The organism is Pseudomonas sp. FW305-70, assembly GCF_058783925.1.
In genome coordinates, this window is record NZ_JBYSYZ010000027.1 from 1 (window position 1) to 57,671 (window position 57,671).

General features: G+C 60.8%; 51 protein-coding genes and 2 pseudogenes (1 of these 53 running past the window's edge). 26 read left to right on the forward strand and 27 right to left on the reverse strand.

What is annotated here, in order from left to right:
* Positions 1-84 precede the first annotated feature (84 nt).
* Positions 85-981, reverse strand: a complete 897-nt coding sequence (locus tag AC3WN7_RS19155) for a LysR family transcriptional regulator (protein WP_102674531.1) — start codon at positions 979-981, stop codon at positions 85-87.
* Positions 982-1,132: 151 nt separating this feature from the next.
* Between AC3WN7_RS19155 and AC3WN7_RS19160 the strand changes: the two genes are divergently transcribed.
* Positions 1,133-2,560 (forward strand): mechanosensitive ion channel family protein, encoded by a 1,428-nt coding sequence (locus tag AC3WN7_RS19160; protein ID WP_102674532.1) that lies wholly within the window; start codon positions 1,133-1,135, stop codon positions 2,558-2,560.
* Between the two features lie 121 nt (positions 2,561-2,681).
* Here the strand turns inward: AC3WN7_RS19160 and ycaC are convergent, their stop codons facing one another.
* The 6 genes from ycaC to AC3WN7_RS19190 form a co-directional block, all read right to left on the reverse strand.
* Complete coding sequence (ycaC, locus tag AC3WN7_RS19165; protein ID WP_102674533.1) at positions 2,682-3,308, reverse strand: isochorismate family cysteine hydrolase YcaC; 627 nt, start codon at positions 3,306-3,308, stop codon at positions 2,682-2,684.
* A 69-nt stretch (positions 3,309-3,377) separates the two neighbouring features.
* Complete coding sequence (locus tag AC3WN7_RS19170; protein WP_102674534.1) at positions 3,378-5,216, reverse strand: amidohydrolase; 1,839 nt, start codon at positions 5,214-5,216, stop codon at positions 3,378-3,380.
* Entirely contained in the window at positions 5,216-5,824 is a 609-nt protein-coding gene (locus AC3WN7_RS19175) for an antibiotic biosynthesis monooxygenase (protein ID WP_102674535.1), read from the reverse strand. Before AC3WN7_RS19175 ends, AC3WN7_RS19170 begins: the two co-directional genes overlap by 1 nt.
* Positions 5,817-6,080, reverse strand: coding sequence for a hypothetical protein (locus AC3WN7_RS19180; RefSeq protein WP_102674536.1), 264 nt, complete (start codon positions 6,078-6,080; stop codon positions 5,817-5,819). The genes AC3WN7_RS19175 and AC3WN7_RS19180 overlap by 8 nt, the downstream gene beginning before the upstream one ends.
* 233 nt (positions 6,081-6,313) lie before the next feature.
* Positions 6,314-7,966 (reverse strand): SulP family inorganic anion transporter, encoded by a 1,653-nt coding sequence (locus AC3WN7_RS19185; protein WP_102674537.1) that lies wholly within the window; start codon positions 7,964-7,966, stop codon positions 6,314-6,316.
* A gap of 116 nt (positions 7,967-8,082) precedes the next feature.
* Complete coding sequence (locus AC3WN7_RS19190) at positions 8,083-9,363, reverse strand: serine/threonine transporter (protein ID WP_102674538.1); 1,281 nt, start codon at positions 9,361-9,363, stop codon at positions 8,083-8,085.
* A gap of 363 nt (positions 9,364-9,726) precedes the next feature.
* Between AC3WN7_RS19190 and AC3WN7_RS19195 the strand changes: the two genes are divergently transcribed.
* From AC3WN7_RS19195 to AC3WN7_RS19215, 5 genes are all read left to right on the forward strand, one after another.
* Positions 9,727-10,110, forward strand: coding sequence for a tautomerase family protein (locus AC3WN7_RS19195; protein ID WP_015095408.1), 384 nt, complete (start codon positions 9,727-9,729; stop codon positions 10,108-10,110).
* Positions 10,111-10,137: 27 nt separating this feature from the next.
* Entirely contained in the window at positions 10,138-10,725 is a 588-nt protein-coding gene (locus AC3WN7_RS19200) for a TetR/AcrR family transcriptional regulator (protein ID WP_102674539.1), read from the forward strand.
* A gap of 449 nt (positions 10,726-11,174) precedes the next feature.
* Positions 11,175-12,140, forward strand: coding sequence for a 2-hydroxyacid dehydrogenase (locus AC3WN7_RS19205; RefSeq protein ID WP_102674541.1), 966 nt, complete (start codon positions 11,175-11,177; stop codon positions 12,138-12,140).
* A gap of 144 nt (positions 12,141-12,284) precedes the next feature.
* Positions 12,285-13,352 carry a phosphotransferase family protein gene (locus tag AC3WN7_RS19210; RefSeq protein WP_095966957.1) on the forward strand — a complete coding sequence of 356 codons (1,068 nt, stop codon included), beginning with the start codon at positions 12,285-12,287 and terminating at the stop codon, positions 13,350-13,352.
* Positions 13,353-13,522: 170 nt separating this feature from the next.
* Entirely contained in the window at positions 13,523-14,290 is a 768-nt protein-coding gene (locus tag AC3WN7_RS19215; protein ID WP_007976320.1) for an SDR family oxidoreductase, read from the forward strand.
* Positions 14,291-14,461: 171 nt separating this feature from the next.
* Here the strand turns inward: AC3WN7_RS19215 and AC3WN7_RS19220 are convergent, their stop codons facing one another.
* From AC3WN7_RS19220 to AC3WN7_RS19240, 5 genes are all read right to left on the reverse strand, one after another.
* Complete coding sequence (locus AC3WN7_RS19220; RefSeq protein ID WP_102674542.1) at positions 14,462-16,429, reverse strand: hypothetical protein; 1,968 nt, start codon at positions 16,427-16,429, stop codon at positions 14,462-14,464.
* 683 nt (positions 16,430-17,112) lie between these two features.
* Positions 17,113-17,364: a DUF1652 domain-containing protein gene (locus AC3WN7_RS19225; protein ID WP_095967659.1), complete on the reverse strand. Its 252-nt coding sequence runs from the start codon at positions 17,362-17,364 to the stop codon at positions 17,113-17,115.
* 178 nt (positions 17,365-17,542) lie between these two features.
* Entirely contained in the window at positions 17,543-19,039 is a 1,497-nt protein-coding gene (locus tag AC3WN7_RS19230; protein ID WP_102674543.1) for a helix-turn-helix transcriptional regulator, read from the reverse strand.
* 193 nt (positions 19,040-19,232) lie between these two features.
* On the reverse strand, positions 19,233-20,516 hold the full coding sequence (locus AC3WN7_RS19235) for a Zn-dependent hydrolase (protein WP_102674544.1): 1,284 nt from the start codon (positions 20,514-20,516) through the stop codon (positions 19,233-19,235).
* Between the two features lie 142 nt (positions 20,517-20,658).
* Complete coding sequence (locus AC3WN7_RS19240; RefSeq protein WP_095967656.1) at positions 20,659-22,143, reverse strand: NCS1 family nucleobase:cation symporter-1; 1,485 nt, start codon at positions 22,141-22,143, stop codon at positions 20,659-20,661.
* A 543-nt stretch (positions 22,144-22,686) separates the two neighbouring features.
* Between AC3WN7_RS19240 and hydA the strand changes: the two genes are divergently transcribed.
* The 3 genes from hydA to preA all read left to right on the forward strand — a co-directional run bounded on the left by hydA (position 22,687) and on the right by preA (position 26,937).
* Entirely contained in the window at positions 22,687-24,126 is a 1,440-nt protein-coding gene (gene hydA, locus AC3WN7_RS19245) for a dihydropyrimidinase (protein WP_102674546.1), read from the forward strand.
* A 168-nt stretch (positions 24,127-24,294) separates the two neighbouring features.
* Complete coding sequence (locus AC3WN7_RS19250; RefSeq protein ID WP_102674547.1) at positions 24,295-25,662, forward strand: NAD(P)-dependent oxidoreductase; 1,368 nt, start codon at positions 24,295-24,297, stop codon at positions 25,660-25,662.
* Positions 25,663-26,937 (forward strand): NAD-dependent dihydropyrimidine dehydrogenase subunit PreA, encoded by a 1,275-nt coding sequence (gene preA, locus AC3WN7_RS19255; protein ID WP_102674548.1) that lies wholly within the window; start codon positions 25,663-25,665, stop codon positions 26,935-26,937.
* A 124-nt stretch (positions 26,938-27,061) separates the two neighbouring features.
* On the opposite strand, the gene AC3WN7_RS19260 is transcribed toward preA, so the two are convergent.
* On the reverse strand, positions 27,062-27,682 hold the full coding sequence (locus AC3WN7_RS19260; protein WP_095967653.1) for a TetR/AcrR family transcriptional regulator: 621 nt from the start codon (positions 27,680-27,682) through the stop codon (positions 27,062-27,064).
* Between the two features lie 233 nt (positions 27,683-27,915).
* On the opposite strand from AC3WN7_RS19260, the gene AC3WN7_RS19265 reads away from it, so the two are divergent.
* From AC3WN7_RS19265 to AC3WN7_RS19280, 4 genes are all read left to right on the forward strand, one after another.
* Positions 27,916-29,211 (forward strand): OprD family porin, encoded by a 1,296-nt coding sequence (locus tag AC3WN7_RS19265; protein ID WP_102674549.1) that lies wholly within the window; start codon positions 27,916-27,918, stop codon positions 29,209-29,211.
* A gap of 263 nt (positions 29,212-29,474) precedes the next feature.
* A complete protein-coding gene (locus AC3WN7_RS19270; RefSeq protein ID WP_102674550.1) occupies positions 29,475-30,299 on the forward strand; it encodes an NAD-dependent epimerase/dehydratase family protein in 825 nt (274 codons plus the stop codon).
* 52 nt (positions 30,300-30,351) lie between these two features.
* Positions 30,352-31,242 carry an SMP-30/gluconolactonase/LRE family protein gene (locus AC3WN7_RS19275; RefSeq protein ID WP_102674551.1) on the forward strand — a complete coding sequence of 297 codons (891 nt, stop codon included), beginning with the start codon at positions 30,352-30,354 and terminating at the stop codon, positions 31,240-31,242.
* A gap of 5 nt (positions 31,243-31,247) precedes the next feature.
* Positions 31,248-32,138 (forward strand): aldose 1-epimerase, encoded by an 891-nt coding sequence (locus tag AC3WN7_RS19280; protein WP_102674592.1) that lies wholly within the window; start codon positions 31,248-31,250, stop codon positions 32,136-32,138.
* On the opposite strand, the gene AC3WN7_RS19285 is transcribed toward AC3WN7_RS19280, so the two are convergent.
* The 6 genes from AC3WN7_RS19285 to trhP all read right to left on the reverse strand — a co-directional run bounded on the left by AC3WN7_RS19285 (position 32,114) and on the right by trhP (position 38,734).
* Complete coding sequence (locus AC3WN7_RS19285; protein ID WP_102674552.1) at positions 32,114-33,850, reverse strand: PAS domain-containing hybrid sensor histidine kinase/response regulator; 1,737 nt, start codon at positions 33,848-33,850, stop codon at positions 32,114-32,116. The two genes, AC3WN7_RS19280 and AC3WN7_RS19285, sit on opposite strands and share 25 nt — an antisense overlap.
* The gene (gene ercA / locus AC3WN7_RS19290) at positions 33,834-34,997 is read right to left on the reverse strand and encodes an alcohol dehydrogenase-like regulatory protein ErcA (RefSeq protein ID WP_007972176.1); all 1,164 of its coding nucleotides are present in this window, start codon (positions 34,995-34,997) and stop codon (positions 33,834-33,836) included. Before ercA ends, AC3WN7_RS19285 begins: the two co-directional genes overlap by 17 nt.
* A gap of 201 nt (positions 34,998-35,198) precedes the next feature.
* Positions 35,199-36,341 (reverse strand): pyrroloquinoline quinone biosynthesis protein PqqE, encoded by a 1,143-nt coding sequence (gene pqqE, locus AC3WN7_RS19295; RefSeq protein ID WP_102674553.1) that lies wholly within the window; start codon positions 36,339-36,341, stop codon positions 35,199-35,201.
* Positions 36,319-36,591, reverse strand: coding sequence for a pyrroloquinoline quinone biosynthesis peptide chaperone PqqD (pqqD, locus tag AC3WN7_RS19300; protein WP_007972043.1), 273 nt, complete (start codon positions 36,589-36,591; stop codon positions 36,319-36,321). The genes pqqE and pqqD overlap by 23 nt, the downstream gene beginning before the upstream one ends.
* Positions 36,588-37,340 carry a pyrroloquinoline-quinone synthase PqqC gene (gene pqqC / locus AC3WN7_RS19305; protein ID WP_095967647.1) on the reverse strand — a complete coding sequence of 251 codons (753 nt, stop codon included), beginning with the start codon at positions 37,338-37,340 and terminating at the stop codon, positions 36,588-36,590. The genes pqqD and pqqC overlap by 4 nt, the downstream gene beginning before the upstream one ends.
* Positions 37,341-37,408: 68 nt before the next feature.
* Positions 37,409-38,734 (reverse strand): prephenate-dependent tRNA uridine(34) hydroxylase TrhP, encoded by a 1,326-nt coding sequence (gene trhP, locus AC3WN7_RS19310; protein WP_102674554.1) that lies wholly within the window; start codon positions 38,732-38,734, stop codon positions 37,409-37,411.
* Positions 38,735-38,893: 159 nt separating this feature from the next.
* Between trhP and AC3WN7_RS19315 the strand changes: the two genes are divergently transcribed.
* On the forward strand, positions 38,894-39,955 hold the full coding sequence (locus tag AC3WN7_RS19315) for an AI-2E family transporter (RefSeq protein WP_102674555.1): 1,062 nt from the start codon (positions 38,894-38,896) through the stop codon (positions 39,953-39,955).
* Here the strand turns inward: AC3WN7_RS19315 and AC3WN7_RS19320 are convergent.
* The 3 genes from AC3WN7_RS19320 to AC3WN7_RS19330 form a co-directional block, all read right to left on the reverse strand.
* Positions 39,952-40,143 (reverse strand): hypothetical protein, encoded by a 192-nt coding sequence (locus tag AC3WN7_RS19320; protein WP_102674556.1) that lies wholly within the window; start codon positions 40,141-40,143, stop codon positions 39,952-39,954. The genes AC3WN7_RS19315 and AC3WN7_RS19320 overlap by 4 nt on opposite strands.
* A 115-nt stretch (positions 40,144-40,258) precedes the next feature.
* Complete coding sequence (locus tag AC3WN7_RS19325) at positions 40,259-40,453, reverse strand: hypothetical protein (protein WP_007976845.1); 195 nt, start codon at positions 40,451-40,453, stop codon at positions 40,259-40,261.
* A 235-nt stretch (positions 40,454-40,688) separates the two neighbouring features.
* The gene (locus AC3WN7_RS19330; protein ID WP_015094239.1) at positions 40,689-41,054 is read right to left on the reverse strand and encodes a hypothetical protein; all 366 of its coding nucleotides are present in this window, start codon (positions 41,052-41,054) and stop codon (positions 40,689-40,691) included.
* Between the two features lie 246 nt (positions 41,055-41,300).
* On the opposite strand from AC3WN7_RS19330, the gene AC3WN7_RS19335 reads away from it, so the two are divergent.
* Both AC3WN7_RS19335 and AC3WN7_RS19340 read left to right on the forward strand, forming a co-directional pair.
* Positions 41,301-42,119: a shikimate 5-dehydrogenase gene (locus AC3WN7_RS19335; protein ID WP_102674557.1), complete on the forward strand. Its 819-nt coding sequence runs from the start codon at positions 41,301-41,303 to the stop codon at positions 42,117-42,119.
* Between the two features lie 9 nt (positions 42,120-42,128).
* Entirely contained in the window at positions 42,129-42,647 is a 519-nt protein-coding gene (locus AC3WN7_RS19340) for a cupin domain-containing protein (RefSeq protein ID WP_102674558.1), read from the forward strand.
* Positions 42,648-42,841: 194 nt separating this feature from the next.
* On the opposite strand, the gene AC3WN7_RS19345 is transcribed toward AC3WN7_RS19340, so the two are convergent.
* On the reverse strand, positions 42,842-43,486 hold the full coding sequence (locus tag AC3WN7_RS19345; RefSeq protein ID WP_102674559.1) for a YceH family protein: 645 nt from the start codon (positions 43,484-43,486) through the stop codon (positions 42,842-42,844).
* Positions 43,487-43,790: 304 nt separating this feature from the next.
* Here AC3WN7_RS19345 and AC3WN7_RS19350 point away from each other — a divergent pair.
* The 6 genes and pseudogenes from AC3WN7_RS19350 to AC3WN7_RS19375 all read left to right on the forward strand — a co-directional run.
* Positions 43,791-44,531, forward strand: a pseudogene (locus AC3WN7_RS19350) (glycosyltransferase family 2 protein).
* Complete coding sequence (locus AC3WN7_RS19355) at positions 44,528-44,806, forward strand: lipid-A-disaccharide synthase N-terminal domain-containing protein (protein WP_102674560.1); 279 nt, start codon at positions 44,528-44,530, stop codon at positions 44,804-44,806. The pseudogene AC3WN7_RS19350 and the gene AC3WN7_RS19355 overlap by 4 nt, the downstream one beginning before the upstream one ends.
* A 3-nt stretch (positions 44,807-44,809) precedes the next feature.
* Positions 44,810-45,172 carry an ArnT family glycosyltransferase gene (locus AC3WN7_RS19360; RefSeq protein WP_256585683.1) on the forward strand — a complete coding sequence of 121 codons (363 nt, stop codon included), beginning with the start codon at positions 44,810-44,812 and terminating at the stop codon, positions 45,170-45,172.
* On the forward strand, positions 45,132-45,809 hold the full coding sequence (locus AC3WN7_RS19365) for a hypothetical protein (protein ID WP_256585684.1): 678 nt from the start codon (positions 45,132-45,134) through the stop codon (positions 45,807-45,809). Before AC3WN7_RS19360 ends, AC3WN7_RS19365 begins: the two co-directional genes overlap by 41 nt.
* Before the next feature lie 47 nt (positions 45,810-45,856).
* Positions 45,857-45,979, forward strand: coding sequence for a hypothetical protein (locus AC3WN7_RS19370; protein WP_256585685.1), 123 nt, complete (start codon positions 45,857-45,859; stop codon positions 45,977-45,979).
* A 149-nt stretch (positions 45,980-46,128) separates the two neighbouring features.
* Positions 46,129-46,995 (forward strand): annotated as a pseudogene (locus AC3WN7_RS19375) (hydroxymethylglutaryl-CoA lyase-like TIM-barrel protein); the annotation flags it as partial.
* A 118-nt stretch (positions 46,996-47,113) separates the two neighbouring features.
* Here AC3WN7_RS19375 and AC3WN7_RS19380 read toward each other — a convergent pair.
* From AC3WN7_RS19380 to AC3WN7_RS19395, 4 genes are all read right to left on the reverse strand, one after another.
* Positions 47,114-47,557: a hypothetical protein gene (locus AC3WN7_RS19380; protein WP_102674561.1), complete on the reverse strand. Its 444-nt coding sequence runs from the start codon at positions 47,555-47,557 to the stop codon at positions 47,114-47,116.
* 625 nt (positions 47,558-48,182) lie between these two features.
* A complete protein-coding gene (locus AC3WN7_RS19385) occupies positions 48,183-48,785 on the reverse strand; it encodes a TetR/AcrR family transcriptional regulator (RefSeq protein WP_102674563.1) in 603 nt (200 codons plus the stop codon).
* 140 nt (positions 48,786-48,925) lie between these two features.
* Positions 48,926-50,254 carry a spinster family MFS transporter gene (locus tag AC3WN7_RS19390; RefSeq protein WP_173862098.1) on the reverse strand — a complete coding sequence of 443 codons (1,329 nt, stop codon included), beginning with the start codon at positions 50,252-50,254 and terminating at the stop codon, positions 48,926-48,928.
* Complete coding sequence (locus AC3WN7_RS19395; RefSeq protein WP_102674564.1) at positions 50,251-51,234, reverse strand: flavin reductase family protein; 984 nt, start codon at positions 51,232-51,234, stop codon at positions 50,251-50,253. Before AC3WN7_RS19395 ends, AC3WN7_RS19390 begins: the two co-directional genes overlap by 4 nt.
* A 169-nt stretch (positions 51,235-51,403) precedes the next feature.
* Here AC3WN7_RS19395 and AC3WN7_RS19400 point away from each other — a divergent pair, with 169 nt between their 5' ends.
* The 4 genes from AC3WN7_RS19400 to AC3WN7_RS19415 all read left to right on the forward strand — a co-directional run.
* Positions 51,404-52,867: a coniferyl aldehyde dehydrogenase gene (locus AC3WN7_RS19400; RefSeq protein WP_256585687.1), complete on the forward strand. Its 1,464-nt coding sequence runs from the start codon at positions 51,404-51,406 to the stop codon at positions 52,865-52,867.
* A gap of 54 nt (positions 52,868-52,921) precedes the next feature.
* Positions 52,922-54,574, forward strand: coding sequence for a methyl-accepting chemotaxis protein (locus AC3WN7_RS19405; protein WP_102674566.1), 1,653 nt, complete (start codon positions 52,922-52,924; stop codon positions 54,572-54,574).
* A 178-nt stretch (positions 54,575-54,752) separates the two neighbouring features.
* Positions 54,753-56,324, forward strand: coding sequence for an amidase (locus tag AC3WN7_RS19410; RefSeq protein ID WP_102674567.1), 1,572 nt, complete (start codon positions 54,753-54,755; stop codon positions 56,322-56,324).
* A 278-nt stretch (positions 56,325-56,602) separates the two neighbouring features.
* A protein-coding gene (locus AC3WN7_RS19415) for an FAD-binding protein (protein WP_102674569.1) crosses the window boundary here: on the forward strand, positions 56,603-57,671 show its 5' portion. 641 nt of this gene lie beyond the right edge of the window; 1,069 of the gene's 1,710 nt are visible here — the first part of the coding sequence; the start codon lies at positions 56,603-56,605; the stop codon falls past the right edge of the window.

Consider the following 57,671-nt stretch of genomic DNA (forward strand, 5'->3'; position numbering starts at 1 on the left):
GTGTGTCAGTCGACATCAATGTCCCATGACCCACCGCCTTCGCGAGCAAGCCCGCTCCCACAGTAGATTGTGTGAACCCTATCCTTACAACCCACCCTCAGACTGATCCAGCGCCTCGCGCAAGAACTCAACCAGCACCTGCACCGGCCGCGAACCCTGACGATGCTGCGGATACACCGCCGACAATGTCAGCGGCTCCGGCCGCAAATCCTCCAGTACCTCGACCAGCCGTCCATCCTTCAACGCCGAGCCGACGATGAACGCCGGCAAATACGTGATCCCCAGGCCGGCGATAGCCGCATCCCTGAGCACCTCGCCGTTATTGACCCGCATCCGCCCGGTGACGTTGACCGTCAGCGGCTTGCCCTGCCCCGCAAAACGCCATTGCACCTGTCGACCATGGCCGTACGGCAGACAGTCATGACCATGCAAATCCTCAGGTTTGAGCGGCGTGCCGCGCTCGGCCAGGTACGCCGGACTTGCGCAGTACACCCGCTGGATCGACGCGATCCGCCGGGCAATCAAGGTCGAGTCCTCGAGCGTGCCGATGCGCAACGCCAGGTCGTATCCCTCACCCAGCAAATCCACAGGCCGATCGCTCAGATCCATCTCCACCGTCACATCGCGATAGCGCTGCAAAAACACCGGCAACAGGCAGCCCAGATGCGCCAGTGCGAACGACAGCGGAGCGCTCACACGAATGGTCCCGCGTGGCTCGGTGGTCTGGCCGGCGATGCCCTGCTCCACTTGTTCGACTTCACTGAGCAGGCGCAAGGCTGACTCGTAATAACTTTGCCCCAGCGGCGTGACATCCAGTCGCCGGGTCGAGCGATTGAGCAGGCGCACGCCCAGGCGCTCTTCGAGTTGCATCAAGCGACGGCTGACAAACTGCTTGGACAGCCCCAGTTGATCGGCGGCAGCCGTGAAGCTTCCAGAGTCCATCACCTGGCAAAAAATACGCATATCTTCGAAGGGGTTCATTGTCACCTCCTGGTTGACAGTTAAACATTTTATAGCCGCTTTTTCCCTTCCTGGCACACTATTAATCTGCTCCGCACTCAAGCGGGAGAAAGCTCCCTCGCCACAACAGCATCCTCCACCTGCGCGACCTCATTTCTACTGGAGCATTCCCATGTCCTTTCTCCTCAGTCACCTGCTCTCCCTGAGCACCCTGCTGCTGGCCATCGACGCCCTGCTCTGGCACGTCGCGCCATTCAAGCATCGCGTCAGCCGGGTCGGTGTGCGCCTGGCGCTGTTTCTGCTGTTCAGCGCGGTGCTCATCAACGCCGGCGTCAGCCCGTTGCAGGCGCCGTTGTTTGCCGATGATCGCGTGGCACAACTGGGGGCCACGGCACTGGGGATTCTCTGGTGGCTGTACGCGGCACGGGTGCTCACCGAAGTGATCGGCCTGGCCCTGATGCGGCGCATCGGCCACAGCGGCCGGCTGTTGCAGGATGTCATCGGCGCACTGGTGTTCCTGATTGCGGTGGTGGCCGCCGCCGGCTACGTGCTGGAGCTGCCAGTGAAAGGTTTGCTGGCGACCTCCGGCGTCGTCGCCATCGTGGTGGGTCTGGCATTGCAGAGCACCTTGAGCGACGTGTTCTCTGGCATCGTGCTCAACACTACCAAGCCCTACCAGGTCGATGACCGGGTTTCCATCGACGGCATCGAGGGCAAGGTGCTGGACATCGACTGGCGTGCCACTCACCTGCTGACCAGCGCCGGCAGCACCGCTGTGGTGCCGAACTCGGTGGCGGCCAAGGCGAAGATCGTCAACCTCAGCCGCCCGTTCAACATGCACGGCGTGTCGATCAGCATTCAGGTGCCCAACCACATTCGCCCGCGTCGGGTACTCGATGCCCTGGACCGCACCCTTCAGGGCAGCAGCAGTCTGCTGCTCGATCCGGCGCCCAAAGCCGTGCTCAAGGAAGCCGGCGAAACCATGTCCGAATACGTGGCCAGCGGCTTCATCGCCGAATTGGGCAAAAAGGGTGAAGTGCGCAATCAACTGTTCGACCTGGCTCATCGGCACCTCGAAGCGGCAGGCATTTCCCGGCAACCCGATGGCGTGATCGAGCCGTCGACCCGCGCACGGGCCTTGCTCGATGAAGTGAAAATCTTCCGTTCCCTGAGCGCCGATGAACGGGATCGCCTGGCCCAGAACATGGTGGCGCAGCAATACGCGGCCGGTGATGTGGTGCTGGATCTGGATGAGGTACCGGACAGCCTGTACGTGATCGCCACCGGCGTGGTCAGCGCAACGGTCCCCGACGGCAGCACGCAGATCGAAGCCGGGCGCATGGGGCCCAGTGAAGTCATGGGCGAACAAAGCATCCTCGCCGATACGCCGTCCCAGGCACGGTTCACCGCCATGACCTCAAGCATCATCTACCGCCTCGACAAATCCCTGACCCGCGACTGCATGGCGCAACGACGGGAGGTCGACCGGGCGTTGAACAAGCTGCAAGCGGTGCGCCAGCAGAACAGCCGGATGGCGTTGATGGCCAAACCGGTGGTGGTCAGGAAAGGTGGGTTTTTGGGGTGGTTGCAGAGTCGCTGATCCACGGCTGACACAAAACACTGTGGGAGCGAGCTTGCTCGCGATAGCTATCTGTCAGTCAACACATGTGTCGACTGATACGCCGCCATCGCGAGCAAGCTCGCTCCCACAGGTGTACGTCTTACTTGGCCGTGAACTTCATGTAGCTGTTGATCAGGTTGCGATAGTTCGGCAGGCGCTCGGACAGCAGGTTGGCCAGGCCTTCCATGTCGTTGCGCCAGTCGCCTTGCAGCTCGCAGGCCACGGAGAACCAGTTCAGCAGGTGCGCACCGGCGGCCGACATGCGTGCCCAGGCCGCTTGTTGCACGGTGGTGTTGAAGGTGCCGGAAGCGTCGGTCACCACAAACACCTCATAGCCTTCGGCAATGGCCGACAGGGTCGGGAACGCCACGCACACGTCGGTCACCACACCGGCGATGATCAGTTGCTTGCGACCGGTGGCCTTGATCGCCTTGACGAAGTCTTCGTTATCCCAGGCGTTGATCTGGCCCGGGCGGGCAATGAACGGCGCGTCCGGGAACTGCGCCTTGAGTTCAGGCACGATCGGGCCGTTCGGACCGCTGTCGAAACTGGTGGTGAGGATGGTCGGCAGTTTGAAGAACTTGGCGATGTCGCCCAGCGCCAGCACGTTGTTCTTGAACTCGTTGGGCGAGAAATCCTGCACCAGCGAGATCAGACCGGTCTGGTGGTCGACCAGCAATACCACGGCATCGTCTTTGTTCAGGCGTTTGTATGGAACGTTGCTCATTGGAAGCTCCTTGATGGATGGTTGTTGCATGCCGCGCCGCCCTGTTGGGTCGGCGCTTTCTTGAATGCGTCAGAAGGCAAAACACGAGCAGCCAAAGGCGCCCCAGAAACCGGCGAAATCGCTGACCGGCGCGTTCGACAGGCGTGCCCGTTCATGGCTGTGGGAATGCACCGCACAGGGCCCGCTGCAGTGGTGAACCTGGGCCTGCATCGGCGACGTCGGGCGCCAGTGGCCCGGCACCTTCACCACCGGTGACCAGTCCGGCAGCACCGGCACGCTGGCCGGCCCGAGCTTCTCGAAGTCACCGGCGCCGTACACCACCTTGCCGCCGACCACGGTCAGCACCGACTCGATCCACTTGATCGCCTCTTCATCGACGCTGAAGAAGTCCGCGCTGAGGGCCGCGACGTCGGCCAATTGCCCGACCTTGATCTGGCCCTTTTTGCCCTGCTCCGACGAGAACCAGGCGCTGCCGTGGGTGAACAGTTCCAGCGCCGTCAGGCGTGAAAGACCTTCGGCGTGCAGTTCCATGCCGCCGACGGTGCGGCCGCTGACCATCCAGTACAACGAAGTCCACGGGTTGTAACTCGATACCCGCGTGGCGTCGGTGCCGGCACCGACCGGTACACCCTCGGCCAGCATGCGCTTGATCGGAGGCGTCGCTTCGGCCGCTTTCGCGCCGTACCGCTCGACGAAATATTCGCCCTGAAAGGCCATGCGATCCTGAATCGCAATGCCGCCACCCAGCGCCCTCACCCGCTCGATGTTCTGCGGGGTGATGGTTTCGGCGTGGTCGAAAAACCACGGCAAGCCGTTGAACGGAATGTCGCGGTTGACCTTCTCGAACACGTCGAGCATGCGGCTGATGGATTCGTTGTAGGTCGCGTGTAAACGGAACGGCCAGCGTTGCTCGACCAGATGGCGCACCACCGGCTCCAGTTCGGCTTCCATGGTTTGCGGCAGGTCCGGGCGCGGCTCGAGGAAGTCTTCGAAGTCCGCCGCCGAGAACACCAGCATTTCCCCGGCGCCGTTGTGCCGAAGGTAATCGTCGCCCTGGTGCAGCTTCACGCTGCCGGTCCAGTTCTTGAAGTCGGTCAGCTCTTCCTTGGGTTTCTGGGTGAACAGGTTGTAGGCGATGCGCACGGTCAGTTGCTCATCCTTCGCCAACTGCTCGATCACCTGGTAATCGTCCGGATAATTCTGGAAACCACCGCCGGCATCGATCGCGCTGGTCAGGCCCAGGCGATTGAGTTCGCGCATGAACTGACGGGTCGAGTTGACCTGATACTCCAGCGGCAGCTTCGGCCCCTTGGCCAGGGTCGAGTACAGGATCATCGCATTGGGCCGCGCCACCAACATGCCGGTCGGCTCGCCATTGGCGTCGCGCACGATCTCGCCACCCGGCGGGTTCGGCGTGTCGCGGGTATAACCGGCGACACGCAACGCTGCGCGGTTGAGCAAGGCGCGGTCGTACAGGTGCAACACGAATACCGGGGTGTCCGGTGCCGCCTGGTTGAGCTCGGCCAGGGTCGGCATGCGCTTCTCGGCGAACTGGAATTCGTTCCAGCCACCGACCACCCGCACCCACTGCGGCGTCGGTGTGCGGTCGGCCTGATCCTTGAGCATGCGCAAGGCATCGGCCAAGGACGGCACACCTTCCCAGCGCAGTTCCAGGTTGTAGTTCAAGCCACCACGGATCAGGTGCAAGTGCGAGTCGTTGAGCCCGGGAATCACACAGCGGCCCTTGAGGTCGATCACCTGGGTGTTCGAGCCACGCAGGGCCATGGCCTGGGCATCACTGCCCACCGCGACAAAGCGACCGTCGCTGATCGCCACCGCGCTGGCGAGCGGTTTTTCGCGGTCAACGGTATGAAATTGACCATTGAACAGAATCAGATCGGCGTTCATCAGGGTTCCTCGTGCAATGTGGCAGGAGACAGCCAGGGCGCGAACAGACGCGTCGCCATGGGCATGAAGATGTAAACCACCGAGAGCACGATGGTCAGGGTGATCAGGAACGTGGCCACCACGTAGTTGGAGAGCAAGGCGTTGAGCCGTAGCAGCGGCCCCCATAGCAGTGGCACCAGCAAGGTGTGCGGCAGGATCACCAGCAACGTCACCACGGCCTGCTTCCAGCGCGGCGGTGGCGTACCGGCTTCGGCCTGGGGCGAAAACCAGAACTCGTTGACCGGATTGACTTCGGTCTGGTCGCCATCAGCCAGCATCGGAGCAGCTTCGTCGACCAACGCCTGGCGCTGCGGCGAATCGAGCCAGTTCTGCATCGCCTCGGTCGAGCAAAAGCGCAGCACGCAGGTGTAGGTGTCGAGGCCGGCGTTTTTACCGCGCACCACATCCACGCCCAGGTGCCCGACATTCTGCGCGGCCACCTTGACGATGTTGCGCAGCCAGGCTTCATAAGGCGCTTCGAAACCAGCCTTGACCCGGTGCTTGACGATCAGCGTCACCACCTCATCAGGCCCGGGACTTGCCGGCTCACGGCGATTGAGATCAGACATAACGCAAGGCTCCGGCAAGACGGACATTGAGCGCCAGCCGTCCCGGCCCGGCGATGAGAATGCTGGTGAACACGATCAACAACAGCCAGCCGAACTGGCCTTCGAAGAGGGTCCACTGCGGATGCACGAGCAACATCGACACCCACAGCAAAAACAGAATAGGCAAACACGCCAGACGCACCAGTAACCCGCCGCTGACCCGCAGGAACAGCAGCCCCCAGTCTTGCGCCCGATCATCACGTCGCGAAGTGTCCATGGCCCACCTGCACCAATGAAAAACCACCGGCGTCGATGCGCCGGGACAGGATTCGATAGTGCCGGGACGGGAGGAGGAAAAATTGAATGTACGTGCTCTGTTTTGCGACCACGCGGCGGTCTGCAAATCACACAAAATCCTGTGGGAGCGGGCTTGCTCGCGAAGGCGGTGGGTCAGTCAACATCAATGCTGAATGTCATGACGCCTTCGCGAGCAAGCCCGCTCCCACAGGGTTATGCGTTCGGCTTCAGGGCTTGTTGCACTGCGCCATCAACACTTAGCCCGCTCAGCACCACCCCGTTAGCCTTCACCTGCGACAACACCGCCAACGCCGCTTGTGCGTCGTCCTTCAGGCGCGCCAGGATCAGGCACGGGCCTTCCTCATGCACATGCACGAAAAACGCCTGCAACGCCTCAATGCTGGTGCCATCCAGATCCGGCGACTCCTCCAGACTGAGAATCACCGTATGAATCGGCGTTTGCGAATGCCGGATCAAGTGCAAGGCAGCGCCGAGAATCCGCTCGACATTGGCAAAAAACAACGCCTCACCCGGCCGCACAATCAACACACCAGGCACGACCTGGGCCGCTGGATGGCGTTGCAGGTCGACAAAGTCGTGACCGCCATCGATGCGCCCGAGAATCTGGATATCCGCCGCCGACAGTTGCTTGAGCATCAGCAACACACTGATCGCCACCGCCACCAGCAAGCCATCCAGCACACCCAGTAGCAATACCGCACCCACGGCGCAGATCACCAGCAAGCGGTCACGGCGCCAGATGAAATAGCGTCCCAGCGGTTGCAGGCTCAAGCCACGCCCCAACGCATGGATAACGATGGCGGCGAGAATCGGTTCCGGAGTCAGGGCGATATACGGCAGCACCGTCAGGACAATGAGCAGCACCACCAGCGCCGCCACGATCCCGGACAGGCGTGAAGTGGCGCCGGCAGCCTCATTGGCCGAGGTCGCCGAATACCCCGCGCCCGCCGGCATGCCGTGGAACAGACCGGACAGCAGGTTGGAAGCACCCAGCGCCAGCAGGTCGCGGTTCGAGGTGACGCGATCACCGTGCTTGAGCGCATAGGCACTGATCGAGCCATACGACTCGGCATACAAAATCATCACCATGGCGAACGCCAACTCACCCAGACGCAACCAGTCGGCAAACGGCAGTACCGGCAGCTTCGGCACCTCCAGGCTCAGGTCGATCAAGCCGATCAGCTTCACGCCATAGGCCGGCAGGTCCAGCCACTGCCCCGCCGCGATGCCGATCACCACCACCAGCAAACCACCCGGCAGGTGCCGGAACCGCGCGAACAGCCATAACAAGGTCAACGCCACGGCGCCGACCGTGGCTGCGACCCAGTTCCATTGCGGCAGTTGCTCCAGCAATTGCGGCAGAAAACCCACCAGGTTGGCTTCGGTCAGATGCACGCCAACCACGCTGGCGACCTGCTTGAGAATGATGGTCAGCGCCAGGCCAAAGGCAAAACCACGCAGCACCGGCTTGGCGATGAACGAGGTCACGCTGCCGAGCTTGAACAGCCCGGCCAGCAGGAAAAACGCCCCGGTCACCAGCACCAGGCCGATGGCCAGGGTCGAGCGAAGCTCAGGGTCGCCATTGGCCAGGGTGGCGGTCGCGGCGGCCAGCACGGCGGCGGAGGATGAAGTGGCCGAGACAATGGCAAAACGGCTGGTACCGAACAGGCCATAGCACAATAACCCGGCAAACAAGGCGATCACACCGGCCTGAGGCGCCAGTGCGGCGATGCTTGAATAGGCGACGGCTTCGGGCAACAACAGGCCGGCTATCGACAACCCGGCCAACAGGTCCTGCCAACGGTTGGGTTGCTCGGTGGGGTTTGCGTTGGGGGCGCTCGACAATCGAATGTCTCCAGGCGAAAAAAAGCCGCTGCACGTATCACGTGCAGCGGCCACTGTAGCTGAAAATCAAAGGATCGCAGCCTGCAGGAGCTGCCGAAGGCTACGATCTCCTGATCTTACGCGCTCAACGAATAAATCAACGCCGTGATCGCCACCAGGCCCACCGCCGTCACGAAGACGTTGGACGCCTGACCGCGATAGCGTGCCATCGCCGGCACCTTGCGAATGGCGTACATCGGCATCAGGAACAGGATCGCCGCGATCACAGGGCCACCGAGGGTTTCGATCATGCCCAGGATGCTCGGGTTCAGCGTGGCGACGATCCAGCACACCACCAGCATGAACGCGGCGGTCATGCGGTCCAGGGCCTTGGCGGACGGACGCTTGCCGCTCTTGACGATCAGCCCCTTGAGACCTTCGCTGGCGCCGATGTAGTGCCCCAGGAACGACTTGGAAATGGCCACGAAGGCAATCAACGGCGCCGCGAAGGCGATGGTCGGGTTGCTGAAGTGGTTGGCCAGGTACGACAGGATCGACAGGTTCTGCGCCTTGGCTTCAGCCAGTTGCGCTGGCGACAGGGTCAGCACGCAACTGAAGACGAAGAACAGCACCATCACCACCATCAACAGGTGCGCCCGGGACAGGATCTGCGAGCTGCGCTCCTCGGCGTGATCGCCGTAGCGACGCTTCTGGTCCACGGCGAAGGCCGAGATGATCGGCGAATGGTTGAACGAGAACACCATCACCGGAATCGCCAGCCACAGGGTGTGCAACAGCGCCGACGGTGCCGGCACGCTGCTGGCGGTGGTCAGGATGCCGCCGTTCCAGTGCGGAACCAGGTACACCGCCAGGAACAGCAAGGCGACGATGAACGGATAGACCATCAGGCTCATGGCCTTGACGATCAGTTGCTCACCGCAACGCACCACCGCCAGCAGGCCGAGGATCAGCACCAGCGACAGCACGGCGCGCGGCGGCGGCGTGATGTGCAGTTGATGCTCGAGGAAGCTGCCCACGGTGTTGGTCAGGGCCACGCTGTAGATCAGCAGGATCGGGAAAATGGCGAAGAAGTACAGCAAGGTGATCAGCGCACCGGCCTTGATGCCGAAATGTTCTTCCACCACTTCAGTGATGTCGGCGCCTTCGCGACCGGACAACACAAAACGGGTCAGCCCGCGGTGCGCGTAGAACGTCATCGGGAAGGCCAGCAACGCCAGGATCAGCAGCGGCCAGAAACCGCCGAGGCCCGCATTGATCGGCAAAAACAGGGTGCCCGCACCAATCGCCGTGCCAAACAGGCCCAGCATCCACGTGGTGTCCTGGCGATTCCAGCTCGAAAGCGTTGCGGGTGTTGCTGCTACATAGCGTTTGTTGACGCTATTGGCCTGATCATTCATCCGGTGGGATCTCCACATTCCGGTCACTTGCCACCCGGTCAGAACGCGTCGGAATACCCGACAGGCAGCGCCCTGGCCGAAACAGGGGCGCGATTCTGGAGGATTAGTGAACAGAAGCAAAGACTTAGGTGAGGAACGGTGGTACCAGATTGACGAAAGTCCCCCTTGTGGGAGCGGGCTTGCTCGCGAAGACGGCGGCACATTCAGCATTGATGTGTCTGACACACCGCATTCGCGAGCAAGCCCGCTCCCACAGGTTTCTGTTTGTTTTCGAGATCTCCATCGGCATTTCATCATCCGCACTTGATAAAGGTCTACCATCATGTATTTTTAAACAACCTGCATTCCTCCTGGAGTCTTCCCATGCCACTGGTTCGCGTCGACATCAAAAAACATCAGGACCCCACCCACGCCAAACGCATCGGCCAACTGATCTACGCCGCCATGCACAGCACCATCGGCGTGCCGGAGAACGATAATTTCCAGATACTCGCCGAACACGATGAGCAGCATTTCATCTTTGATCCCGGTTATCTGGGTATCGACCGCACGGACCAGTTGGTGGTGATCCAGATCACCATGAGCGAGGGGCGAACCGTCGAGCAGAAAAAACGCCTCTACAAAACCATAGCCGAAAGCCTTCACACAGAGCTGGGCGTGCGTCTGGAGGACGTTTTCATCAATCTGGTGGAAGTCAAAAAAGAGAACTGGTCGTTCGGCAACGGAATTGCCCAATACGCCCTCTGATATTCAACCTGAAATCGAGAAAGACCCATGCCCCGCGTTTCCCGCAAACAAGCCGACCTCAACCGCGAGACCATCGTCGATGCCGCCACGCGGCTGTTCCGCGAACGCGGTTTACACGGGATCAGCGTGGTCGATGTGATGGCCGCCGCGGGCCTGACCCACGGCGGCTTCTACGGGCACTTCGAATCCCGCGAAGCCCTGGCGAAAGAGGCCAGTAGCCGGGCTTTCGAGCAAGCCGCGCAACGCTGGCAAGCACGGGTGGCCGATCAGGAGAGCAAGGACACCACCCGCCGCGCCGTGGTCGAAACGTACCTGTCCAGCGAAAGCCGGGACAATCCGGGTGACAGCTGCCCGGTAGTGGCCTTTGCCGGGGACATGTGCCACGAGGCCGCCGAGAGCGGTTTGCGTCAAACCTATCTGCTGGGCCTGAACAACCTGCTCGATTCCCTGGGCTCACTGCTCGACACCGAAGACGAGGCCGACAAACGGCAACAGGCGCTGGTCCAGTATTCGCTGATGTTCGGCGCGCTGATGTTGTCCCGGGCGACCCGCGGCGATCCACTGTCGGATGAAATTCTCGAGGCGGCCCGGGCAGCACTCTCAGCATCGAAATAAAAGGTCCTTCACGCATTCCCGGAACCTGTAGGAGCCAGCCTGCTGGCGATGGACTCAAACGCGCCGCGTTTATCCAGTTCCCACGCGTTATCGTTAACGACCATCGCTGCGATGCGGCGACCCGACAAGCCAGCTCCCACAAAGGACCGTGCCCACGCTGAAACTGTAGGAGCCAGCCTGCTGGCGATGGACTCAAGTGCGCCGCGTTCATCCCGCTCACCCGCGCCATCGTTAACGACCATCGCTGCCAGGCCAGCTCCCACAAAAGACCGCGCCCACGCTGAAACTGTAGGAGCCAGCCTGCTGGCGATGGACTCAAGTGCGCCGCGTTTATCCGGTTCACACGCGTTATCGTTAACGACCATCGCCGGCGGTTGCCAAGCTATCCTGAAATCAGCAATCTCAAGTGACGTTCGAGCCGTTTTTCCGATGCCCACAGGGAGCCAAGCATGCCTGTAACCGTTCTGGTACTGGTTGAAACCATCAATGATTACCTGCCTATCCTCGAACATCAGGGCTTCCACCTGATACTGGCCCCGACGCCCGCCGAGCGTGCCGAAGCCATCGCCCGCCACGCCGGGCAGATCGACGCCGTCCTGACCCGTGGACCATTGGGGCTGCATGCCGATGAAATCGCCGCGCTACCCAAACTCAAGATCATCTGCGTGATCGGCGCCGGTTATGAACACGTCGACCTGCAGGCCGCCGCTGACCGGGGCATCACTGTCACCAATGGTGCCGGGGTCAACGCCTCGTCCGTCGCCGACCATGCCATGGCGCTGCTGCTATCGCTGGTCCGTGATGTGCCCCGCTGTGACGCCGCCGTTCGGCGCGGCGAGTGGCCGAAGATCATGCGCCCTTCCCTCGCGGGCAAACGCCTGGGCATCCTCGGCCTCGGCGCGGTCGGCATGGCCATCGCCAAACGTGCCAGTGCCGGCTTCGACATGAGCATCTGCTACCACAATCGCCAACGTCGCCGCGATGTGCCCTACACGTTCTGCTCGACCCCGACCGAACTGGCGCGCGCCTCGGACTTCCTGATCGTCGCCACGCCGGGCGGGCTGGGCACCAAACACCTGATCAATCGCCAGGTCCTCGACGCCTTGGGCCCCAAGGGTTTTATCGTCAACATCGCCCGGGCCAGCGTGATTGCCACCGCCGACCTGATCACCGCCCTGGAGCAACGCCGGATCGCCGGCGCCGCGCTGGATGTGTTCGACGCCGAACCGAAGGTGCCGGATGCGCTCAAGACCCTGAGCAACGTGATCCTCACGCCCCATGTCGCCGGACTGTCCCCGGAAGCCACCCAGGGCACCGTCGAACTGGTGGGCAAGAACCTCGTGGCGTTTTTCTCCAGCCAACCGGTGCTGACGCCGATCGACTTGCCGCCAGCCATGAGCCGGGTCGTTCATTGAGCGCAATTCAAACAGCTGTATCAAAAACAATGATTGGACGGCAACACGCTCACCTATAAGAGCCGATCGCGGTTGTGGGTGCGGGGTGTGCGCATTAGATTAGCCAATAGTTTCAGGCCTCCAGAATAAGCAGAAGGGATAAGCATGGCGCTTACTGACCAGTCCACCCGTATCCGCACCGGCGAAGAGCTCGATGCCAGCCTGATCGATCCATACCTCAAGGCCCATATACCGGGGCTCAGCGGTTTGCCGAAGATCAGCCAGTTCCCGGGCGGCGCGTCGAACCTCACTTACTTGCTGGAATACCCCGAGCAGGAATTCGTCCTGCGTCGACCGCCCTTTGGTCACAAGGCCAAGTCGGCTCACGACATGGGCCGTGAATTCCGCATCCTCAATCAACTGCGCGACGGTTTTCCGTATTGCCCGAAAGCCTACGTGCACTGCACCGACGAATCGGTGATCGGTGCCGAGTTCTACGTGATGGAACGGGTCAACGGCATCATCCTGCGCTCCGACCTGCCGCCGGAGCTGGGGCTGGACGCGGCGAAAACCCAAGCCCTGTGCAAGAGCTTCATCGACAAATTCGTCGAACTGCACCAGGTCGACTACAACGCCTACGGCCTGGGTGACCTCGGCAAGCCCGAAGGCTACGTGGCGCGCCAGATCAAAGGCTGGAGCGATCGCTACGAGAAGGCCCTGACCCCCGATGCGCCACAATGGCAAACGGTGAAAGCCTGGCTCAACGACAAGATGCCGGCCGACCACCCGACCTCCAGCATCGTGCATAACGACTACCGCTTCGACAACGTCATCCTCGACCCGAACAACCCGATGCAGATCATCGGCGTGCTCGACTGGGAACTGACCACCCTGGGCGATCCGCTGATGGACCTGGGCAACACCCTGGCCTACTGGATCGAAGCCGATGATCCGGCACCGGTGCAGATGATGCGCCGCCAGCCAAGCCACGCGCCGGGCATGTTGACCCGCCGCGAGTTCGTCGATTACTACGCCCAACGCTCGGGCATCCAGATCGACAATTTCGACTTCTACTACACCTACGGCCTGTTCCGCCTGGCCGGCATCGTGCAGCAGATCTACTACCGCTTCTACCACGGCCAGACCCAGGACAAACGCTTCGCGCAGTTCATTCACATGAACAAGCTGCTGGAGCAGATGAGCTTGCAGGTGATCCAGAAATCCAGCCTGTGACCCTGATTCTGTTCGATTACACACAACCCCTGTAGGAGCGAGCTCGCTCGCGAAGATCGTGAACGATAACACCCGTTCACTGACCAGACGCAGCAAGCCGCCCCTACCCAACAGCCTCAGCGACACCCCGGCATTTGACTCGATAACAAGACTTTCTAAAAGGGAATCCCATGTCCAAGACTCAGTTGTTCGACCTCGACGGCAAGATCGCTTTCGTCTCCGGCGCCAGCCGTGGCATCGGTGAAGCCATCGCCAAACTGCTGGCCCAGCAAGGCGCCCACGTGATCGTCTCCAGCCGCAAGCTTGAAGGCTGCCAGCACGTCGCCGACGCGATCATCGCCGCCGGCGGCAAGGCCACCGCGATCGCCTGCCACATCGGCGAAATGGAACAGATCAGCCAGGTCTTCGCCGGCATCAAGGAACAGTTCGGCCGCCTCGACATCCTGGTCAACAACGCCGCGACCAACCCGCAGTTCTGCAACGTCCTGGACACCGACCTCAGCGCCTTCCAGAAAACCGTCGACGTGAACATCCGCGGCTACTTCTTCATGTCGGTCGAAGCCGGCAAGCTGATGCGCGAAAACGGCGGCGGCAGCATCATCAACGTTGCTTCGATCAACGGCGTTTCGCCGGGGATTTTCCAGGGCATCTACTCGGTGACCAAGGCGGCGGTGATCAACATGACCAAGGTGTTTGCCAAGGAGTGCGCGCAGTTCGGGATCCGTTGCAATGCATTGCTGCCGGGGTTGACCGATACCAAGTTTGCTTCGGCGCTGGTGAAGAATGAGGCGATTCTGAATACCGCGCTGCAGCAAATTCCGCTGAAGCGGGTGGCAGACCCGAGTGAGATGGCGGGCGCTGTGTTGTATTTGGCGAGTGATGCTTCGAGTTACACGACAGGAGTTTCGTTGAATGTGGATGGGGGGTTTCTGTCCTGATGCGAGTCAGCGAATGAAACAGGAAAGGCAACCCGTGCTGGCTTCTTGCTGATCCAGAATATGAAAAAAAGGCAGCCGATTGGCTGCCTTGCGAGCGGGAGCCCCTGTTATGCAGTGGGCTCATGACACTGCCGTTTTTTAACTATGCGCAATAATTGTTTAGCGAGCAAATTAAGACGGTCGACCAAAAAGCAAAACATCTTCCCGCGCCGTATATACAGATGAATAATCAAAAGTTAGCGTATCTAAAACATAACCGACAGCTGGAGATGAAAAGGTCCACTCCACCCTTCCATTAATTACAGGAAACGACCGATTCAAAGGAGGATTAAAGATGAACTCATTAGGGCTATTTTTGACATATATGCTCGACACTCCAGCTGAAACCTCCACACTTAAAGAATACGGCCTATCAGGTAAAATAAAATCGGTAAGATCAAGAAGCTCCTTTCCATTCACATAGTACTTTGGAACTATCTGCCTAATAACAGGCAACACCAGCATTTCACTGAATCCTGCCCCACTGAATCCGAGTTCATAACTCCCCGACTTCGTGAAAGAACCAGTAACCTGCCAACTATAGACAACAGACTCTGTGTTTATTTGCGGCCGAAATTCCAGATCCCCCGACTCAATTCCATCTCCTTTGATCCATTGTAGCCTCAACGGGTACCCGGCCAACGGGCTATACAACTTCGGGACCAATGTAAATGTATGCCATTCTCTCCTCAGGTTCGGGATGTCTACATTGGAAATCTCCTTACCGTCCATCAAAACATTTACTTCGTCAGCCAGATTATTCGACAACAACTTGCTGATTGGAAGAGTAATAGGCGTAGTCATGCCCTTACCCAACAACTTCAATTCAAAAGCACCGCTTTTGGTGTTCCCCACTACGTCCCACCGATAGCCAGTTTGCTCACTGCCAAATGCAGGCGAACTGGCTAAATTGGCGGGACTGAGCCCACCTTTGACTGCAAAGGTCAAACTGACCGGAAGGCCAGCGAGTAGACTGCCGGGTTTTGGAGTCAACGTGACAGTTTTCGGTTTATCCCGGAAAAACCAATTGCCCTCCGCGGGCACCGCTACACCATCAATCTTGACATTAGCCTCATCCGCCAGGTTGTTGGACAGCAACTTGCTGATTGGCAAGGTAATTGGTGTAATCATGCCCTGCCCTGAGAGCTTCAGTTCAAAAGTACCGCTGTTGGTATTCCCCGTCACCCTCCAACTATGCATAGTTTGCTCAGAGCCAAAGCCTGGTGCACTCACCACGTTGGCAGGATTAAGGTTGCTTTTTATTGTGCAGGTCAACGTGACCGGTAAGCCTGCCAATGGACTATCTGACTTGGGTCTCAGTGTGACGATCTGGGCTTGATTACGGATAAACCAATTACCTCCGTCCGGTACAGCGACGCCGCCAATGTTGACAACAGCTTCGTCAGCTAAATGGTTCGACAGCAACTTACTGATTGGCAGGGTAATAGGCGTAGTCATGCCCTTTCCCGACAGCTTCAGCTCGAAAGTACCGCTTTTGGTATACCCCGTCACTCTCCAACTATACGTGGGTTGCTCACTGCCGAAAGCCGGTGCACTCACCACGTTGGTGACATCCAGGCCACTTTTGATTGCACAGGTCAACGTGACCGGAAGGCCGGCCAGCGGGCTGCCTGATTTGGGAGTCAACGTCACCGTTTGCACCTTGCCCCGGTAAAACCAATTACCCCCGGCAGGCACGGCGACGCCGCCGATCTTCACGTCTGCCTCATCCGCCAGGTTGCTCGAAATCACCAGGCTTCGGTGCTCCCACGACTCCAGCACTTCCCTGCTGAAAAACACCAGGGTGACACGGCCGCTCTTGCCAGTGTCCGGCGTAATCTTCCAAGTGAACTTGCCATCGACGGGGGCCACCCAATTGCCAAAATCCGGCGATGCAGCGATGCTCAAACCGCCATCCTCAGGCAGCCCCAGATTCAGCGCCCTGGCGATCGTGGGTGGTGCCTCCACCGTCACTACGTTCTCCTGCCCACGGAGCAAAACAGGTGCCGTACCCCATTCCACTTTATTACCATTGATCAACAACGTGGCTTGGTCCCAAAGGCTTGATGCAACGGATGCAGCTTTTAATTCGTCGGTCATGACGACGTTTCCTTTTTAGCGTTGGACAAAAAACAGTCCATTCACTATCAGGAAAAATCGATATACCGAAAACTGCCAGAACTGACAGGGCTACTAGACCAAGCTGCGATAAAAACCGCTGATGGCCTACAAGTCGTTCACGTTTTTCAAGGTGACCGGGGCGGTACCGTACCTCGCCAGAAATGCATCGAGTCGGCCACAGCATTGGCAGCCGTGACGCCAATCAGCAGATCTCGGGTCCCGCTCTACCCAGGGCGATGATGAAAGCAATCACCATCACCCCGAGCAGGTCGAGGTTGCTGCACATCGCGCCCGGGTTTACTGCGTAACGCAACGAGTCGTGGTGGTGACTCGGGTCACCTCGCCATTTTCAGCGCGCACATCGCCCAGTACATCGGTTTTATCCATGGCCTGGCAGGTGCGTACAGGAGGGGGTGGCGTGACCGCTGGAGGGGGTGGCGGGCTGGAACAGCCGCCGAGAATCGCTACGCACAATGCCAGCGACAAGGGTGAGATAACGCGTTTCCCAAGAGTTTTCATAGGTTGACCCGCGATAAGTGATCGACACATTTTTGTGACAACAAAACCGGCGCGCAAAATCCATACACCTGTCACAAAAATAAATATTTGCGAATCACTTATGGCCCAGCCAGTGGCCAATGCCAGCAAAAAGCTGGCAGTTCTTACATCACCGGGTCAGGGCGTTGCAGGGAATTGCACTGCAGTTCATAGCGCAATTCTTCGATCAGCGAAGCGACCGACTCTGCTGTTTGTAGCGTGCTCATGTTCAGGCCACTGACCACCAGGTCCACCTGACCCGACACCGGGTGATAGAGCTTGACGGTCAGCCAGTGTTCGCCGGTGATACTGCATTCACAGGCCAAGGGTGAAAAACTGTGTTCGATCAGCATCCTCAACTGCGCCAGCGTAATCATTGCGACGGACCCTGGCGGCTTGATGCAGGGTGTAACGGGTTCATGGGGCTATTCCTTTTGGCGGTTTACGCAGAGGGCGCGCAAGTGACTTCAAGTGGCCTGCTGCATCCCCAGCCTAAGAGCCACCACGGCAGGTCGACACATGCATTTGCACCCGGCGCCTTAGTGCAATTGCACTTTAACGCTGCCCCTTGGGCCGCCACTCGCTGGAGAACAGCCCCCGCTCCCGCGCCCAGACAATCGCCTCGCTGCGACTGTGTATGTCGAGCTTGGAATACACCGCAGCCGCATGGTTTCGCACCGTGTTCGGCGCCAGCTTCAGGCGCGCGGCGATTTCCTTGTCGGCCAGGCCTTCGCAAATCAAGCCCAGCACATCGCGCTCACGGGCGGTCAGCTCGGTGAGGGCCGCGCTGGGCAACTTCGGCGAATTCACGCTTTTTACGTTGGCCAGCTTTTCGATCAGCGTGCGGCTGAACCAGGAGGCGTCCTTCATCACTTCCTCGATGGCCGCCACCAGCTCCAGCTCGGTGCGCTTACGCTCGGTGATGTCCATCAACACCAACAGATAACAGGGCATGCCCTGAATGTTCACGGTGTCCGCTGACACCGTGCAATCGATCAGCCCGGCGTCTTTTCTACGCACACGTACATCGATGCAGTCCAGTCTGCCGGTTTTCTCCAGGGCGGCGAACAGCTGGAGGCGTGCGTGCCGGTCTTCGAAGAAGTCGATCTGCGCAATGCCGATCCCACGCACCTCTTCACCGGGATAACCCAGGGTATCAAGGAAGGCTTCGTTGACATCCAGCACCAACTGATCCGCCGCGCCGCATACCAGTATCGGCACCGGCGACAGGCGAAAGGCCTTGGCGAAACGTTCTTCGCTTTGGCGCAGGGCGATTTCAGCCTTGTGCCGGAGTTCCATGTCGACAAAGGAAAACAGCATGCAGGCTTCGTCGTTGAGCTCCAGCGGCTGGCCGGCCACGATGACTTGCTTGCGACCACCGTCGGCCAGGCGCAACTCGGCCTGCATCTGGGGAATGGTCGCCCCTTCGCATAGACGCTGCCTGGCCAGTTCTTTGTGCTCGGCCTGGTCCAGCACGTCCAGCTCATAGGTCGAAGTGCCGATCACCTGGTCACGGGAGTAACCGGTCATTTCGAGGAACCCCGGGTTGACCTTGATGTAGCGCAAATCACTGAGCCGACAAATCACCGCCGGTGCCGGATTGGCCGTGAAGGTTTTTTCAAAACGCTGCTCGGCGCTGGCCCAATCGGTGACATCGTCCATGATCAACACCAGAGATTCCGGGTCGCCACGGCTGTCGGCCAATACCAGGCTGCGCACGCGATGGACCCAGGTACGCGCCTGGTCCGCCGCCGGCGTCACTTCCACCAGCACATCGCTGAACGTCTCGCCGCGCGCGACCCGGCTGATCGGGTAGCTGTCGACGGCCAACCCGTGCTTGTTGCGATAGCGCAAGGCGAAGCGTTTGGCATACGCCGCGGCAGTGGCACCCAGGTCGCTGACTTGCGAAACACCGTGCATGGCCAGCGCCGCCTCGTTGGCCCACAGGATGCTCTGGTCGGGATCGAGCAGAATAACCCCGTCGGACAGACCGGCGATGATCTGCTGCAACTGGCGGCGATTGGTTTCCGTGCTCAGGACGTCCTGGCTCATCGCATCTCCACAAGAATGGCGACCCTGTGGAGAATACGACCGCCCGGGCTTGCAATAGTGCAAAGCAACCTTGTGGGAGCGAGCCTGCTCCGGGCGGCCGTTTGACTAGTACAGATTCAACGATGCCTCCAGCCCTGCCAATTTGTCCGGATTACGCATGATGAACCGGTTGGGTGTTGCGATCTTTTGATCTTCAAGCCGCCAGTTTCCCCTTCGCGATGGCCTCGGAAGCCGCCAGCATCGCCCGCAACAACACCGCACACCCGGCCGCCAGATCATCCGGCGCGGCGTTTTCGATTTCGTTGTGGCTGATACCGCCTTCGCAGGGCACGAAGATCATCCCGGCCGGACCGAGCTCGGCGAGGAAGATCGCGTCGTGCCCTGCTCCGCTGACGATGTCCATGTGCGACAGGCCCAAACCTTGGGCGGCACCGCGCACCGCCTCGACGCAGCCCTTGTCGAAGTACAACGGCGGGAAGTCCGCGGTCGGGGTGAGTTCGTAGGTCAGGCCATGTTCGTCGCAGGTGGTTTCGATGACTTCGCGCACTTCGGCGATCATCGAGTCCAGGCGTGCAGGTTCCAGGTGGCGGAAGTCCAGGGTCATGCGCACTTCGCCGGGAATGACGTTGCGCGAGCCGGGATAGGCTTGCAGGCAACCGACGGTGCCACAGGCATGGGGTTGATGGCTGAGGGCGGCGCGGTTGAGCGCACCGACGATCACCGCGGCGCCGACCAGGGCGTCCTTGCGCAGGTGCATCGGGGTCGGGCCGGCGTGGGCTTCGACGCCACGCAGTTTCAGGTCGAACCACTTCTGCCCGAGCGCGCCCATGACCACGCCAATGGTCTTGCGTTCGTCTTCCAGGATCGGGCCTTGCTCGATATGGGCTTCGAAATAGGCCCCGACTTTGTGGCCACTGACTTTACGCGGGCCGGCGTAGCCTATGGCATTCAACGCGTCACCCACAGTCACGCCATCGGCATCGACCTTGGCCAGGGTTTCTTCGAGGGTGAATTTTTCCGCGAACACACCGGAACCCATCATGCACGGGGCAAAGCGCGAGCCTTCTTCGTTGGTCCAGACCACCACCTCCAGCGGTGCTTCGGTTTCGATGTTCAGGTCATTGAGGGTGCGCAGCACCTCGACGCCCGCCAACACACCGAAGCAGCCATCGAACTTGCCACCGGTGGGCTGGGTGTCGATATGGCTACCGGTCATCACCGGTGGCAGGTCGGGATTGCGCCCGGGGCGACGGGCGAAGATGTTGCCGACAGCGTCGATGCTGACGGTGCAGCCGGCATCGACACACCATTTGACGAAGATGTCCCGAGCCTGGCGATCGAGATCGGTCAGGGCCAGGCGACACACGCCCCCCTTGACCGTGGCGCCGAGTTTGGCCAGTTCCATGAGCGACTGCCACAGGCGGTCGCGGTTGATGTGTTGATGGCTGGACTGCAGAACGTCGACGGCCGCGTTCATGATGATCTCCTCTGGCTGTTCTTGTGTGTTTCTTCAGGCAATTCGTTGGTGATTGTGCGGCCGCCTTCGCGAGCAAGCCCGCTCCCACAGGGGGAATGCATTCCAAATGTGGGAGCGGGCTTGCTCGCGAAGAGGCCAGCCGCTACACCGCAGATTTCGCGACAGATGCGCTGGGCCGCATCACACTCAACCCGTAATAAATAACCCCACCCAACGCCGAGCCGGTGAACCAGCCGTAGCTGTAGAACCAGCTGAAGACATCGCTGCCAAGCGACAGCAGCGTCAACACCACCGGCACGCCAAACGCAATGAACCCGCTCCAGTTCCACGCCGGATACACGTCATCGCGGTACAGGCCGGCAAGGTCCAGTTGCTGTTTCTTGATCAGGAAATAGTCCACCACCATGATCCCGGCGATCGGCCCGAGCAGGCTGGAATAGCCGAGCAACCAGTTGGAATAGACCGTTTCCAGGCTGAGGTCGGACACGATCAGGCCGAGTTTTTTCAACAACTCATGGGCCATCAACGCCAAGCCGACGAACCCGGTCAGCAGCACGGCGTTGGTGCGGTTGATCACCTTGGGGGCGATGTTCTGGAAGTCATTGGTCGGCGACACGATATTGGCTGCGGTATTGGTCGACAGCGTGGCGATGATGATCAGCGCCATGGCCAGTGCGACCCACACCGGGCTCTGGATATGGCCGATCAGGGTCACCGGATCGGATACCGTCACGCCCACCAGTTTCACCGAGGCCGCGGTCATCACCACACCCAGGGAAGCAAACAGGAACATGGTCAGCGGCAGGCCGATGATCTGCCCGACAATCTGATCCTTCTGGCTTTTCGCGTAGCGGCTGAAGTCCGGAATGTTCAGTGACAGCGTGGCCCAGAAACCGACCATCGCGGTCAGCCCGGCGGCGAAGTAACTGGCCACCCCGGCGCCTTCGGGACGCTTGGCCGGAATCGCCAGCAACTCGGTCATCGACACGTTCGGCATGGCCCAGACCAGCAGCCCTACGCCCACCAGTACCAACAGCGGTGCAGACAGGGTTTCCAGCCATTTGATCGACTCGGCGCCGCGTATCACCACCCACAGATTCAGCGCCCAGAACACCATGAAGCCGATGACCTCGCCGGTGCCGCCCAGGGATTTCCAGCCCTCGAACACCGAGCCGAGGAACAGGTGAATCGCCAACCCGCCGAACATGGTCTGGATGCCGAACCAGCCGCACGCCACCAGGGCGCGGATCAGGCACGGAATATTGGAACCGAGCACGCCGAAGGACGAGCGCAGCAACACCGGAAAGGGAATGCCGTACTTGGTGCCGGGAAAGGCGTTCAGGGTCAGGGGAATCAGCACAATGATGTTGGCAAACAGAATCGCCAGAAGCGCTTCACCGACCGTCAGGCCGAAGTACGCGGTCAACACGCCACCGAGGGTGTAGGTCGGCACGCAGATCGCCATGCCCACCCACAGCGCGGTGATGTGCCATTTGTTCCAGGTGCGTTCGCGCACCTTGGTCGGTGCAATGTCGTGGTTGTAACGGGGACTGTCGAGTACATCGCTGCCGGCTTCCAGCTCGAACAAGCCGTCGCGCTCGGTCACTTGCGATCTGATCTGTTGCATGGCCGCTCCACTGTTCTTTGAATTATTTTTTTGCTCATCGGGGGCTGGCGGCATCAATAAACGTGCCGGGCACCCCGATTACGCATCGGGCAGTTCCATAAACACATTGCAACCCACTGATGTTTATCGGTTTTATTCGCTGACTCGACTATTTGTCAGGCCACTCAGGCCGAATGCCAGGCAAGTTGTCCGGACAGTCAGGACTCAAACTGGTGCGTTGATCTTTTTTTCAATGGCTGCGCATCAACCATAGACCATACTCAAACAGCTGATTTCACATAAGAAATCTTGACTATTTTTCGATCCTGTCAAGTGCGTCAAAATGGTGAGGTCGCTCACCATTTTGGTGATTCTTGTATTTAATCCTTAAATATCAATCTGTTAATAACTGTATAAGCTTATAAAAAATATTCTTGCCGATTCGAATAACTGCAGCTAGCGTTTAATCCTGACAGCACTGACAGGAATACACCTGTTGACGCTGGCGTCATATAAAACATCTAGAGCCGGCACAAGCCGGTCATTGCCTGCGAGGAACTCGGAATGTCTCTGTTGATTCGTGGCGCCACCGTTATTACCCATGATGAAAGTTATCGCGCCGATGTGTATTGCGCAGACGGCGTGATCAAGGCCATCGGCGAAAAACTCGATATCCCTGCAGGCGCCGAGGTGCTCGACGGCAGCGGCCAATACCTGATGCCCGGCGGTATCGACCCGCACACCCACATGCAACTGCCCTTTATGGGCACGGTGGCCAGCGAAGACTTCTACAGTGGCACGGCGGCGGGACTGGCCGGCGGCACCACCTCGATCATCGACTTCGTGATTCCCAATCCGCAGCAATCCTTGCTTGAAGCCTTCCATCAATGGCGCGGCTGGGCCGAGAAGTCGGCGTCGGACTACGGTTTTCACGTCGCCATCACCTGGTGGAGCGAACAGGTCCGCGAGGAAATGGCCGAACTGGTCAGCCAGCACGGCGTCAACAGCTTCAAGCACTTCATGGCCTACAAGAACGCGATCATGGCCGCCGATGACACCCTGGTGGCGAGCTTCGAACGCTGCCTGGAACTGGGCGCGGTGCCGACCGTGCATGCGGAAAACGGCGAACTGGTCTATCACCTGCAACGCAAGCTGATGGCCCAGGGCATCACCGGGCCGGAAGCGCATCCGCTATCGCGGCCATCACAGGTTGAAGGCGAGGCCGCGAGCCGGGCGATCCGCATCGCCGAAACCCTGGGTACGCCGCTGTATCTGGTCCATGTCTCGACCAAGGAAGCCCTCGACGAAATCACCTACGCCCGGGGCAAGGGCCAGCCGGTCTACGGCGAAGTGCTGGCCGGGCACCTGCTGCTGGATGACAGTGTCTACCGCCACCCGGACTGGCAAACCGCCGCCGGTTATGTGATGAGCCCGCCGTTCCGCCCTCGCGGTCATCAAGAGGCGCTCTGGCATGGCCTGCAATCGGGCAACCTGCACACCACCGCCACCGACCACTGCTGCTTCTGCGCCGAGCAAAAAGCCGCCGGTCGCGACGACTTCAGCAAGATCCCCAACGGTACCGCCGGCATCGAAGACCGCATGGCGGTGTTGTGGGATGAAGGGGTGAACAGCGGACGCTTCTCGATGCAGCAATTCGTCGCGCTGACGTCCACCAACACCGCGAAGATCTTCAACCTCTACCCACGCAAAGGCGCGATTCGCGTGGGGGCCGATGCCGACCTGGTGCTGTGGGACCCACAAGGCACGCGGACCATTTCCGCCAAGACCCACCATCAGCAGGTGGACTTCAACATCTTCGAAGGCAAGACCGTGCGCGGTGTGCCCAGTCACACCATCAGCCAGGGCCGGGTGGTCTGGGCCGACGGCGACCTGCGGGCCGAGCGTGGCGCCGGGCGCTACATCGAACGGCCGGCGTACCCGGCGGTGTTTGATTTGCTGAGCAAGCGGGCCGAGTTGAATCAGCCTGTTGCTGTGAAACGCTGAAAGCGGCCTGCGGCCTGCGGCCTATCGCGAGCAAGCTCGCTCCCACAGGTTTTGTGAACACCCGAGATCCTGTGGGAGCGGGCTTGCTCGCGAAGAGGCCCGCACAGACAACACAAAAAACAATGCCCATTCAGAGGCAGCACCTCAAATAACCGTGAGGCCAACACCGTGATCAAGACCCTGGACCACCTTCCGCATCCCGTTGAGAATGCGGCCGCCCTCGCCGGCCATTTCACCGATCTGGCGCCGCCGCTCAACGAGCGCCAGGCGCACCTGGAAGCCTCGCGCTGCCTGTATTGCTACGACGCGCCCTGCGTGAATGCCTGTCCGAGCGAAATCGACATTCCCTCGTTCATCCGCAATATCCAGCAGGACAACGTGCAAGGCGCCGCGCAGAAGATCCTCTCGGCCAACATCCTCGGTGGCAGTTGCGCCCGGGTGTGCCCGACGGAAATCCTTTGCCAGCAAGCCTGCGTGCGCAACAACGCCCACGAATGCGCGCCGGTCATGATCGGCCTGTTGCAGCGCTACGCCGTGGACAACGCCCACTTCAGCACTCACCCGTTCCCGCGTGCTGCCGCCACCGGCAAACGCATCGCCGTGGTGGGCGCAGGTCCAGCCGGGTTGTCCTGCGCCCACCGCAGCGCCATGCACGGGCATGACGTGGTGATTTTCGAGGCGCGGGAAAAAGCGGGCGGCCTCAATGAATACGGGATCGCCAAATACAAACTGGTGGACGACTACGCGCAACGGGAGCTTGAGTTCCTGCTGGAAATCGGCGGAATCGAAATCCGCCACGGGCACAAGCTCGGGGACAACCTGACCCTCAGCGAACTGCATCAACAGTTCGATGCGGTGTTCCTCGGCCTCGGGCTCAACGCCAGCAAACAACTGGGCCTGGCCCACGAAGACGCGCCCGGCCTGCTCGCCGCCACCGACTACATCCGCGAACTGCGCCAGGCCGATGACCTGAGCCAATTGCCCCTGGCCGACCATTGCATCGTCCTCGGCGCGGGCAACACCGCCATCGACATGGCCGTGCAAATGGCCCGTCTCGGCGCCCGTGACGTGAACCTGGTGTACCGGCGCGGCGCTGAAGACATGGGCGCCACCCATCACGAACAGGAGATTGCCAAAGCCAATCAGGTGCGGCTGATGACCTGGGCGCAACCTGAAGAGGTGCTGCTCGATGACCACGGCCGGGTGCGCGGCATGCGTTTCGCCCGCACCCATCTGGTCGAAGGTCGCCTGCAAACCACTGGTGAAACCTTTGAACTGGCCGCCGACGCGATCTTCAAGGCCATTGGCCAGGCCTTCGACAGCGACGCCCTCGCCGATCCGCTGGCGCGCGAACTCAAGCGTCAGGGCGAGCGCATCGCCGTCGATGAACAGCTGCGCACCAGCATCCCCGGCGTGTATGCCGGCGGCGACTGCACCAGCCTCGATCAAGACCTCACCGTGCAAGCGGTGCAACATGGCAAGCGCGCCGCCGAGGCGATCAACACTCAACTGATGCTCAACGTGGAGGCTGCGTAAATGGCCGATCTGTCGATTGTCTTCGCCGGCATCAAGGCACCCAATCCATTCTGGCTGGCCTCCGCGCCACCCACCGACAAAGCCTATAACGTGGTCCGCGCCTTCGAGGCCGGCTGGGGCGGCGTGGTCTGGAAAACCCTGGGGGAAGATCCGGCGGCGGTCAACGTGTCGTCGCGCTACTCGGCGCACTTCGGGGCGAACAGGGAGGTGCTTGGCTTTAACAACATCGAACTGATCACCGACCGCTCGCTGGAGATCAACCTGCGGGAAATCACCCAGGTCAAAAAGGACTGGCCGGACCGCGCGCTGATCGTGTCCTTGATGGTGCCCTGCGTCGAGGAATCCTGGAAACACATCCTGCCGCTGGTGGAAGCCACTGGCGCCGACGGCATCGAACTGAACTTCGGTTGCCCCCACGGCATGCCGGAACGCGGCATGGGCGCCGCGGTCGGCCAGGTACCGGAATACGTGGAACAGGTCACGCGCTGGTGCAAGACCTATTGCTCGCTGCCGGTGATCGTCAAGCTCACACCGAACATCACCGACATCCGCGTCGCCGCCCGTGCGGCCCACCGTGGCGGTGCCGATGCGGTTTCGCTGATCAACACCATCAACTCGATCACCAGCGTCAACCTCGAGCGCATGGTGGCCAATCCCATGGTCGGCAGCCAGAGCACCCACGGCGGTTACTGTGGCTCGGCCGTCAAGCCGATTGCCTTGAACATGGTCGCCGAAATCGCCCGTGACCCGCAGACCCAAGGCTTGCCAATCAGCGGCATCGGCGGCATCAGCAACTGGCGCGACGCTGCGGAATTCATCGCGTTGGGCAGCGGCGCGGTGCAGGTGTGCACGGCGGCGATGCTGCATGGCTTCCGGATTGTCGAAGACATGAAGGACGGTTTGTCACGCTGGATGGACAGTCAGGGCTACGCCAGCGTCGCGGAATTTTCCGGGCGCGCGGTGGGCAACACCACGGACTGGAAGTACCTGGACATCAACTACCAGGTGATCGCGAAAATCGACCAGGAGGCGTGCATCGGCTGTGGTCGTTGCCACATTGCCTGTGAGGACACCTCGCACCAGGCCGTGGCCAGCCTCAAGCAAGCGGATGGCACGCACAAGTATCAGGTGATCGATGAGGAGTGCGTGGGCTGCAACCTGTGCCAGATCACCTGCCCGGTGCAGGACTGTATCGAGATGGTGCCGGTGGAGACTGGCAAGCCGTTCCTGGACTGGAATCATGATCCGAGGAATCCGTATCACGTCAGCCCTTGAAATCTGCGGCGCCTGATCTGGCGCCTTCGCGAGCAAGCCCGCTCCCACAGGGATCGCATAAACACCGAGATCCCCTGTGGGAGCGGGCTTGCTCGCGAAGAGGCCGGCACAGTCAACATAAACCTCAAGGCTCCAACCCGATCCCCCGCAAAATCACACGGGTCACCGTCTGCACTGCTTTTTCAAATTGCATGTCCGACAGCGGCTGGTGGTCGTTGAGAATATTCACCTGGTGATCGAAGTCGGCATAGTGCTGGGTCGAGGCCCAGATCATGTACAGCAGGCTCGACGGCTCCACCGGCAGGATGCGTTTGTCGTCCACCCACTGGCGGATTTTCGCTTCCTTCATCTTGGCCCAGTCGTACAGGCTCGCATCCAGCGCTGCGCCGAGGGTCGGTGCGCCGTGGATGATTTCGTTGGCCCAGACTTTCGAACCATAAGGCCGGCTGCGGGAATGGTTCATCTTGGCGCGGATGTAGCTGCTGAGCACCACGCGCGGGTCGTCGAACATCTCGAAGCACAGCGCGTCCTGCTTCCAGACTTCCAGCAAATCGAACAGCACCGCGCTGTACAGTTCGGTCTTGGTGCTGAAGTAGTAATGCAGGTTGGAACGCGGCAGTTGCACTTCAGCGGCGATGTCGGCCATGGCCGTGCTGCCGAAGCCCTTTTCAGCGAAGACCTTTTCCGCCCCCAGCAGGATTTTTTCGACGTTACTGCGACGAATCTCGATCTTGTGATTGCCCATGCGGGTCCCCGACAACAGCGTTGAGCAAGACTAGCATCCGCTCTGGACTGCGGCGACAGGGGAAAACGAATCTTCGTACAGCCGCAGTCAGAAAGCTGAACGTCTAATCCACCCCGCCACAAGTCATCGTATAACTTCCGATTGACAACCCCCAAAAATCCCGCAAATATCGCTCGCAATGTTGTACGACGACGTATGACAACTATAAAAACAAGAAACAAGGGAGCGTCACAGTGAGCAAGCTCGTCCGCAATTCGTCCGCCCGTTCTTCGCGTGCATACCCTTCTCGTCGTCATACCCTGAGCCTGATCGGTTGCAGCGGGCTGGCCTTCGCCTTGCCCATCACCGGCCAGGCCGCAGGTTTCACCGACGACGCCAAGGCCACGCTGAACCTGCGCAACGCCTACATCAACCGCAACTACACCAACCCGGCCTACCCCCAGGGCAAGGCTGAGGAGTGGACGCAAAACTTCATACTCGATGCCAGGTCCGGGTTCACCCAGGGCACCGTGGGCTTCGGTTTAGACGTACTGGGCCTGTATTCGCAGAAGCTCGATGGCGGCAAGGGTACTGGCGGTACGCAACTGTTGCCGATCCACGACGACGGCCGCCCCGCCGACAACTTCGGCCGCCTGGGCGTGGCGCTCAAAGGCAAGATTTCGAAAACCGAATTGAAGGTCGGCGAATGGATGCCGGTGCTGCCGATCCTGCGTTCCGACGACGGTCGTTCGCTGCCGCAGACCTTCCAGGGCGCCCAGGTGACGTCCACCGAAATCAGCGGCCTGACACTGTATGGCGGTCAATTCCAGAAAAACAGCCCGCGCAATGACGCGAGCATGGAAGACATGTTCATGAACGGTAAAACGGCGTTCAGCTCCGACCGTTTCAACTTCGGCGGCGGTGAATACGCGTTCAATGAAAAGCGCACGCAGGTCGGCGTCTGGTACTCGGAACTCAGCGACATTTACCAGCAGCAATACTTCAACCTGACCCACAGCCAACCCGTCGGCGACTGGACCCTGGGCGCCAACCTGGGCTATTTCATCGGCAAGGAAGACGGCAGCGCCAAGGCCGGTGACCTCGACAACAAGACCGCGTTTGCCCTGCTCTCGGCCAAATATGGCGGCAACACCTTCTATGTCGGCCTGCAAAAGCTCACCGGCGACGACGTGTGGATGCGGGTCAATGGCACCAGCGGCGGCACCCTGGCCAACGACAGCTACAACTCCAGCTATGACAACGCCCGGGAAAAGTCCTGGCAGGCGCGCCACGACTACAACTTCGTCGCCCTCGGCATTCCCGGCCTGACCCTGATGAACCGCTACATCAGCGGTGACAACGTGCACACCGGCGCGATCACCGATGGCAAGGAATGGGGCCGCGAATCCGAACTGGCCTACACGGTGCAAAGCGGTGCGCTGAAAAACCTCAACGTGAAATGGCGTAACGCGAGTATCCGCAAGAGTTTCAGCACCAACGAATTCGATGAAAACCGCATTTTCATCAGCTACCCGATTTCGTTGTTGTAAATCCCGGGATCAAATCCCCCCCCTGTAGGAGCGAGCTTGCTCGCGATGGTCGTCAACGATAACGCTGGAAACCTGATACCCCGTGGCGTTCTCAGGTTCATCGCGAGCAAGCTCGCTCCCACAGGACGGACAGGACAAGACAGGACGACCCTCCGTCAATTTCCACCAATGCCGCGTTGACAAGAGCCGGAAAGCCTAACGATACTTCAACCAAGTCATACGACAACCTACAACAAACCAATAACAGCGCACCCAGGATTCCCATGACGACCACAGCAACCGCCCGCCCCCCTTTCAACCGCCTGCTGCTGACCGGCGCCGCCGGTGGCCTCGGCAAAGTCCTGCGCGAAAGCCTGCGCCCTTACGCCAATGTCATTCGCCTGTCGGACATCGCCGACATCGCGCCCGCCATCGATGATCGCGAAGAAGTGATGCCGTGCGACCTCGCCGACAAGCAAGCGGTGCATCAACTGGTCGAAGGCGTGGACGCGATCCTGCACTTCGGCGGCGTGTCGACCGAGCACTCGTTCGAACAGATCCTCGGCGCCAACATCTGTGGCGTGTTCCACATCTACGAAGCCGCGCGCCGCCATGGGGTGAAGCGGGTGATCTTCGCCAGTTCCAACCATGTGATCGGCTTCTACCGGCAGGACGAAGTCATCGACGCCCACTCCCCTCGCCGCCCCGACAGCTACTACGGCCTGTCCAAGTCCTACGGCGAGGACATGGCCACGTTCTACTTCGACCGCTATGGCATCGAGACCGTCAGCGTGCGCATCGGCTCCTCGTTCCCCGAGCCGCACAACCGGCGGATGATGAGCACCTGGCTGAGTTTCGGCGACCTGACGCAACTGCTCGAACGCGCCTTGTACACCCCGAACGTCGGCCACACCGTGGTCTACGGCGTGTCCGACAACAAGGACGTCTGGTGGGACAACCGCTACGCTACGGCCCTGGGTTTTGTCGCGCAGGACAGCTCCGAACAGTTCCGCGAAAAAATCGAAACCCAGCCGATGCCTGCCGCCGATGATCCGGCGCGGCTGTACCAGGGCGGCGCCTTTTGCGTAGCCGGCCCGTTCGGTGACTGAACCTTCGCACCCCGCTTGATCCCCACAACAAGAACCAAGGGAATGAGTTGCCATGCAAGCCGAATTGATTGTCGACGCCCGTAACGCAGTCGGTGAAAGCCCGGTCTGGGTGCCTGAGGAAAGCGCTCTGTACTGGGTCGATATTCCCGCCGGCGGTTTACAGCGCTGGAGTGCCGACACCGGGCAGGTGGCTACCTGGAAAACCCCGCAAATGCTCGCTTGCATCGCGCCTCATGCTGACGGCGGCTGGGTCGCCGGCATGGAAAGCGGGTTCTTTCGCCTGCATCCGCGCAACGACGGCAGTCTCGACAGTGAACCCTTGGCCCACGTCGACCATGCCCGCGCCGACATGCGCCTGAATGACGGCCGCTGCGACCGTCAGGGCCGCTTCTGGGCCGGCAGCATGGTGCTGAACATGGCCGCCAACGCCGCCGACGGAAGGTTGTACCGCTACAGCGCCGGACAACGCGGGCCGCTCGATTCCAGGCTGAGCGGGTTCATCGTGCCCAACGGCCTGGGCTTCAGCCCGGACGGGCGCACCCTGTACCTGTCCGACTCCCATCCGCAGGTCCAGCAGATCTGGGCCTTCGACTACGACATCGAAACCGGTACCCCTTCCAACCGCCGCGTGTTCGTTGACATGAACCGGCACGAAGGTCGACCCGACGGTGCGGCGGTCGACGCCGATGGCTGCTACTGGATTTGCGCCAATGACGCCGGCTTGATCCACCGTTTTACCCCCGACGGCCGGCTTGACCGTTCCCTCTCCGTACCGGTGAAAAAACCCACCATGTGCGCCTTCGGCGGCCTTCGACTGGACACACTGTTCGTGACCTCGATCCGCCCCGGCGATGACCATGACCGGCAATCACTGGCCGGGGGGGTGTTCGCGCTCGATCCTGGCGTGAAGGGATTGCCGGAACCGCGATTTCAGGATCAGTGATGACGATGACGCCCGCACTTCTCGAGCTCGAAGACGAATACACTCAGCTGACCCTCGCCCCCGAACTCGGCGCCAGCATCGTCAACTGGACCGTGCGCAGCAGCGGACAGCCCTTGCTGCGCCACGCCGATGAGCACGCCCTGAACACCGGCCTGCCCGGCAAGCTCGGCTGCTTTCCCTTGATCCCCTGGTCCAACCGCATTGCCGAAGGCGGTTTCGATTGCCCCGATGGCTGGCTGGCACTGGCGCCCAACAGCCTCACCGATCCCCTGCCGATCCATGGCAGCGCCTGGCAGCAGACGTGGGAGGTGGTTTCCCGGTCGGAAAATGAAGTGGTCCTGCAACTCGACAGCACAACCCCTTTCGCTTATCGCGCCCGGCAACGTTTCCATTTGAACGCGGGCAAGCTGAGCATCGAATTGAGCGTTACGCATCTGGCCGAACATGCCGCCTGGCATGGACTGGGACTGCATCCGTATCTGCCGCGCACCGCCAACACCCAACTGCAGGCCGCAGCCCGAGAGGTATGGTTGTGCAATGAGAAAAAACTACCGACGCAACTCAGCGCATTGCCGGTCGAGTGGGATTTTCAGCAGCTCAAGCCATTGCCCGAATCGCTCGTGGACAACGGCTTCTGCGAATGGAACGGCCACTGCCTGATCCGCCAGCCCGACCTCGGATACGAACTGGACTGCCAGGCCACCGGCAGCGATTACTACCTGCTCTACTGCCCCGTGGGCCTGGAATTTTTCTGCATCGAACCGGTGAGCCACCCGGTCAACGCGCACCACCTGCCCGGTCGGCCGGGGTTGCGCTTGCTGGAGCAAGGTCAAGCCACCGCACTGGGCTTGACCCTGCAGTATCGGCCGTATCAGGCAGACGCCCCCAACAGTTGACTCAACACCGCTCGCAACTTGCCAGGCTTCACCGGTTTGTTCAGCAAGGGGGCGTTGAGCCGCTGCAACGCACGCCGACAATGGTCGGTGCGGTCGGCAGTAATGATCACCGCGGGAATATCCTGGTGGAAATGCTCGCGCAAATGTCGCACCACATCACAGCCGACCACCCCGTGATCGAGGTGGTAGTCCGCGAGAATTAGGTCCGGCGCTTGCCCGCCTAACGCCGCCAGCGCAGCCGCTTCATCGGTGGCGACCAGAACGTCGCAGCCCCACTGCCCGAGCAACGCGCCCATGCTCTGGAGAATGCTCACTTCGTTGTCGATCACCAGTAAACGGCGTCCGGGCAACGGGTTGCCGGTGCCCGGCTGTGGCACCGCCTGGCTCACGGGCAATGGAACCTCGTCGGATAACGGCACCTCGATGCTGAACATCGAACCCCGCCCCGGCAACGAGTGAACGCCAATCCTGTAGCCAAGGATCTTGGCGATGCGCTCGACAATCGCCAACCCCAGGCCCACGCCCTTGCGGTCGGCGGCGCGGCCGACGTCCAGTTGGTTGAACTCGAGGAAGATCGAATCGAGCCGGTCGGCGGCGATGCCACGCCCGGTGTCCCAGACCTCCAGGCGCAACATCTCGCCCCGACGCCTTGCCGCCAGCAGGATGCTGCCTTCATCGGTGTAGCGGCAGGCATTGCTGAGGAAGTTGCGCAGGATCCGCGTCATCAGGCGCAAGTCGGTGCTGATGGCGTAATCGGCCAGGTGCACCCGCAGGTTCAAACCGGCCGCCTGGGCGACGGACTGGAACTCCGACACCAGAGGCCCCAGCAATTCGTCGAGGCGGTATGACGCAACGTCCGGCTTGACCGCGGCCTGATCGAGCCGGGAAATGTCGAGCAGATCCGTCAGCAGGTCTTCGGCGCCTTCCAGGGCCTGGTGAGTGCGTTCCACCAGCACCTGTTCGGCTTGCGGCAACTTGCGTTCGCGCAAGGTCGAAATCAGCAACCGCGCGGCGTTCAGCGGTTGCAGCAGGTCGTGGCTGGCAGCGGCGAGGTATTTGTCCTTGCTGTGGTTGGCGGCCTCGGCGGCATCACGGGCATCGCGCAAGGCCTTGGCAATCTGTTTACGCTGGGTGATCTGCTGCTGAAGGTTACGGTTGGCTTCGAGCAATTCATCGGTGCGCGCGACGACGCGCTGCTCCAGTTCGTCATTGAGTTGCTGCAGGCGTCGCTGGGCCAGTTTGCGCTCGGTGATATCGGAGACGAACCCTTCCACCAGGCCTTCCTGGCCGGGTTTGAGCAGCAGGTTCATCAACACATCCAGGTGACTGCCGTCCTTGCGTCGCAAGCGGGTTTCATAGCCGTGCAGGCTGCGCTGGTGCCTGAGGATTTCGCCGATGGCTTCCAGTTCCTGCGCGCCGTCGACGAACAGGGTGCTGCCCAGGTCAGTCAGGGAGAACAGCACCTCCTGCGGGTCCTGGTAGCCGAGCATGTGTGCCAGCGCCGGGTTGGCGGCGCGCATGCCATCGTGCAGGCTGGCCTGGAAGATCCCGTGCACCGCGTTTTCGAACAGCCACTTGTAGCGGTTGCGCTCGGCTTCCAGATCATCCAGGCGCGCGGCCAGTTCCGGGTAATGACTCTTGCGCGCCGAGTGGCTGCCCAGCCCCAGCAGCCCGGTCAGGGCCCGTTGTTGCTCGTCAGAGGGCTTCGCCATAGACGACCTCGACATCACGCTGGCTGGATTCGCGCGGGTTGGTCAGGATGCACGGATCGTGCATCGCATGCTGCGACAGGAACGGAATGTCCGAGGTCCTGACGCCATGCAAGCCGAGGGTTTCGTGAAAGCCGATGGCGTGCTTGAGGGCGATCAGGTGTTCGACCAGGCGCCCGCAGATCTGCCGGTGATTCAGGCCCCGGCAGTCGATGCCGAACGTCTCGGCGATCACCTTGAAACGCTCCGGCGCCGAGTTGTAATTGAACGCCACCACATGCTCGACCAGCACCGCGTTGCACAGGCCGTGGGGCAGGTCGAGAAAACCGCCGAGGCTGTGGGACATGGCATGCACCGCGCCCAGGATGGCGTTGGAGAACGCCAGCCCGGCCTGCATGCTGCCGAGCATGATTTTCTCGCGCAGGGCAATGTCGCTCGGGTTGGCGATCATCTGCACCAGGTTGCCATTGATCAGGCGCATCGCCTCCAGCGCATGAGGATCGGTCAACGGCCCGTGGCCGGTGGACACGAAGGCTTCGATGGCATGCACCAAGGCGTCGATGCCGGTGCAGGCCGACAGGAACGGATCCATGCTCAGGGTGGTTTCCGGGTCGATCAGCGAAACGTCCGGCACCACGGCCTTGCTGACGATGGAGAACTTCATGCGCTCCTGCTGATTGGAAATGATCACGAATTGCGAGACATCGGCCGAGGTGCCGGCGGTGGTCGGAATCAGGATCAGCGGCGGGCTGGGCACGCGGATGGTGTCCACGCCCTCGAAATCGAGAATGCTGCGGCCATGGGCGACGACAATGCCGATGCCTTTGCCGCAGTCCATCGGGCTACCGCCACCCACGGCGACGATCACGTCGCAGTGGTTTTCCCGGTACATTTCGGCACCGAGCATCACCTCTTCAACCCTAGGGTTGGGCGAGACATCGCTGTACAGGCAGTATTCGATGCCCAGCGCCTGCAGGCTGGCCTCGACATCGGCGACCCAACCGGCGGCGATCACGCCGGGGTCACTGACCACCAGGACCTTGCGTGCGCCAAAGGTCTTGGCGTAATTGCCGACACTGTGCCGGCTACCGGCACCGAAGATGATTTCGGGGGAAACGAACTTGCGCAACTGGTTGAGACTCTGGCTCATTGGAAAGCCTGTTTTTATTGTTTTGGAAGGTAGAAACCACACTAAACCATCCAGCTGTGAATGCAATCAGACCAATGGCTGGATTCACCACAGCCCCCCTGTAGGAGCGAGCTTGCTCGCGATGGTGTGTCAGTCGACACCCATTTTTCTGACACTCCATCGCGAGCAAGCTCGCTCCTACAGGGGGTTGTGTCGTTCGGGTTAGCCGCGATAGATCAGCTGCGAAGCCTTCGCGTTGCGCAGCGTCAGGTGTTCGATCCCCAACCCCGGTGCCTCGGCTTCCTCGCGGGCCTTGAGGATCACCCCGTGATGGGGCGACTTGCTGCACACCGGGTCGGCATTGGCGGCATCGCCAGTCAGCATGAAAGCCTGGCAGCGGCACCCTCCCAGGTCCTTGTGCTTTTCGTCGCAGGAACGGCACGGCTCTTTCATCCAGTCGTCGCCGCGAAAACGATTGAAGCCGAACGAGTCGTTCCAGATGTGCTCGATACTGTGCTCGCGCACGTTGGGAAACGCTACCGGCAACTGCCGGGCGCTGTGACAAGGCAAGGCGGTGCCGTCGGGGGTGATGTCGAGAAACAGGTTGGCCCAACCGTTCATGCAGGTCTTGGGACGCTCCTCGTAGTAGTCCGGGGTGACGAAGATCAGCTTGCACGGGTGGCCCTGGGCTTCAAGGCGTTCGCGGTATTGGTTAGTGATGCGCTCGGCGCGCTGCAATTGCTCGCGGGTGGGCAGCAGGCCGACGCGGTTGAGTTCAGCCCAGCCGTAGAACTGGCAGGTGGCCAATTCGACAAAGTCCGCCTCCAGCTCCAGGCACAGCTCGATGATCTGCGCGATCCGGTCAATGTTGTGCCGATGGGTGACGAAGTTCAGCACCATCGGATAGCCCTGGGCCTTCACCGCACGGGCCATGGCGAGTTTCTGGGCAAAGGCCTTGCGCGAGCCGGCGAGCATGTTGTTCACCGCTTCGTCGGCGGCCTGGAAGCTGATCTGGATATGGTCCAGCCCGGACACCTTGAAGTCGCGCACCTTCTGCTCGGTCAGGCCGATGCCGGAGGTGATCAGATTGGTGTAATAGCCCATGTCCCGGGCGGCCTTGATCAGTTCGGCGAGGTCCTGGCGCACCAGCGGCTCACCGCCGGAAAAGCCCAACTGCGCGGCGCCCATGTCCCGCGCCTCGCGGAATACGCGAATCCATTCTTGCGTGCTCAGTTCCTCGCCGTGCCGGGCAAAGTCCAACGGATTGGAGCAATAGGGGCACTGCAACGGACAGCGGTAAGTCAGCTCGGCGAGCAGCCACAACGGCGGTCCGGGCAGCGTCTCACTCGATCCAGAATTGCGCATGGGCCACCTCCAGAAACGCCAGCACGTCTTCGTCGATCCCGGGTACGCCGGGGAAATTCGCGCTCAATCGCTCAATGATCGCCGCCACGCTGCGCTGGCCATCCACCAGATCGAGAATCTGCCCGGCACTGGCGTTGAGCTTGATCATGCCTTCGGGGTACAGCAGCACATGGCAGTCCTGACGGGGCTCCCATTGCAGACGAAAACCGCGACGCAAGGCCGGTGACTGCTGGCGATCGATCAGGCTCACAGGGCGATCCCCCGGTGCCAGACATTGTCGCCGGTAACCGTGTGATACGGCGGGCGCGCAAGTTCGTAGGCCATGCTCATGGCATCGAGCATGCTCCACAGCACGTCGAGCTTGAATTGCAGGATCTGCAGCATGCGTTGTTGCCCCTCGGCCGTCACGTAGTGCGCCAGGGTGATGCGCAACCCATGCTCGACATCGCGCCGTGCCTGACTCAGGCGCGTGCGGAAATAGTCGTAGCCGGCGACGTCGATCCACGGGTAATGGGTCGGCCAGGCATCGAGTCGCGACTGGTGGATCTGAGGGGCAAAGAGTTCGGTCAGCGAACTGCTGGCCGCTTCCTGCCAGCAGGCGCGACGGGCGAAATTGACGTAGGCGTCCACGGCGAAACGCACGCCGGGCAGCACCAGTTCCTGGGAGAGGATCTGCTCGCGATCCAGGCCCACAGCCTCGCCCAGGCGCAGCCAGGCTTCGATTCCGCCCTCGCTGCCGGGGGCGCCGTCGTGGTCGAGAATCCGTTGCAGCCACTCCCGGCGCACGTCGCGGTCCGGGCAGTTGGCGAGAATCGCGGCGTCCTTCAGGGGAATGTTGATCTGATAGTAGAAGCGATTGGCGACCCAGCCCTGGATCTGCTCGCGGCTGGCGCGGCCGGCGTACATGGCTTGATGGAAAGGATGGTGGATGTGGTAGTAGGCGCCCTTGGCGCGCAGGGCGGCTTCGAATTCGCTGGGGGACAGGGGGGTGTCGGTCATTGCGGGTCTCCGGGGAATCTTCGGTGTCTGTTCCGGCCTCTTCGCGGGCAAGCCCGCTCCCACAGGAACTACGGCATGTTGATATCTCGCATCAGCAGGCCAAAACTCAGATCCACCGCATCCGGTATCGGCAAATACACCGTATGCCCATCCCCCGGTGCAACGTCGATCGCTCCACCCTTGGCGTTCTGCAACTGATGCAGATCGAAGTGGAAGTTGCCCTTGGGTGTCATCAGCTCCATGTGGTCGCCCACGCCGAAGCGGTTTTTCACCTTGACCTCGGCCATGCGATCCCGGCGCTGCCCGGTCAGCTCACCGACAAACTGTTGCCGTTCCGACACCGAACTGCCGTTCTGGTAGTTCTGGTATTCGTCATGCACATGCCGCCGCAGAAAACCTTCGGTGTAGCCGCGCTGGGCGAGGGATTCCAGGTCGCTCATCAGGCCACGGTCGAAGACCCGGCCCGCCACTGCGTCGTCGATGGCCCGACGATAAACCTGGGTGGTGCGCGCGCAATAAAAGTGCGATTTGGTCCGGCCTTCGATTTTCAACGAGTGCACGCCCATCTGCGTCAGGCGTTCGACGTGCTGCACGGCACGCAGATCCTTGGCGTTCATGATGTACGTGCCATGTTCGTCTTCGAAGGCAGGCATCTGTTCGCCGGGACGATTGGCTTCCTGCAACAGGAACACCTGATCGGTGGGCGCGCCGATGCCCAGGGTCGGTTCGGGGTCGAATGTCTGCACGATTTCGCCCAGCTGGTTTTCCGTGGCCGGCTGCGCCGAATATTTCCAGCGACAGGCATTGGTGCAACTGCCCTGATTGGCGTCGCGCCTGTTCATGTACCCCGACAGCAGGCAGCGCCCGGAATAGGCCATGCACAATGCGCCATGCACGAACACTTCCAGTTCCATGGCTGGCACTTGCTCGCGGATTTCGGCGATCTCTTCCAGCGACAGCTCCCGCGACAGGATGATCCGGCTCAAGCCCTGCTGCTGCCAGAACTCGACACTTGCCCAGTTCACGGTATTGGCCTGCACCGAAAGGTGGACCGGCATCTGCGGGTAGTGCCGGCGCACCAGCATGATCAGGCCGGGGTCGGACATGATCAGCGCATCGGGGGCCATGGCGATCACCGGTTCAAGGTCCTTGAGGAAGGTCTTGAGCTTGGCGTTGTGCGGCGCGATGTTCACCACCACGTAGAAGCGCTTGCCCTGCGCCTGGGCCTCGCCAATGCCGAGGGCGAGGTTGGCGTGGTCGAATTCGTTGTTGCGCACCCGCAGGCTGTAGCGCGGCTGGCCGGCGTACACGGCATCGGCGCCATAGGCGAAGGCATAACGCATGTTTTTCAGGGTGCCGGCGGGGGCGAGCAGTTCTGGCGCGGTGAGGTTCATGGTGGAGTCGTCGCAAAAGCCGCGCAGGGTAAACGCCCCGTGCCAAGCGTTTATTGACCTGGATCTATGTCTGATCAACAAAGAGATGGCACTCGCGCGAGCCGTAGCGGACTAAACATCAGGGCGCAAGTGTTTCGTCCCGGCGGGCATGGATCGAATATGAACGAAGAAACCCTGAAAGACAGATCGCTGACCATCCTTCTGGCCCTGGTGAGCGTCGCCTTCATCTGGATCCTGCTGCCGTTCTACGGCGCCGTGTTCTGGGCGGTCATCCTCGCCATCCTCTTTGCTCCGCTGCAACGACGGCTGCAGCTGAAGTTCGGCTGGGAGCGCAACCTCACGTCACTGCTCACGCTGAGCATCTGCCTGTTGATCGCGATCCTGCCAGTGATAGTCCTCGGCATCTTCCTGGTCCAGGAGGGGGCCGCGCTCTACAAGAACATCGAGAGTGGCGAACTGGACATCGCCGGGTACGTGACGCAGTTCAAGCACATCCTGCCGCCGTATTTCCAGCACCTGCTGGATCGCTTCGGCATGGGCGAGTTGAACGGGCTGCGAGAGAAAATCGTCAAGAGTGCGATGACCGGCGGGCAGGAACTGGCCGCCAAGGCCTTCATTTTTGGCCAGGGTACGTTCGAGTTCATCGTCAGTTTCTTCATCATGCTGTACCTGCTGTTCTTCTTCCTGCGCGACGGCGCGGAACTGGCGCGCAAGGTGCGTACGGCGGTGCCGTTGGAGGAACAGCAGAAACGTCGTTTGCAGCTCAAGTTCAATCGCGTGGTACGGGCTACGGTCAAGGGCAACCTGCTGGTGGCGATCACACAAGGCGCGCTGGGTGGCTTGATTTTCTGGTTCCTGGACATTCCCAGCGTATTGCTCTGGGCGGTGTTGATGGCGTTTCTGTCGCTGTTGCCGGCGGTGGGGGCGGGGATTGTCTGGGTACCGGTGGCGGCGTTTTTCCTGCTCACCGGGGCGATCTGGCAGGGCGTGGTACTGGGATTGTTCGGGATCTTCGTGATCGGCCTGGTGGATAACGTGCTTCGACCGATTCTGGTGGGCAAGGACACCCGGATGCCGGATTACATGATCCTGATCTCGACCCTCGGCGGCCTGGCGATTTTCGGGCTGAACGGCTTTGTCATCGGCCCGTTGATCGCGGCCCTGTTCATGTCCAGCTGGGACATTTTCATCGAAACCAAACCGCGGGTGCAGCTGCCTTAGGCGCTGAGCCTGCCGGACTGGCCGGAGCCGATGCGTTGCGACAGCTCACGGGCGGCGGGCAGCGAAGTGAGCGGGCCGCTGATCTGCACACCGTCCTGCACCAGGTACCAGCAGGCGAGCATGCCCAGCTCTCTGAGCTGTGCGGGGACGGCGCTGCCGATAACGGACATGATCTGAACCTGGGACATGAAAAGTACCTCCATCAATCTGTGGAGCTACTTTAAAGTCCGGGTGCCTCGAGGAGTAATCAACGCTTTCAATAGTGGTCATTGATGCCAGCGGGGGCAAACGACCGTTGGTCGGTCAGTTGACCACCTGATCGAGCATGTTCACTACTTCCTGCTCGTTGAGCAGGCCCTTGCGCACCAGGTTTTGCGTCAGCAGCGAGAGAAACTTGGCGCTGCGATGACCTTCCAGGTGCTTGAGTTCGGTCAGTGCGTTGTACACCTTGCTGGAGGTGCACAGACCGACGATGCGGTGCGGGTTTTGCGTTGGCATGTGGTCGTCCTTGTTGTTATCAAGCTGTTTTCGACGGACAGCGCCGAGCTTGCGGATCTGTCATGACAAAAATATGACCGTTTTTCGCCGCGCGGCACAAAAGCGGTCGCGTCCATCTTGCCCGTTTCTGCCGGGCGCACTGTCCCGATAGCGACCTTGGCGAGATTTATCCAGACCTGCACCGACCAACGGGCATAATAAAGCCCCGCTGTTTCAGCGGGGCTTGATGTCTTCGTTACCAGCGGCCGTGTCGTGGGCCGTAGTAGCCGCGTGGCGGGCCGTAGTAGCCACGGGGTGGCCCGTAATACACCGGGGCCGGGCGGTAGTAGATCGGTTGCTGCACGTACACCGGGGCCGGCTGATAGTAAACCGGGGGCGGTGGCGCGTAGTAAACCGGAGGCGGCGGGGCGTAGACCGGTTGCGGCGCGACATAGACCGGGCGGTTGGCGTTGATCAGAGCCGAACCTACGATGGCAGTACCGACGATCGCGCCAAACACCGCCGGACCCTGCCAGTAATTACCACCACCATGGGCTTGCGCCTGTCCCGTGATAGCGAGGGCGCCGATCAGCAAGGCTACTGTGGGGATTTTACGGATCATGATAGTTCCTCGGTTCTTCAGCCCGGCGCCTGTGTCTGCAATAGACCCAGGGATTGTCGCGGGGATACTTCTAAGACAGCTTTTTTTCGAAAAACAGCACGGCCGCCAGGTAAATTTTGTGTAAGGTCTGTACCGACTTTCTTACCGACCTGTTTAAGCCTGTGCGTCCAGGCTTTCATGATCGATCAGATCCCGATGGACGGCTAATCCCGTCCATCCGAAAAGTGCATTTGAAGGAGCTTTGCCATGCAGATGAACCCCAACAAAGACACCCAGCTGTGCATGTCCCTTTCAGGGCGCCCCGGGAACTTTGGCCTGCGTTTTCATAATCATCTGTATGAACAACTGGGCCTGAACTTCTACTACAAGGCCTTTGCCAGCCAGGACCTGCCGGGCGCCGTCGCCGGCATTCGCGCCCTGCGCATTCGTGGTTGTGGCGTGTCGATGCCGTTCAAGGAAGCCTGCATTGCCCTGGTGGATGAACTCGACACCTCTGCCGCCGCCATTCAATCGATTAACACCATCGTCAACACCGACGGTCATCTCAAGGCCTACAACACCGATTACATTGCCGTGGCCCAGTTGCTGGAAAAACACCAGGTGCCCAAGGACTCGACCTTTGCCCTGCGCGGCAGCGGCGGCATGGCCAAGGCCGTGGCGAGCGCCTTGCGCGATGGCGGTTATGAGAACGGCCTGATCGTGGCCCGCAACGAGCGCGCCGGGCAGGCGCTGGCGCAGTCGTTGGGTTATGAGTGGCAGGCAGAGCTGGGCAGTCGTCGCCCACAAATGCTGGTCAATGTCACCCCGATCGGCATGACGGGAGGGCCGGAGGCCGAGCAACTGGCCTTTGAGGGTGATGTGATCGAAAAAGCGGAAACCGTCTTCGATGTGGTGGCGATTCCCTCGGAAACGCCGCTGATCGTGCGTGCCCGTGCCGAAGGCAAGCGGGTCATCACCGGGCTGGAAGTGATCGCGATCCAGGCGCTGGAGCAATTTGTGCTCTATACCGGTGTACGGCCGACGGATGAGCAATTCCAGAAGGCCGTGGCGTTTGCCCGCAGCTAAGAGGTGCCCATGCATCCCCCCATTCTCAATTTGAACACTGTCGAGCTTGAACCGCTGCCCGAAGCATTTGCGCCGAGCGGTGAAACCGCCGGTCGTTATCAACAGCGCCAGGCCCGAGTCGGTCAGCAACTGGGGGCGCAAAAGCTGGGATATCGCCTCTATGTGCTGGAGCCGGGCATGCGTGGCAGCCCGTTTCACAGTCATCGGGTCAATGAGGAAATGTTCTACGTCGTGGCCGGGGAAGGGGAAGTCCGCCTGGGATCCGAACGTTTTCCAATCCGCGCCGGTGATGTGATTGCCTGCCCGCCGGGCGGGCCTGAAAGGGCGCATCAGATCATCAATACCAGCAATGGCGAGTTGCGTTACCTGGCCGTCAGCACCCAGCAATCGCCGGAGATCTGTGAGTATCCGGATTCCGGCAAATACGCCGTGATGGATGACTTCAAGGTCGATGCCGAGGGGAATGCTTCAGGCTTTGTGGCGGTGGCCCGGCAGGCGGATGGGGTGGATTATTGGGATGGGGAATAGCGACAGATTTCAGGTGGCTTCCAGGTCGCCATCGCGAGCACAGGTTTTTGTGCCAACCGCGATTGCAATCTGCGTCCATGATCCAGTGTGGGAGCGGGCTTGCTCGCGAAGACGATGGTCGACTCGGCATTGATGTGACTGACAGATCGCATTCGCGAGCAAGCCCGCTCCCACATTGGATCTCTGTAGTCTGATTATTCCAGCCGTGCCAACCGCTCTTCCAGCGCCGCAATCCGCGCTTCCAGCTCTTCTATCCGTTCAACCGAAACCCCGCTGCTGCCACGCTCGGACGGGTTGTTCCTTGCCGCCATGATCGCTTCGATATCTTCCGGATCGCCCAGGGCGTGTGTGTAACGGTCTTCGCGCTGGCCCGCCTGACGCGCAATCAGCACGGCCAGACCCCGGGCAATCAGGCGTTCGAGCTGATGCACCACCTGTTCGGCGTCTTCGAATTCGTGCATGCGACCGCTGCGGGTCAGCAGTTCATTGACGGTCTGCGGGCCGCGCAGAAACATCAGCCCGGTCAGGATGACTTGCGCCGGCACCAGTTCCAGGGCCTTGTCGACCTTGTGCTCCCAGCGGTCGGCGCGGCTGCCCATCACCAGTCTGGCGAAGCCGCGTCCTTCAAGGGCGCGCAGGCTATGGCCGACCTGGCCCGGTGTGAGGTTCATCACCGGCTCGCGGCTGGTTTTCTGGTTGCAGGCAATCACCAGGGCATTGAGGGTCAGGGGATAGGTTTCCGGGCTGGTGGCCTGCTTCTCGATCAACGAGCCCAGAATGCGGATTTCCGTACTGTTGAGCCGCGGCTCGTCTAAAGTCGTCTCTTGGTCAGTGCTCATGGTTGTGCATCCTTACCCGGTTCATGTTTTTCACGTGCGTGGGTGCACTTTAGATGGGCGGGCGCCAATCGCAACCGAATTCGCTGGGGCATCCGGGGAATGATGACAAAAAGTGTATGAAATATTAACGCCATTTTTACAAATGGCCGGGCACCGTATGCGGGGTCGCGCGCGAGCGCGTCCATGGGGCAGGGGACTGTTGTCGTCATCGCCCTGAATAGCTGAGCCCTGCATCGAGTCGGCCTGTGTACGACACCTTGATTCGCCTCTTATAAAAGAAATCCAATAAGGCGAGAGAGACTCCATGAGCCAAGACATTTTTGTATCCGTACTGATTCCCGCCAAGAACGAAGCGAACAACCTCAAGCCATTGATCGAGGAAATCCGCGTCGCATTGGCCGCTGAATCGTACGAAATCATCGTCGTCGACGATGGCAGCACCGATGCGACCCTGCATGAGCCAAGGCAGATCCGCCACGATGGCTTGAACACTTTGCGCATCCTCCATCACGAGCGTTCGCTGGGGCAGAGCACCTCGCTCTACCACGCGGCCCGTGAGGCACGGGGCACGTGGCTGGCCACCCTCGATGGCGACGGCCAGAACGACCCGGCGGATATCCCCGGCATGCTCGCGCTGGTGCGCGGCGAGCCGGACAAGGTCGATGTGTAACTGGTCGCCGGGCACCGGGTCAACCGTCGCGACACGGCGAGTAAACGCTACGCCTCGCGCTTCGCCAACAACCTGCGCCGCCGCCTGCTCAAGGACGCCACCCCGGACACCGGTTGCGGCCTGAAGCTGATCGAGCGCGCGGCGTTCTTGCGCCTGCCGTACTTCGACCACATGCATCGCTATATTCCAGCGCTGATCCAGCGCCATAACGGCCGCATGATCGTGCACCCGGTCAACCACCGGCATCGCACGGCCGGGGTGTCGAAATACGGCAACCTTGATCGCGCCCTCGTGGGGATTCTCGATTTGTTCGGTGTCTGGTGGCTGATCAAGCGCACGCGGCTGAACACCCTTGCCCAGGAGATCGAAGGATGAACATCTCCCGTGAAGCCTTGTGGTTGATCGTCGGCTTTGCCGGCCAGATCGCCTTTACCGGGCAGTTTGTCCTGCAGTGGTTGTACAGCGAATACAAGAAACGCAGCGTAATCCCGGTGAGCTTCTGGTACCTGAGCATCGTCGGCAGCACCTTGCTGCTTGCCTATGCCATTTACCGCGAAGACCCGGTGTTCATCGCCGGGCAGGCGTTTGGCTCCATCGTCTATTTTCGCAACTTGCAGTTGATTGCCAAAAGTAAAAGCCTGAAGGAGTAGGTCATGCGCGGATCGTTATCGACCCGGAATATTACGTTGCTTGTGGCCATCGCGATTGCGTTGCTGTTTTTCTGGGGGCTGGGCAGCGTGCCGTTCCTCAGTGTCAACGAGGCCCGCCGCGCCGTTACCGTGCGCGAAATGCGCGAGGCAGGCAGCTGGCTGCTGCCTTACATGAATGGCGACTTGTACTTGTCGAAGCCGCCGTTTTTCTATTGGACCGGCCTGGCAATTCATCTTCCAGCAAGGCCGGGTCTTGTGGAGTCGGCTCAGCTACGTGCTGCTGGGTTGTGCACTGCTGACCAAAGGGCCTGTTTGTCTGTTGTGGGTGACGGCGCCGATCCTGGCCTATGCCTTGATCTACCGTGATGCGCGGGCCAAGGCGTATCTGTGTGACGGTTGGGGCTGGCTGATTGCCGTGGCGCTGGGCAGTTCCTGGTACGTGGCGGTGTCTGTGAGTCAGGGCTGGGGCATCTGGGCCTCGATCATCAGCGAAGACATCGTGAAGAAGATCGACGGGCAGGGCGCCGAGGCCTGGTACGCTTATCTGCTGTACCTGGCCGGTGATTTCTTCCCGTTCTGGCTGATCGTGTTTGTACAGCCGCGCAAGTTCTGGGCAATGATCCGCTCGCGCCGCGAGGCCGGCATGCTGCTGTGCTGCAGTCTGTTGCCGCTGCTGGTGTTTTCCCTGTTCACCGAAAAGCATGGCAAGTACCTGTTGCCGGTTTATCCGTCGATGGCGTTGCTGCTGGCGATGCACTGGTCGGCGCTGCTCGATGACCTGAAGGGACGCTGGCGCACGGTCCTGGCCGTTGTGCCCTACGTGATGCTGGCCGGGTTCGTGGTGTTCTACATGTTCGTCGAAGCGCGGGTGCTGTCGCACCGGTTTGGCGGTCTTGAGCAGGTTGCCACGTTGGCCGACGGTCAGCCGGGGCAGAAGGCTTATACCCTCGGTGAGCCGGATATCCGCCTGGTCTATTACATGGCCGGCCAGTGGCGCCGCTGACGGCGGCGCAATTGCAATCGGAGTCCCGTCCGGCAGGGCTGTTGTTTGTGCAAGAACCCCTCGCACCGGAACTGCAGAACCTGGCGTCGTGCCAGGTCGGTGAAATCAACTCGTACCTCAAACCACACCGTTCAGCACTGCTGGTGCGCATGGGCGGAGACTGTCGCTGATCGGCTTCGCAGCCGAACACTTGTGCCACCACATCACCCGTTCGGACTAGGCAGGGCTAACGACTCTGCCGCGTCCGGCCGGCGCCAAACTTCATGCTCAAAGGGGGGGGCGCCACGCGCGCCCCGCCAAACGAGCAGAAGGCGCCGCGATGGAGTTTGCATTCAGCGACGAACAGGAAATCCTGGCGTTCAGCAGTGCCAACGGCTGGTCGGCCGACGACGTCCAGGCAACGGTGGTGGCCGAGGGCGACGGCTTTGTCCTCGACGCCACCCTCAAGCATGTACTCGACGGGCATGGTGCCGACCTTCTGGTCATTGCCGCACGGCAACCAGGTTCGACCGGCGAGGCGGGCATCAGCCTGTTTGCCGTGAGCGCCGAGCGGGCCGGCATCGAGCGGCAAATGCTGCCGACCATGGACCAGACCCGGCGCCAGGCGCGGATCCAGCTCAAAGGCCTGTACCTTGAAGCTGACGCGCTGCTGGGTGAATTCGGTAACGGCTGGCCGCACCTTGAGCGGGGCCTGCAACTGGCCTGCATCGGCCTGGCTGCCGAGCAAACTGGCGGCGCGCAGCAGGTGCTCGACCTGAGCGTGGCCTACATGCAGGAACGCCAGCAGTTCGGTCGCCCGATTGCCAGTTTCCAGGCCCACGAACACGGCGTGTCGACCATTCGAGTTGCCACCCACTGCACCGAGGCGGACGTGTCCGGCCAGCACATCGGCATGTCAGCGAAGATGGGCCTGGATACCGTCGGCTTCCTGATGATGGCGCACATGGTCAGCCCGGAGAAGCTGCCGGAACAGGCGCGCCCGATGGAAAGCTACGGCGCCAATTGCATCTACTGTACCGACTCGGCCGGCTACATGCTGCCCGATGAAGTGATACAAAAGATCGGGACCCTGCGTGCCGGACCGAGTGCCGGGACCGAAGTCGGTTTCCACGACCACCACAACATGGGCATCGCCAACTCCCTGGCCGCCATCGAGGCCGGTGCTGCGCGCATCGACGGTTCGGTTACTGAGGCTTCAATTTTTACCGCACGGGAGAGTTTGGAGGCAGCACTGATGGACGCTTCACCGCAGCCTGTCAGATGTTGCACAGGCCACGGTACCGAACAGCTTGCTCGATGCGCCCCTAGCCAGCGGTGATGTTGCCACAGAAAAGAGGGCGGCTGCCGTCTGCCGGGCTGGCGCGAACGAGCAACGCATATTCACCCTTGGTCAGTTCGTTCAGCGCCACCGGTGCCTGAGCCCAGTGCTGGGTTCGAGACGCTAGCGATGGATAATCGACACTATTGGCCTGATGAGTCTTGTACGCCGGTTGTGCGCCCAACTGCTGGCACGAGCCAGCATAGATAGCGGTGTCGAGGCGGCTAGGTACGGCCATGTCGTGGGGGACACCACCGATGGTGAGCCAGATGCTGGTTTGATTGCCCACCGGGCTGAGGGTGGCTCGAGCGATATGCTCGGCGTTTTGTGGGGTAGCCTGCAAGGGAACATCAACAATCTCGGTTCTGCTCGCGCAACCTGAAATCGCCCCTGCCGCTACTACCAACGCCAGCCAAGATGTTCTGTTCATCACAGATCTCCTGATTTGAGGTGCGTTGATTTCATCCCCCTTGTGAAGTTTAGTGGCTTGCTCCGTGTGCGGGATCGAACTGATGGATGGTCATTGGCACAACTGAACCAGATAAGTGCGTAACCGCCTGTAAGTTGTTCTGTCTCCTTAGGCATCACCTGGATGCCGGGCATCTTCAAAAATAAAAGAGTGAATCGCCCCCGGATAAGTAGGCAACCCGGAGTGTCCGTTTTTGGCCCAGAGTGTGTAAAAACGCATTCGTGCTTTGTCGGCGAAAAGCGCCGACGACCGTTCGCTGAGTGATTTCGCTTAAGGTGCCATAGTTGATCAGTATCGCACCGGAGCTCTTCAACAAGGTTTTACCGCTATCTAGATGGTCCACAACCAACCTTTTCAGGCCGACAGTGCCTTGCCCTGACACCTTGAACTCCAATAGCGATATAGCTACATGCCTTTCCCGGTGCTGGAAAAACGCCAGATCAGTGCCCCTCCAACTGGACATGCATACTCGTTTTTCGCTGCGTCACAGATAACCGCGTCGTTGTGAAATCGCGAAACTTGGCTTGATCCACAGTCTCCTTTGATGGGGGGCGTTGAAGATATGCGTTGTAAAGATGAATTCACTCTAGTGGCTTCTGTAATTGGCAGTTATGTGTGTAATAATATTTGTTAGTGTCGCTGTGAGCTCCTGTTCGGTTGTTTCAGAGCTATACCACTGTGACTGCCCAAATAGAATTATGACGACTGTATTAGTAAGTGGGCAGATGTCGCCACTAAGCTTTTCTTTCTCATCGTACTCATTGGCGATAACGGTGCTTAAAAGTGATAGGTATCTGTTTTTTAGCTGAATAATCCGAGTCTGTTGTTCTTTATTAAGATTCGCAAATTCGCTGGTAATCAGGGCTAACTTGTATTTTTCATTAAAGTTAAATTTGACGAAGGCTTGAATAAATAAATTCAGTCGCTCGCAAGGCCTCCGAGCACATTTCATTCGACGCTTCGTTTCTTGCAATAAATCCAATAAGCCAGATTCTATGAGTTCGAACAACAAGGCTTGTTTGTTATCGATGTGATGGTATAACGATCCGGCATGCAATCCCAGGTTGCTCGCCAGATCTCGCAAGCCGACTGCCTGAAAGCCGCGAGTGGCAAAGAGTTCAACCGCAGCGTCAAGAATTCGATCGCGAGCGCTGTGTACTGGATTGGCTGATGCGATGGTAGTTTGCATGTGGATCCGTCTACTGGAAAAATGAAATCGTGGTCAATACGCTTCGTAGATTGATGCAGGTTTATTCATTTCCACGTAACGGGACACGCACGCCGAAAATCTGAGAATGAAAGTATTTTCACCATAGGACTGAACTCAGCTTATCCCCTGTGGCTATAGCCCGTTCTGGACGCATTGCTCGCGGTGCGCATCAGCAATAGCACTGCGCAAATTACCGGCAGGTTCACCAGCAGTAGCGCATACCGCAATGACTCGTGGCCAAACAGCGGTAGCAACATATCGCTGAACAAGCCGGTTATCAGTGGCCCGACGCCGACCCCGAGCAGTGTGCTGACGATAGTTTGCAGAGCCATGGCTGTACCGCGTCGATCGGGTGGCACCAGTTGGGTGACGAGGTTGTAGGACGGGGCGACCCACCACACGGCAAAGAAGGAGTAGAGCGCGCACCAGACCATGGCGGTTGGAATCGGCACATCGCCCAAACGCACCAACAGGGAGTCGGGCCAGAGCAGATAGGGGATCAGCGCACAGATGGCCGCCAAGTGGCCGAATATCGGAATCGAGACTTGCCAGTGTGGATTGCGACGGCTCAGGCGGTCACTCAACCAGCCACTGAACAGACCACCTATCCCGGCCGAAGTACCGCAGATCACCCCAGCCAACAATCCAGCGTGTTGCAATGACAAACCGTGGGAGCGCACCAGGAAACTGGTGTTCCACATGCCAATGGCATAGGAGCTGAGCGTGGTCAGGCCGCCTGCCAGGATCAGGCAGCGGTAGGCTGGCAATGCCCAGAGTTTGCCTGCTTCGGCGCCCATGCCCAGCAGCGCAGGTTGCGAGTGGAGGTGTGGCGTGAGGTCCCAGCGACCGCGCTGCGGGTCACGCACGACAAAGGCCAGGATGGCGCTGAACAACAGGGCCGGCACGCCAAGGGCAATGAACGCACTGCGCCAGCCATAGTGCTCCACCACCCAGGCGCCGATACTCAAACCGATGATCGAGGAAAAGGTCGGTGCGGCGGTAAAACAACTGATTGCGAATGAGCGTCGTTGTGGTGGATACAGGTCAGCGATCAACGACAGCGAGGCCGACGTTGTCGGCGATTCGCTGACGGCAACCAGCATTCGCGCAAAGGCCAGCGCCAGGAAGCTGCCAGCCAGCCCGCACGCCATTGTCGCCACGGCCCACAGCAGGCAAGACATTGCCAGCAGACGGATGCGCGGCATGCGGTCCACCAGCCGCCCCGCTGGCAGGCCCATTAGCGCATAGACGGCGGCGAACGCCAGGCCCGAGATCAAGCCGATGGCGGTGTCGCTGACCGCGAATTCGGCTTTGATCGGTTCGACCATGACCGCGAGTATTTGTCGCCCGACGAAGTTGTCGGCAAACACCATGGCCAGCAGCAATAGCAAGCCATGGCTACCCCAGCCGACACTGACCGGTGACAACAAACCTGCGCGGGCGGTCATCGCGGTGCCCACAGATCAGGCAAGCCTGGGTCACTGACGACGATCAGGCGCTTGAGCAAGACCTTCAAGGCTTGTGCGTCGGCGGCTCCAAGCTTGACCGAGAGATCTTCTTCCACGGCCTTGGCCAACGCCAGTTGATGCAGGGAAACCTCGCGGCCCTGAGCCGTGAGGACAAACCGTATCGAGTCTGCCGAGCCCTCGAACGCGACCAGGCGCTGGCGTTCGAGAAAGCGCATGCTCGCCAGCGTGACTTCGCGGCCGGTGTAGTTGACGAAGGTGTTGATTTCCTCAAGGGTCAGGTTGTCGCGAATACACAAGATCGAAAGGACAAAAAACGTCTGTTCGTCCAGTTGCTGACTGTTCAGCAACTGGCGCAAGGCGTTCAGTACCTGGTAATGGCCGCGCCCCAACAGGTAACCGAGCAAGTCCTCGGTGTAGCAGCACTCCGGTGGCGGTGGTGTGGTTGCCAGGCGCAGCTCGCTGCGGGGCTTGCGCGTGGCCAGGGCATATTGGCCGCTCTGGAACGCCAGCGGCGCCCGGTCGCTGTGATCGAAGGCGAGGACTTCACCGACAAAGATCACATGGTCGCCGCCTTCGTACTGGAAGGCCGTGCGGCACTGGAAGCGCGCCGTGCAATCTTGCAGCAGCGGTGCCTCGCTGACGCCATGATCGAGTTCGATCTCGGCGAACTTGTCTTCGCCCTGGGTGGCGAAACGTCCCGACAGGGTCTCCTGCTCCGTGGACAGCACGTGCACGTTCCAATGCTTGCCGCTGCTGAACACCGGCAGGCTGCGCGCTTGCTTGGACAGGCTCCAGAGCACCAGCGGCGGGTTGAGTGACACCGAGTTGAAGCTGTTGGCGGTGATGCCCACGGGCGAGCCGTCTTCGGTCTGAGTGGTGATGATCGTGACCCCGGTGGTGAACGTGCCGAGCGCGGCACGAAATGCCTGGGGATCGAAGCTGATGTTTTGCATTGCCATGACTGGCCTCATGGGGTGGGGTTTTCGTATGGCCAGTATTGGGCGTTTGCAGGCACTGAACATCGTCTCAACGGACTAACGCTAATGTACGGCCTCGTCCGATTGGACGAGGCGGCGCAGCTGTCCGCGAGGCTAGGGTGGCGCCAGGCGCATCGGGCGCTCAACGGCCATCGAGCCAACCTGCAAGGGGATAACAATGAGTACAGCCGCGTCTTGCGTCCAGGACCTTTCCAGCCTGCTGGCGCAACAGAAAAAAGCCTTTGCCAGCGCTGGCAGCGTCAGCGCCGACACCCGTCGCCAGCGACTCCAGCAAGTGATCGACCTGCTGGTCCACAACCATGCTGCATTGACCACGGCAATCGACGAGGATTTCGGCGGGCGGCCCGTCGGTTTTTCATTGATGAATGACGTGCTCGGTGCCCTGGCATCGCTCAAATATGCCCGCGATCACCTGCAGGCGTGGATGCAGGACGAGCCGCGCGCGATGTTCGCCCCATATGACCAGCTCGGAGCCGGGGCCTGGGTCATGCATCAGCCAAAAGGCACGGTGGGCATCCTGGGTACCTGGAACGCGCCGCTGTATACCTTGTTCAGTCCTCTGGCCTCGGCGCTTGCGGCCGGTAACCGGGCGATCCTCAAGCCTTCGGAAGTGGTGCCACGCACCGCGGAACTGGTGGCGCGCCTGTGCGCCGAACATCTCGACCCGCTGGTGGTGGCGGTGGTAATCGGCGGGCCGGAACTGGGCGATGCCTTCAGCAGCCAGCCCTTCGACCACCTGGTGTTCACCGGCAGCACGGCGATTGGTCGGCTGGTGATGGGCAATGCGGCGAAAAACCTGGTGCCGGTGACCCTGGAACTGGGTGGCAAGTCGCCGGTGATCGTTTCGCGCAGCGCCGACCTGAACAAGGCGGCGTTCAGTATCGCCGCGGGCAAGGCCTGCAATGGCGGGCAGATTTGCATCAATCCGGACCTGGTGTACGTGCCCAAGGCCCAACTCGAATCGTTCCTCGATGCGCTGCGTTGTGCCTATCGCGACCTCAACCCGACAGTGGCTGGCAACCCGGATGTGGTGGCGGTGGTCAACCAGCGTCACCTGGACCGGGTCGAGGGTCTGGTTGAGGACGCGCAGTCGCGCGGTGCGCGCATCGAGTGCCTGCCCGAACCCCTGGCCGTGGATGCACAAGACCGACGGCGCCCGCTGCGGGTGGTGGTTGATCCGGTCCCGGACAGCCAGATCATGCACGAGGAAATCTTTGGCCCTGCGATGGTCGTGCTCAGCTATGACGACCTCGATCAGGTCATCGCTGACATTAACGGCAGGCCACGTCCGCTGGCGCTGTACTACTTCGGTGAAGATCCGCAGGAGCAACGTCATGTGCTGGAGCACACCCTGTCGGGTGGGGTCACCATTAACGACGTGATGATGCACGCCGCCATGCACGATGCGCCGTTCGGCGGCGTCGGCGCCTCGGGCATGGGCCATTACCATGGCCGCGAAGGCTTTCTCCAATTCAGTCATTTGCGCACGGTGTTCAAGGCATCTGCCCACGACCCGCGCCGCGAATGGGGCCTGTTGCCGCCTTATGGCGAGCACTATCTGGCGGCCATGCTGACCGGGGTCACTTGCGACTGATTTCAGCGTGGGGGCCTTGCGCGCCCATCCGCTGCACGAGACAGGCCATTGGTTATGTTCAAGGTAATTACTATCGCCCAGCGCCTGTGGCTCTGGGCGCTGTTGGCGACTTTGCTGTTCGTCCTGGCGGTGCTGTTCGGCGCCTATGGCTTGCAGCAGGCGCGCGACAGCCTGCGGGCAATCAACGAGGACAACCTGGCAACATTGTTGATGTTCGGTGATATCGAATATCGGCTTGGTGAAAGTCGACGCCAGGTTTTGCTGGCGATCCAGCAAGACCCTGAAGGCCCGCTGGTGGCGGCGTTCGACCGTCCGGTGGAAGCCACCCTGAGTGCCATCGAAAGCAACAACCGGGCACTGGCCGAGGTCTGGACGAGCTATCGTCAACGCACGTTGAGCGGCGAAGAGCAGCAGGTGGCCGATGCGTTCGACAAACACTATCAGGCGTGGCGGGACGAGTTGGGAATCCTCCTGGAATCCTTTCGCGCCGGCGATTTTCGCCTGCCCGGCATTTTGTCTTTTCTGCGCATGGCCGAGCCTGAAGGCAGCGCCGCCGTGGCCGAGTTGAGCAAGTTGCAGGCGTTGCAGAAAGCCAGCGCCGCGCAAGCCTATGAGGCGGCAGAGCGCCGCTATCGCTCGACACTTTGGGCTTACATGGTACTGGCGGTGGTGGGCGGGCTGGCGGGCAGCCTCACGGCGTTTTCCACTCTGCGTCGACTCAAGCGCGCTTTTGCCCAAGCCGGTGCCAGCGTGCGGGCCATCGCCAGTGGCGATCTTGTGCAACCGATCGAGATCAAGGGCGGCGACGAATTCGCGCTGATGCTGCGTGACATTGCACGGATGCGTGACAGTCTGCACGGGCTGATTTCACAAATGCGCGAACTGGTGCAGCGGGTCAGTCGTGAAGCGGCGCACATGGCCGAGTCGGCGGAACTGGCCTCCACGGCTACCCAGCACCAGGCGGACGCGGTGCGCGGAATTTCCCGGGCGGTGGAGGATCTGTCGGGGTCGATCGGCGAAGTGGAAAACCAGGTCGGTGTCTCACGCGACATCACTCAGCATTCGGCGGGGCGCTCGGGCAAGAGCGAGGGGTTTATCCGCGACATGGCCCAGGAGATGAACCGCATCAGCGACGTGATCAGCGACACGGCCGTGCACATTCGTGAGCTCGAAGGGTTTTCCGGGGAGATCAGCCATGTGCTCAAGGTGATTCGCAGCATTGCCGAGCAAACCAACCTGCTGGCGCTGAACGCTGCGATTGAGGCTGCGCGGGCTGGCGAGGCTGGTCGCGGATTTGCCGTGGTCGCCGACGAGGTGCGCCTGTTGGCGCAACGCACCGCCAGCTCCATTGGCGAAATCGACCTCACCGTGCAGCGCATCCAGGAGGGCACGCTGGCGGTGGTCGACGGCATGGGTCGGGTGGTCAGCCGGGTGCGCGACGGCGTCAACCTGGCCCATGAGGCTGGCGATTCAGTGGCGCAGATTCGCAGTGGCACCGATGATGTGATCCGCAGCGTGGACACCATCGCTGCAGTGATCACCGAACAGGTGCGCGTCACGCGGGAAATGGTCATCCGGGTCGAGAGTGTCTCGACCGGCACCGGAGCGTTGTCGGCCAACGCCGGGCGTAGCGCGGTGGCCGCCGCGGACCTGGAACAACTGGCGCGGGCATTGGATCAGTTGTCGGCGCGCTTCAATGTTGCATGAACATCTGCCTTGTTCCATCTGAATACCGCAACTCCTGTGGGAGCGAGCCTGCTCGCGATGAGGTCAGCAAATTCAACATCAACATTGGCTGATCTATCGCTTTCGCGAGCAGGCTCACTCCCACAAGGAGTAGGACCTCAATCCCTTAATAACCCACAATCAGGGCGCGATCACTTCCATGGATAACCACGAAAACGCACCACTAAACTCCACCACCACCGGCTGGCCGCGCCGCAGTGTACTCAAGGCAGGTGCCGTGGCTCTCGGCGTCGGGCTACTGGGGCGGTTTGCCGACGCTCGCGCGGCGGGACTGTCGGCCAGCGACTACCAGGCCATGGATGCCTGGGCGATGAGCCAGGCGATCCGCAGCGGCGAACTGAGCGCCGAGGACCTGTTGGCGGCGGCGCTGGCCCGCTACAACGAGGTCAACCCCAAGATCAATGCAGTGAACATGCTGCATGAAACCTACGCGCGTACACTGCTCGCCCAGCGCCGCGCCGCCGGCACCTACAACCAGGGCACCCTGGCCGGTGTGCCGCTGCTGTTCAAGGACCTGAACACCACGCTACAAGGTACGATCACCAGTAACGGTAGCCGGATGTTCAAGGACTCACCGCCCGCTCTCCGCACCAGCACCCTGATCGCCCGCTACGAGCAGGCCGGTGCGGTGCCGTTCGGCAAGACCGCATCCCCCGAGTTTGGCTTGACCACCACCACCGAATCCCTGGCCTGGGGCCAGACTCATAACCCGTGGAACCTGGCCATGAGCGCAGGCGGTTCTTCTGGTGGCTCGGCCGCTGCGGTGGCGGCGGGGATCGTTCCCGTGGCTCATGCCACTGATGGCGGCGGTTCGATCCGCATTCCCTCTTCGTACTGCGGCGTGGTCGGGCTCAAGCCGACCCGCTATCGCACCCCCAGCGGGCCACTGCATTTCGAAGGTTCGTTTGGAGCCAGCGCTGCCAATGTGGTGTCGCGCACGGTGCGCGATACCGCGCTGTTCCTCGATGCCGGTCAGGGTCATGAGGCGGGCAGTGCATATTGGTGCCCACCATTGATTCGGCCTTATGTGGAAGAGTTGCAACGTGATCCGGGTAAGTTGCGCGTGGCCGTGGTGCGCCAATCACTGACCGGCGCCCCTCTGGATCCGGCGATTGCCGCCACACTGGAACAGACCATCAAGCAACTGTTGGCCCTTGGGCATCAACTCGACGAATTGACGCTGAACATCGATCCGCGCCAGTTGTTCGGTGCCCATGGCACTGCGCTCGGCATGGCATTGCGTGTGCAGATTCATGACCGGGAGCAGGTACTCGGACGGGCTGCCACGGTTCAGGATCTGGAGAAGATCACCTTGGTCAACCTCGAACGCTCGAAAGCGACCAGCGGCGAAGACTTGTACCGCGCGCGGCAAGCGTTCGAGAGTATTGGCGCGACGATGGAGCAGCACTTCGAACGCTACGACGTGATCCTGTCGCCGGTCACGGGCAGCCTGACTCCGAAGCTGGGTCTGTTGTCGCTTGACCAGCCTTGGGACAGCTACGCCCATCAGGCCATGGGCAGCGCCGGTTTCACCGTGATAGCCAATGTCAGCGGCCAGCCAGCCATCTCTCTACCACTGGGCCAGAGCGCCGACGGCCTTCCGGTGGGCATGATGTTCACCGCTCGCCTGGGTGGCGAAGACGTGCTGCTGCGCCTGGCGAGCCAATTGGAACAGGCCCATCCGTGGGCCGCCAGGCGCGCCTTGCTGTAACCGCCCGATGATCGTTCCCATGCACCTGGGGATGATCATGTCCCTGTAGGAGTCAGGCTTGCCGGCGAAGAACGATGACGCGGTCTGGCAGATACACCGTGTCGTGCCGTTCGCGGGCAAGCCTCGCTCCTACGGGAGCGAGGTTGGTTGCCGGGCCCTAGTCCACTTTGACGATGAGCCCATCCCCCTGCAACCCCGATCATGGGCTGCACTCCGCCAGCGCACCCGCTGCGTCGTCGGCGGTTTTTTTTCTGACCTCAGCTAATGGCATAAAAACAATGACGGCTCAAGTTCAGTCTCAGACCCACTACGACGTGATCGTCGTCGGTTCGGGCGCAGGTGCGATGACTTCGGCGGTGTTCCTCGCCGACCAGGGTTTGCGCGTGCTGGTGGTGGAGAAAAGCGACCAGTACGGCGGCACCTCGGCGATCTCCGGCGGCGGTATCTGGATCCCCAACAACCATTACTTCGCGCGCATGAACGGCAACGACAGCTACGCCACGGCCCTGACTTACCTGCAAGCGGCGGCGGGCGAGCATGTCGATGAAACGCGCCTGCGCGCCTACCTGGACAATGCGCCGAAGATGATCGAACAGCTCACTCGTATCAGCCGGGTGCGCTACGCGGTGGCGGCCAAATACCCTGATTATTATCCGCACCTGCCGGGTGCCCTGGCCGGTGGGCGGACCCTGGACCCGGAGTTCTTCGACACCAGCCTGTTGGGTGAGGAACTGGCAAACCTGCGCAAGCCGTCGCCTTCCACCTTGCTGATGGGGTGCATTGCCTGGACTGCGCGTGATGCGCACAAGGTCATGGCCCGCAGTTTTGGCTGGCGCCTGCTGATCATGAAACTGATGCTGCGCTACAAGCTGGACTTCAAATGGCGGCGCAAAAGCAAGATTGATCGCCGTGCGTCCCTGGGCAGTTCGCTGGTGGCCTCGTTGCGTCGCTCGCTGATGGATCGCAATGTTCCGCTGTGGCTCAACACCGATTTTTGCGGCCTCATCACCGACAACGGACGGGTCAGTGGCATCAACGTGCGACGTGACGGTGCCGAGCTGCAACTGCAGGCGCGCCTGGGGGTGATCCTGGCCTCGGGTGGCTTCGAACAAAACCAGGTCCTGCGCGACCAGTACCTGCCCAAGCCAACCCGCAAAACCTGGAGCGCGACACCGCCTGGCAACAACACCGGCGCGGCGCTGGAAGCCGGCATGGCTCAGGGCGCGGCCACCGCCTTGATGGATTGGGCCTGGTGGGCGCCGACCATTGCCGTACCGGGAGAAGACAAGCCCCGGGGGATCTTCGCCGAGCGTGCGTTCCCTGGCGCCATCGTGGTCAACGGTGAGG

Bases quoted from the DNA above. Each gene is read 5' to 3' on its own strand.
- AC3WN7_RS19205 (WP_102674541.1), top strand. From the start codon at position 11,175: ATGCCTGTAACCGTTCTGGTACTGGTTGAAACCATCAATGATTACCTG.
- AC3WN7_RS19275 (WP_102674551.1), top strand. From the start codon at position 30,352: ATGCAAGCCGAATTGATTGTCGACGCCCGTAACGCAGTCGGTGAAAGC.
- AC3WN7_RS19225 (WP_095967659.1), bottom strand. From the start codon at position 17,364: ATGATTACGCTGGCGCAGTTGAGGATGCTGATCGAACACAGTTTTTCA.
- AC3WN7_RS19240 (WP_095967656.1), bottom strand. From the start codon at position 22,143: ATGCAACAGATCAGATCGCAAGTGACCGAGCGCGACGGCTTGTTCGAG.
- AC3WN7_RS19345 (WP_102674559.1), bottom strand. From the start codon at position 43,486: ATGAGCACTGACCAAGAGACGACTTTAGACGAGCCGCGGCTCAACAGT.
- AC3WN7_RS19170 (WP_102674534.1), bottom strand. From the start codon at position 5,216: ATGAACGCCGATCTGATTCTGTTCAATGGTCAATTTCATACCGTTGAC.
- AC3WN7_RS19330 (WP_015094239.1), bottom strand. From the start codon at position 41,054: ATGATCCGTAAAATCCCCACAGTAGCCTTGCTGATCGGCGCCCTCGCT.
- ercA (WP_007972176.1), bottom strand. From the start codon at position 34,997: ATGAGCCAGAGTCTCAACCAGTTGCGCAAGTTCGTTTCCCCCGAAATC.
- AC3WN7_RS19315 (WP_102674555.1), top strand. From the start codon at position 38,894: ATGAACGAAGAAACCCTGAAAGACAGATCGCTGACCATCCTTCTGGCC.
- AC3WN7_RS19320 (WP_102674556.1), bottom strand. From the start codon at position 40,143: ATGTCCCAGGTTCAGATCATGTCCGTTATCGGCAGCGCCGTCCCCGCA.
- AC3WN7_RS19285 (WP_102674552.1), bottom strand. From the start codon at position 33,850: ATGGCGAAGCCCTCTGACGAGCAACAACGGGCCCTGACCGGGCTGCTG.
- AC3WN7_RS19390 (WP_173862098.1), bottom strand. From the start codon at position 50,254: ATGACCGCCCGCGCAGGTTTGTTGTCACCGGTCAGTGTCGGCTGGGGT.
- trhP (WP_102674554.1), bottom strand. From the start codon at position 38,734: ATGAACCTCACCGCGCCAGAACTGCTCGCCCCCGCCGGCACCCTGAAA.
- AC3WN7_RS19190 (WP_102674538.1), bottom strand. From the start codon at position 9,363: ATGAATGATCAGGCCAATAGCGTCAACAAACGCTATGTAGCAGCAACA.
- AC3WN7_RS19210 (WP_095966957.1), top strand. From the start codon at position 12,285: ATGGCGCTTACTGACCAGTCCACCCGTATCCGCACCGGCGAAGAGCTC.
- AC3WN7_RS19200 (WP_102674539.1), top strand. From the start codon at position 10,138: ATGCCCCGCGTTTCCCGCAAACAAGCCGACCTCAACCGCGAGACCATC.
- AC3WN7_RS19405 (WP_102674566.1), top strand. From the start codon at position 52,922: ATGTTCAAGGTAATTACTATCGCCCAGCGCCTGTGGCTCTGGGCGCTG.
- AC3WN7_RS19260 (WP_095967653.1), bottom strand. From the start codon at position 27,682: ATGGGCAATCACAAGATCGAGATTCGTCGCAGTAACGTCGAAAAAATC.
- AC3WN7_RS19160 (WP_102674532.1), top strand. From the start codon at position 1,133: ATGTCCTTTCTCCTCAGTCACCTGCTCTCCCTGAGCACCCTGCTGCTG.
- AC3WN7_RS19335 (WP_102674557.1), top strand. From the start codon at position 41,301: ATGCAGATGAACCCCAACAAAGACACCCAGCTGTGCATGTCCCTTTCA.
- AC3WN7_RS19280 (WP_102674592.1), top strand. From the start codon at position 31,248: ATGACGCCCGCACTTCTCGAGCTCGAAGACGAATACACTCAGCTGACC.
- AC3WN7_RS19340 (WP_102674558.1), top strand. From the start codon at position 42,129: ATGCATCCCCCCATTCTCAATTTGAACACTGTCGAGCTTGAACCGCTG.
- AC3WN7_RS19360 (WP_256585683.1), top strand. From the start codon at position 44,810: ATGCGCGGATCGTTATCGACCCGGAATATTACGTTGCTTGTGGCCATC.
- AC3WN7_RS19380 (WP_102674561.1), bottom strand. From the start codon at position 47,557: ATGAACAGAACATCTTGGCTGGCGTTGGTAGTAGCGGCAGGGGCGATT.
- AC3WN7_RS19410 (WP_102674567.1), top strand. From the start codon at position 54,753: ATGGATAACCACGAAAACGCACCACTAAACTCCACCACCACCGGCTGG.
- ycaC (WP_102674533.1), bottom strand. From the start codon at position 3,308: ATGAGCAACGTTCCATACAAACGCCTGAACAAAGACGATGCCGTGGTA.
- hydA (WP_102674546.1), top strand. From the start codon at position 22,687: ATGTCTCTGTTGATTCGTGGCGCCACCGTTATTACCCATGATGAAAGT.
- pqqE (WP_102674553.1), bottom strand. From the start codon at position 36,341: ATGCGCAATTCTGGATCGAGTGAGACGCTGCCCGGACCGCCGTTGTGG.
- preA (WP_102674548.1), top strand. From the start codon at position 25,663: ATGGCCGATCTGTCGATTGTCTTCGCCGGCATCAAGGCACCCAATCCA.
- AC3WN7_RS19270 (WP_102674550.1), top strand. From the start codon at position 29,475: ATGACGACCACAGCAACCGCCCGCCCCCCTTTCAACCGCCTGCTGCTG.
- AC3WN7_RS19385 (WP_102674563.1), bottom strand. From the start codon at position 48,785: ATGCAAACTACCATCGCATCAGCCAATCCAGTACACAGCGCTCGCGAT.
- AC3WN7_RS19195 (WP_015095408.1), top strand. From the start codon at position 9,727: ATGCCACTGGTTCGCGTCGACATCAAAAAACATCAGGACCCCACCCAC.
- AC3WN7_RS19230 (WP_102674543.1), bottom strand. From the start codon at position 19,039: ATGAGCCAGGACGTCCTGAGCACGGAAACCAATCGCCGCCAGTTGCAG.
- AC3WN7_RS19175 (WP_102674535.1), bottom strand. From the start codon at position 5,824: ATGTCTGATCTCAATCGCCGTGAGCCGGCAAGTCCCGGGCCTGATGAG.
- AC3WN7_RS19215 (WP_007976320.1), top strand. From the start codon at position 13,523: ATGTCCAAGACTCAGTTGTTCGACCTCGACGGCAAGATCGCTTTCGTC.
- AC3WN7_RS19325 (WP_007976845.1), bottom strand. From the start codon at position 40,453: ATGCCAACGCAAAACCCGCACCGCATCGTCGGTCTGTGCACCTCCAGC.
- AC3WN7_RS19395 (WP_102674564.1), bottom strand. From the start codon at position 51,234: ATGGCAATGCAAAACATCAGCTTCGATCCCCAGGCATTTCGTGCCGCG.
- AC3WN7_RS19220 (WP_102674542.1), bottom strand. From the start codon at position 16,429: ATGACCGACGAATTAAAAGCTGCATCCGTTGCATCAAGCCTTTGGGAC.
- AC3WN7_RS19235 (WP_102674544.1), bottom strand. From the start codon at position 20,516: ATGAACGCGGCCGTCGACGTTCTGCAGTCCAGCCATCAACACATCAAC.
- pqqC (WP_095967647.1), bottom strand. From the start codon at position 37,340: ATGACCGACACCCCCCTGTCCCCCAGCGAATTCGAAGCCGCCCTGCGC.
- AC3WN7_RS19355 (WP_102674560.1), top strand. From the start codon at position 44,528: ATGAACATCTCCCGTGAAGCCTTGTGGTTGATCGTCGGCTTTGCCGGC.
- AC3WN7_RS19155 (WP_102674531.1), bottom strand. From the start codon at position 981: ATGAACCCCTTCGAAGATATGCGTATTTTTTGCCAGGTGATGGACTCT.
- AC3WN7_RS19180 (WP_102674536.1), bottom strand. From the start codon at position 6,080: ATGGACACTTCGCGACGTGATGATCGGGCGCAAGACTGGGGGCTGCTG.